Genomic DNA, 57,671 nt, shown 5'->3' with positions numbered 1-57,671 from the left:
GGTCAAGCTAAGTGGGTGCTTTCAAGAGGTTCACGTAATCGTTCATTTCGTGTCGGTCAATCTTATTGTCCTTGCTGCTTAGAAGAAACTCCTTATTTGCGTAATGAATGGCGTTTTGCATGGCACTTTGGTTGTTTGAAACATAAGGTTCTATTTGAATCTAAATGCTCTTGTTGTGGCGGACTGTATCAACCGCATTTGCTTTCAGCAGAGAAGCGACAGCTAAACTACTGTCATCAATGCGGTGAGAAATTACAGGTCATTACTACACCGCTTAATGAAGTAGAAATTGCAACGATGGAAATGCTTGATAACGTGTTTACAACTAATTCAGGTGAATGTTTCGGGAAATGTGTAGATTCGCAAGTGTACTTTGCTATATTACGCTACTTTATCAATTTTACTCGACGTGCTGCGATTGCAAAATCTACTCATTCTTTTTCAAGATTTGTAGAACAATGTGGTATTTCGCAAGTAGAAATATGTCAAACCAGAACAGCCCTTGCGTTTGAGCAACTTCCTGTTGAAGAACGTAAGAATTTACTGGTAAATGCGGGAAAAATCCTGAAATTATCAAGTAAGGATTTTATTCAAGCTATTAAACAAAGCGGTATTACCCAAAAAGCGTTCGCTTTTGAACGTTATCCTACGGAGCTTGATAACCTCTTTAAATACGCCATTGAAGGAAAAACAACAAGCCGTAAGACGATAATTAATAAACCTAAGACCGATTCTGTTTTAAGTTTAAGCCGTCAATGGGAACGACTAAAACGACAATTACAAATTGCAGTATGAAGATAACCCAAATTCGTTCGCAAAATAGTTGTTCTATTTGTGGAAAAACACCAGTTACACGCAAATTCCGAGAGGAATACTATTGTGCGAATTGTTACGCTCAATGGTTTAAAAAGAAAACCTGTAAGTCATGTGGTCAATTAAAGCGTATTCATCGTGATGGCGAATTTTGCCTTGAGTGCGAACGTTTGACGGATTGTGTTCGTTGTGGGAAAGAAGCTGGTACATTTAATGTAGGAATAGTAACGAATTACGGAGCCGTATGTTCATCATGTGTTCGTTATTTCCGTGAAGAACAAATGTGTTCAGAATGTGGCAATATGACCCGAGATAGATATCGTTCACCAATCACAAAAGAATCCATATGCCTTTCTTGCTATCGACGATACACCTTTGCAACGTGTAAGAATTGTAGCCGTTATCGCAAAATTCATAATCAAGAAAAGCAGTTATGCAAAAAATGTGATGAACAGTTACTTTCAACTTGCCCTAAGTGCAAAGCGGAAATGGCTTCAGGTTATGGTAATATTTGTCCTGATTGTGCGAGACGAACTTTATTATTCAATATGATTCGCCTAAATGTGCATATCTTTCGCAATAAGGCAGTAAAAACTGCCTACAAGAAATTCATCTTTTGGTATATGCAAAAATGTGGTATCAGCGTTGTTTTGCATAAAGGCTCGGATTTTATGCGTTTCTTCATTGATTGCGATGATATTTGGCAGAAAATTCCTGATTATGCGGAGTTGGTTACGCACTTCAAGCCAAACGGCTTGCGTGCAAATTTAACTGTATTACGCTGGTTACTTGATACGAATCAAGTAGTTGTAGATGAAGCTTTAAAAGACGACTTAGCTGAAATGCAACGCATACAATCCCTTTTTAATAAACTTAAAGAATCTGTACCTTGTATAGCAAGTTACTATAAACTTTTACAAAGACGATATGATGATGGTAAAACTTCACTAAAATCTGTTCGGTTAGCTTTACAACCAGCTATCGACTTAATCAGTTCTCAAGCGGTTACAGACTATCCTACACAGGAACAGTTAAACCATTACTTGAGCGAGAAAACAGGTCAAATTGCGGCAATTACAGGTTTTATCAACCACCTGAAATCGGTATATCACTGCAAGTTAGATATTGACCGCAAACTTATTCAACAGATGAAAGCTAAACGGCTTAAAAAGCGTTATTCGCAACGTTTAGTTGAACTCTACAAGCAAACAGAATTAACTACTGCTGAACAGATGGATCTGCTTTCAGTTGTGTTATATAGTTTGCACGGTATCGAAATCAAAAAAACAAAATTTGATGTCATTGTACTGATAGATGGTGTAGCTTATTACCGTGACAACATGAAGGATTATTTCCTTCCACAAGACATCTATCTGCGTATAAAACCGCAGTTTTGACGAGAAAAAATTCTATTTTTGCGATCTCGCTCGAAAAATTGAAACTCATTTCTCGACAGAAACCGCTCAGCGGTTAAAGTAGCACCCAGTTATTAACCATCAAACTAACTGGAGCTTATATGAACAGTACAAACAGCGAATCTACCTTGTCTCTTAAACAACAATTTAAGCTATGGCTTGAACAAGAGCAAAAAGATGATGAAATGATTGCCTTTGCAACGATTCCACATATTTTAAGACGGTTTGATCGCCGACTTGCAATCATTAAAGGTAATCAATTTGAGAAACATTATCTGCGTGAATGGCGTGAAGCTTTTCGTATAGATAGAGAACTTTTCGGATATAAAAATTAATTATGTTAGATAAAATTATTAGCTTAAATAACGAAACATCAGCAGATATTTCAGAAAACTTCATTCGCGAAAAAATGCCTGAAATTCTTGAATTGTTGCTGATTGATAGAACCAAATCAACTAAGAAAACGACCAAAAATATTATTTGGGCTAATAATAACTATACTAAACATAGTGCTAGATATTACGCTCCAACAGCTCAAATTAAGCCTGCTCTTATTACGGGTAAGATGGAGTGTCTTATTATGCCAAGAGCCTTAAAATCACAAGAAATTCAAAAAGAAAGAACTAGATCTAAAGCTGAGGTATTTACCCCAACATGGATTGTCAAAAAACAAAATGATGCCGCAGAACAAGATTATTTAAATGATGATCTAAAAACGTACATATCTCGAACATGGTTAGAGATCACTTGTGGTGAAGCACCTTACATGGCTACTCGCTATGATATGGGAACAGGGAAAATCTTACCTATTAATGAACGAGAAGGCTTCATAGATCGAAAATTAAAGCGAATTTCATCTGAGGTGAATGATAAATCTGAATGGCACACCCTTGCTGTTCTTGCTTATCAAGCATCTTATGGTTTTGAGTGGAACGGTGATTCTCTTCTCTTAGCTCGCGAAAATTTGCTTTATACTTACCGTGATTATTATCTTGAAAAATGGCAAGAAGAACCATCTTTTGACAAATTTAAATATATTGCTGAAATTATAAGCTACAATATATTTCAAATGGATGGTATTAAGTATATTATTCCTTTATCTGATACGGAAACGGTTGCATCAGAATTGCAACCAGATCTTTTTGGTGATAAAACTCCATCACAAGCTATAGCTCGCACAAATGGAAAACGTGTGAAAATAATGAATTGGCACACCAAAAAGATGGAGTTTTTTGATAAAGAGATAAGTACATAATGAATAACACTGAAATCAAAACTACAAAATTCATCTATCCTCAAATCTACGCTTATTCACTCCCTGATATTTCTGATAATGACGGATGGCTAAAAATTGGTTATACCGAACGACAGAATGTGGATGAGCGTATTCTTGAGCAAACCAAAACAGCAGCCATTAACCTTAAATATAACAAGTTATGGTCTGCCCCAGCAAAATTTAAAGACTCAGACGAGTGGTTTAAGGATAAACAGTTCCATACCTATCTCCGAAACTTCAAAAAAGTTACCCAGCGTCCAAATACAGAATGGTTTTACTACAACGGAACACCTAACCTTTCTCTTCAGCACTTTGATGACTTTATCAGTAAGCAACTCGTTCAAAGTCAGGAACAGCTTGACTATCAGTTAAGAGAAGAACAGCAGAATGCTGTCAATAAGACTTTAGAATATATACAGAACAATCCTAACAGTGAGTTCTTATGGAATGCCAAACCTCGCTTTGGTAAAACGCTAACTACTTACGACTTAGTGCGAAAGTTGGATGTATCAAAGGTTCTCATTGTTACAAATCGCCCTGCTATTGCGAACTCATGGTTTGATGATTTTGCTAAATTCATTGCATGGCAAACGGATTTTGCTTTTGTTTCAACCAGCGATTCCCTTAAAAATCGTCCTATTCTTACACGAGAAGAGTTTTTGGAGCAACAACATACTACTGGTAAACGAAGAATGATCGCTTTTATTTCATTACAAGATTTAAAAGGCGGAATTTCTTTTGGTGGTAGCTACAACAAATTATCGTGGGTGAAAGAGCTTAATTGGGATTTATTGGTTATTGATGAAGCTCATGAAGGCGTTGATACCATTAAGACCGATATTGCGTTCGATAATATTAATCGCAACTTTACGTTACATCTTTCGGGAACACCGTTTAAAGCTGTGGCATCAGGTAAATTTAACGAAGATGAGATTTTTAACTGGAGTTACGCTGATGAACAAGCGGCAAAAGAAAATTGGAGTAATGTCGAACAAAATAACCCTTATGAAAATCTACCTCGCCTAAATTTATTCTCTTATCAAATTAGTCAAATGATTACTAATGAGGTAAACAAAGGGGCTAAAATTGACGGTCAAAATATTGATTATGCTTTCGATTTAAATGAGTTTTTTGAGACTAATGAAAATGGCAAATTCCTTCATGAGGAAGATGTTAAAAAATGGCTGGATTCTTTAACGAGAAATGAGAAATATCCTTTTTCGACTAAAGAACTGCGTAACGAATTAAAACATACATTTTGGTTGCTTAATCGTGTAGCAAGTGCAAAAGCATTACAGAAATTGCTTGAAGCTCACCCTGTTTTTGAAAATTATAAAATTGTACTCGCCGCAGGTGATGGGCAAACAGACGATCAGATTGTAAATCAAAAAGCATTTGAGCGTGTTAAACAAGCTATTAAAGAAAACGATAAAACTATTACACTTTCAGTCGGACAATTAACAACGGGGATTACGATCCCTGAATGGACAGCGGTTTTAATGCTAACTAATTGCCGTTCTCCAAGTTTATATATGCAAGCGGCATTTCGCGCTCAAAATGCATGGAATTACGAACAGAATGGTGAAGTCTATCAAAAGCAAAACGCGTATGTATTTGACTTTGCACCTGAACGAACTCTTATTATTTATGATGAATTTGCCAATAATTTATTTAGCCATACAGCAAATGGTGGCGGCACATCTGAAACACGCAAAGATAACATCAAATTATTACTCAACTTCTTCCCTGTTATCGCTGAAGATAACGAAGGAAAAATGATCGAGCTTGATGTAAATCAGGTACTAACTATTCCTAAAGCAATTAAGGCTCAAGAAGTTGTTCGTCGTGGATTTATGTCGAATTTACTCTTCCAAAATATCTCAGGTATTTTTGCATCATCAGAAGTGCGTGAAATTTTAGAACAGCTTAACCCTGTTGATATAGGAAAAGTAATGCCGCGAGAAACTGATGAAGAAATTGAAACGCAGGGTGTTGAGGTAGATGATAATGGCGAAGTTGTTATTGATGGCGACATTGTAATCGCTCAAACCGATGCTCGTTTTGGAGAAAAGGTTTACCAAACTATTACAGCAGCAACAGAAGAAGCTATTAAATCGTCTGAAAGTGATATATCTACTCTTATTGCAGAAAGATTCAAGCAAGAAGCGACTCAAGGTATGAAAGAATTGGCAAAAGACAACGATGTATCAGCTAAATTTGCTGAACGTGTTGTTCAGAAATCAGCGGAAACTATTGCCAAAAAAGTGGAGTATATTCAGAAACAAACTGAAATCAAAAAAGCAGAAGCTAAAGTAGCGTTGGAAAAAGTCATTGCAACAACTCAAAATCAAGATGAAATTGAGAAAGCCAAAGCTACTTTTGAAGAAAAGTGCCAACAAATTGAAAATGATTTCAAAGAGGAATTACTCTCAACAGTTGAAGCTGAAACAAAAGAGATAGCGAAACAATCCACGCAAACAATTTTAGAAAAAGCTGAAGATAACAAGAAAAACCAAGTAGAAGATGACGTACGCGCAAGATTGCGTGGTTTCTCCCGAACAATCCCATCGTTTTTAATGGCGTATGGCGAGGCTGATACAACATTAGCTACATTCGATCAAACACTTAACGATGAAGTATTCAAAGAAGTAACGGGTATTACTCTTGAACAATTTAGAGTGCTTAGAGATACCTATAACTTCTTCGATGAAACCGTATTTAATGAGTCGGTCCAAGAGTTTTTAAGAAAGCGTAGCGAATTAGCAAACTATTTTGATGAAAGCCAAAAAGAAGATATTTTTGACTATATTCCTGCTCAAAAAACAAATCAGATCTTCACACCGAAAAAAGTAGTTAAGCTAATGCTTGATAAACTGGAAGAGGAAAATCCTGATATTTTTAGTGATCCTGATAAGACTTTTGCAGATCTATATGTAAAATCAGGCTTATATTTAACTGAAATTGTGAAACGTTTATACGTTGGTCTTGAGGCAAAAATAGCTGATTCAGACGAGCGATTAAAATATATTCTTGAAAATCAAATATATGGTTTCGCACCTAGTGAGATTATTTATAACATTGCTAGAAACTTTATTTTCGGTTTTGATGAGAAAGCAAAAAATATTAACCAGTCTCATATCGTTCACTTAGATACTACACCTTACGCAAAAGAGGAGTTAAGTGATGAGTTTGAGAAAAAATGTGATGAATTATTTAGAGGTAAATGATAATGAAATTTGATGTTGTAGTAGGAAATCCTCCATATCAAGAACTTAATGTAGGTGAAAATAATCAAGCTGTTCCTATGTATCATCGTTTCTATGAACTAGCAGAAAAATGTTCTGATAAGTATATTTTGATTACTCCAGCCAGATTTTTAGCAAATCAAGGTGCTACACCCAAAGCTTGGAATAAAAAAATGTTATCAGATAAGCATCTTAGCATTAAATATTTTAATTCTAAAAGCGACGAAGTTTTCCCTAATACTGAAATTAAGGGAGGGGTTGTCGTTTTATTAAGAGATAAAAATAAAAATTTTGGTGAAATAGATACTTTTATTGCATTTGAACAATTGCGGAATATCTACAATAAAATTAGACAAAAAAGCAGCTCATATCTTTCAGAGATTGTTTTTAGTCCTGATAGCTATCGATTTAGTAATAATCTCTTCTCTGAAAATCCTGATTTAACAGGAAGAACTGATGACTCTCACGCCAAAGCTGTATCATCTAGCGTTTTCAAGAGATACCCTGAAATATTCTTTAAAGAAAAACCAATATCACAAGAAGAGTATGTTCGCATTTATGGTCGGTTAGACGGTGAAAGGGTTTATTTTTGGACAAAAAGAAATTATCTATCAGAACATCTAAATTTAGATAAATGGAAAGTATTTATAGCAGGTGCTAATGGAACGGGATCGTTCGGAGAAACGCTAAGTTTACCTGTGGTCGGAGAACCATTTGTAGGTCATAATCAAACTTTTGTGAGTATAGGAAAATTTGATTCAGAATTTGAGGCTAATTCATTATTAAAATATATAAAAACTAAATTTGCAAGAGCATTATTAGGCATAATGAAAACCACACAAAACAATCAGTCTAAAAATACTTGGTCTAAGATTCCATTACAAGATTTTACTAATAAATCCGATATAGATTGGAGTTTATCTATCTCAGACATTGACTTACAGTTATATAAAAAATATGAACTTAACACAGATGAAGTATGTTTTATTGAGAAAACCGTAAAAACTATGGAGTAAATATGGAGATTATTAATACAAGTAGATTTAGACTCATCTATTTAGATGAAGATATAATTATCTTTTCTCCTAAAGAAAAATTTAATGAATTAGATTTAAACCAATCCATTATAATCAATCATACCGAAAATACATGGGAAAAGAATAGAGATAAAAATGAAATAAGTAAAAACACCAAACAAGGGAAAATAATTGAAGAATTTTTTGCAGACTTAATTGATTATAAAAATAGTATATCTAATAATATAAAATTAGAATATATAACTTACGATCAAATAAGACAGGATGAATTTAAAAAGCACGCTCCATTTGATGGTTTGTTATTCAGGCAAGGAAATCCTTATATTAAAGAAGTAATAGATAAGATAAATGAATATATATCAACCAACAAGTATGGTAAATTAAATGGACGTGTTATAAATTTTTGTACAAAACATAAAGTGTATTTGATTGAGATAAAGTCATCAAAAATACCTGATAAAATATATAATGAGGCAAAGAAAAACTATAGTAAACATTTAAATAATACCACTTTTCAAAGAGATATCATAAGCTCATTGAAAAAATTGGATCTTTTTAAATACCCAGTTTTTACAAGAAATAACGGTTCTATAATACATGACACTAAAAGCTATCTGCAATGGGTGAAAGATAATATTTCATTTATGAAAGGAAAGAATGATAAAGAAATATTAGATTATGAAATAAGCGAATCCCTAAATTTATATACTAGAATTTTTATAGATGATAAAAAAATAGATAAAAATAATGGAAAACCAATTTTTATAGGCTACTTTCTTGGCTATGTTTTAGGTTATGAGTTTTACCAACCCCTAACCATCATGAACTTCTCTTCAGATAAATCAAAAGATGCAATTTATGCGACTTACCCTATATCAAAATCTAGGAATTTTGAATCTCTCTTTAATGATGATAGATTGTGGTAATTAAAATGTAGAAGATTAAGTCTGATCTCCTACACTTTTTTAAATTTATTTCATCAATTTTTACTATCCCTTTAATTATTCCTAGTTTATTAGGAAACTTAGAGCTATAAAAAATCCCCGTAATCAGAAAATGTATTGCGAGGATTTTAGTAATTTTAAGTGATTAGTACTTGTTCATTTGCGATATAATTGCGTTTTATATATCTAGCTCATTAAAAAACTCATGATACTCTCCATTTTTCATTAATCTATTAACCTCGATTTTGTTTATAGATGCTAATATTTCGGAATGCTCACTTCTAATTAAACAAATAATTATTTGTTTGTTTTTCTCTTGTATTAAGGTGTTTATTATAGATTTATAATTTTCTTTATCTTGCTCATTCTGATTAGGGGTATCAAGCACTAGCGGAGGAAGAATATTAGTATTAAAATTTATTGCAGTAGCATAAATAGCTAAATAGTATGCTAAAACAGTACGATTGCTATCGGCAGCACCACCTCTAACAGCATTTAGAATTTTGTGGTAGTTAGTCACTTTTTTGATTTCATCATAATCATTAAATATAATGGATAATCTATCAGCATAATATTTTAATTTTGTAACAAAAAAATTATTAACAGATTCTTCATGCTCTCGATATTCTTTTCTATTCTTTCTCTTTATTTTATTTATGTGTTTTTTTTGTTCTCCAAATTGGATGATTTTGTTTTCAATATTGTCTAATATTTCAGATATTCCATTTGCTGTTATTGCATTTATTAATTGTTTCGTATTATCTGTAATAATAGGATCTATATCATATATCAGTTCTGATAGTTCCATTATTTTTCTTTCAGTTTCTGATATTTTTATATCAATTTCTTTTATTCGAGATTGATTATTGGTTAATTCATCTTCCAATTTTGTTTTTATAAAAAATAACTCTGATTTTTCTGTAATTGTATTAGAGTGAATAGTACCGCAATAAGGACATTCTATTTTAGCTCCATATCCACGTGCTTCTTGATAATCTTCATCAAGCTCTTTGACTGTTGGAGCAACGAAGTTGATTTCATTAAGTAAGAATTGCCGTTCAACAACTAAATTGGATAACTGTTCTTGTAATAGATTTAAGTTCTTCTCATAGCCTTCAGCGGTTTCCTTTAGCTTATTAATATTGGAATTAGCTTCTAGCTCAAGATTTTCTTTAGTTAAACTCAAAACTTGTTTTTCGTTGTTTTTCTGTTCTAAACTATCTTTTATTTTTTGTAATTCTTCTTCATTCTCTAATTCTTTATCACTTTTCACTTTACAGAATTGCTCTACTAAATCAGTTTGAAACCTTTTAAATTCACCTAGTTTTTCAAAGGAATTTGGAAAAAAAGAATCCCACCCTTTAGCTTGAGAAATATAGCTGGTTAAGAAGAAGTGAGCTGGTCTGGCAAGTTTAAGTGTGCCTGAATGAGTTTTGAGATATATTTTATATCCTAAAATTTCAGCCAGCCTTTTATGATAATCAGATTCTTCTTCATATTTTGTTAGAGAATTTTTATCGTATATGTAATATATTCCATTTGGAGTTTTGTAAAGAGAGTAAGAATCCTCTTCAATAGATATATCTAATCTAATAAATGAATTTATCCATTCATCTTTAAATTTTACTACACAACCTAGTGCACTATACATTAAACTCAATAGTGTGGTTTTCCCTGCTGAGTTCTTATCAGATAGAATAAAATTCACTCCATCACTAAAAGTAAACAGGTTTCCCGCATCTTTATCTTTGGATAAGATTGCTAATTGCTTGATTATTAATCTTTTCATTTTTAATTGGTCTAGTTCTTAAATTACGAATCAATTTCATATATGACGATAATTTACGCTGTTTCTCTAATGTATCTTGATAGCTCATACAACACTCCTGACTTGATCATTTGATCAGTACTTATAGTACCATACTTTGAGTTTAAGTTTGAACAGAAATTATCAATTATTTTAGTAAGTTGTTTGTCATCACTACACATCAAATCATCAAGTATGTTAGAGCTTAATATATCTAATTTTATTTGTGCTTGAATACTTCCTGAGTTTAGATGATGTGTACTATATTTTAATAACTCTGTCTTTATCTTCTGTTTTTCGATTATAGTGTAAGATGTTTCATTAAGTATATTTAATGCCGATGTTAGATCATCATCTTCTATATCTGTATAACGTTTAATCACCTCTTTTACAGTAAAAAAGGTTATTCCCTTTTCTTGTAGAGGGTCATCTTTATCAGTTAATCTTTTTTTTCCTTTATCGTGTAAATCATCTTTTAGAACAAGATAAATAGCATTTACATTTGTTCTTTTATCAGGGTGTATTTCCTGAATAATTTCTGATAATATTCCTTTTACAGTTTGGATAAATTTTGTTTTTGGTAGTTTTGATTTGGAAAAATAAAGTTTACTTAAAAAAGAGTATTTATCTATCTCAAGCAACAAGTTATCTTCTATTTTTTTCTTATCTTTATCGCATAACTGGTAAAAGTTGGATTCATCAGTACAAAACTTGGGGGAAAAACCATTCGCAGATACTAGTTTAATAGATTTTATATTATCTAATATTTCTAAATATTCTTTTCCTAGTGTTAATTTATCTAAAATAGACTTGTTTCCGTTTTCTCTTTTAATTATATCACTTAGAGTTAAATGTTTATCATTTGCTTTAATTTGAAAGAAATTTAATTGATTATTTTCTGAAGATATGTTTTCTACTAAAATGACATCTTCATGAAACTCAACTAATACAGCAATATCATCATTTTTTCTAGAATTTTCTAAAAGAGTATAGATAGCCCAGTGATACTGATAGTCATAGTTTTTAAATGTATCACTACCTGATGTTTCTCGTTGCTTTATTTTATTCAGTTTATTTAGCATAATGTTTCACTATCATAGTTATATTTTGTCGAAAGTTGCTCTAGTTACTCTCATTTCAAAGCTGTTATTGTTATTTCCAATAAAAACATTAAATATTAAATTTTTATTTTCATTTGTAAATACTTTTTCAAATAAAGGAATGAATTTATCATGAGAAAATTCATTTTCTTCTTTATTATAATCAGCTAGCGTTCCTGCAATGAAATCAGGTAGTCTAACTAATTCATCAAACCACATTTCACCCTGCTCCTCTGGTAATCCAAAAGCTATATTTGATTGTTTTAGATTTTTTGATTCACAAAAAACATGGTATAAATCTTGAATATATTGAAATATCAAATATCCACCTAATTCTTTCTCTTTGTAATAAATGATAGTATCTCTATCCGAAAACCAACCTATAACTTCTAATTTTGGTATAAAGCTAGTAATTAGGTACATTAAATAAGTAGTAATCGCACCAATAAAGAATATTCTTCTTATTTCTTTAAAGCTAGGCTCTTTCCTATTTAATTTTTCTAATAATTTGATTAGCAAATCTTTTTGTTTAATATATTTTTCAATGTTTTTCTCATTCTCAATCCAATGTTCTATTTGTTTTATATATCCTGATATTTGTTGGTTTGAGAAAAGCTTCTCGTCGGTAAATAATTTAAATTTCTTGTTTATTGATATGGATATGTTGAAAATTGGAAATTCCTGAAAAAATTTTATGAATTCAGGGTTTATTGAATCAGAATGCTTAATATCTTTCTTTTGTAAAGTGTTAATTTTGTTTTTAAGTTCATTAAAGTCTTTAACGTGTGGCATTATTGAAAATGTAATTACATCTTGTGGCTTATTTTTATCAAAAACGTAGTCTGATACAATAATCCATTTTTTAAACCCTAAAATATTCAATACTTCTGCGCGACGACAACCTTCCTTTCCTTTCAACAAAAGGGAAATAGCATTGTTATTTAGAGGGTTTTCAATAAAACATTTAAATATATGATATGAACTCTTTCTAAAGGTCTCATCAAAGGGTAAAATAAATTCGTGGCAAGGTACGCCAAATTCATGTTTATTTTCAAATAGTTGTTGTAATCTATAATCCTTACCAGTTAGATTATTCATAATCATTGTTATATTATTGAGCTTCCATTTCATATTCATTGCCATCTTCATCAGTTACAATCATCACTCCATTACGAATCCATTCAGCATCAGCGTACACCTCGTCGCCATATTCATTGATGATTGTGCAATCGCCATATTTTCCCGTCATCGTACAGTCTCCATAAGCACCTGAACCATTTATATCTTCTACATCATAATTGTAGGTATAAGGCCCAGAATTACCGAGTCGGTAGTTATACATATAACGAGGGTCTTGATGTATGCTTGTACTCCCATATTGGGAACTATTATATTGATTACCGTAATTGGAGTAGCCAAACCCAGAAAGAGTTAATGTTAATAGCGTAATAATTTTATTCATTTTGACTTCCTAAATTTTAGAGTAGTTTTTTTATTCCGTTCCAAACCCAGTTATTATCATTATTCCTCGCTATCCTATGTTTAAAAGTTGCCATTCTCCCATTCTTATAATCAACGTAGTCGCTACTTATGCTTTGCAATGAAATAACTTCAATAAGTAGCTTGAGAAAGTTGAAAACTCCATCCTCTACATCAAAGGATAAAAATTCTAAAATATTGGCAGGTTCATAGACTATACTGCTAAAACTGGTATTATTATTTCTTTCAGGAAAACTAAAGGTAAAGAATGTTTTTCCCCGAACATCAATACGTAAGATTAAGGTTGACTCTGGATAGCTTTTCTTCGCACTATTGCAGACATCTATTAGAGAAATAAGCTTAAATTTATGCTCTTCTCTAAAGCCTAATTTTGGAGTCCACCAAAATACACTTGCTCCCATTTCTGCACGTAAACGAGTTGCATGTTCCCAAACCGTATCAAGGCGAGAGTTCCTATCTTTGCTATCGTATTCAATTTCATAAAGGCAATTTGCAATTCCTGTGAGACCAGTCTTTCCTATTCTGTCGCCTACGCTAAAATCTGTTGGATCATCATAATTCAGAAATTTTGTATTACTAGTATGAGAGGCTTCTTGGCTTGTTCGAATTTTATTTATTTCACGAGCTTCGCCGAGTAGTTTTAGTTTTTCAATCACATCTACTGTAACAAGATTATTGACTGGGTTAAGTGCTATATCTAACTGCTCTAGGTCATGTTCTCGCTCTTTTTTAATTATGCGATACTGCTGTTCTTCGTTTTCTACTTCTTTGGCATTCTTATTTGGAGTTACAAGTGGTGGCAGAGCCAAGGTTATTGGCTCTCCCTGTGGCTGGCTGATTCCTGTGATCTGACAGCAAAGTACGGAATTTCCTAAACGAATACCGTAAAAGGACAATGTAATTTCTTGAGTATGCCAGCATGAAATTTGATAGCAATTATTTGAGTTAAAAGGATTTTTGGAGCTAACAATACGATCAGATACTCTTTGAATTACTGCTTTGGAATAATTATCGTATTTTAAGTGATATAAAAATACTGCATCTTTATCGGATAAATTGCGAGGTAAGACAATAACTCTCTCGTCATTACTAGTAGGATTTTCCCCAATACAAAGATGCTTTATTACCTCGCTCCAATTATAAACTGACAAAATACGTTTTAACTCACTTGAGTATCCGTAATGAGCCATAAAGAAATGTAAGGGATGGATAATGCAAGATAGATTATCGTGTTTGATTACCAAAAGGTTATTACCATCTTTCCTGAATCTCTCTAAATCAGATGTGTGAACGTATTTATCACATTCGAAAGGATGGTTTTCTTTCCAAAGAGGAAGGTAAAATAGATTATTATCTTTACTGAATTTTACCTCAAATTCTTCGCATTGGAATTTCTCTTTAGATTTACCTCCTTCCCAAATACTACCAAAGGGAATTTTATGTAAATAATTAATAGGAACTTGAATAACAATAAAACTTTGGAGAAGTTCATTTGGGGTTTGATAAGTTGGATTGGAGAGGTTGATAAGATTAATGTCAACAAATGTCCTAGATTCACCATTACCAGATGAAAGCCTTTTATCGTACCAAGTTACAACATACTCAGCCTCAGAATCAAAATATCCTCGAATTGGGGATTTGAAGAATTTAATCAAATTGAGTGAGCAACGCCAGTTAACTCTAAGGAGGTTATTTTCATCGAAGTATGACATAATTTTGTCCTTTTCATGGTGTTTGGTAGATTATAATAGTGACATTTATTTGTATCTTTTGACACTTATTTGTATCTTTAACAGCCACCACCTACTAACGCGGCAATGGACGCGCTGTGGTGCGGCGCGCGAAACGGACGTTGTTTCCAGTTGTGAAAATTTAATTCGTTTTGCACCAAGCTGGTGACTGCTGCCGTTTCAATCGCTTCTTGCTCGGTCATTTCTGGCAAAAGTGCGGTTAAACGGCTTGCCAACATTGTTTTTCCCGTGCCGGGCGGACCGAGAAACAGCAAATTGTGTTGCCCTGCGGCGGCAATCGTCAATGCGCGTTTGGCGTGCTGTTGCCCGATAATATCGGTTAAATTCGGTTGATTCGGCAAAATGCCCGTCGGCATATCGGGCACGGCTGTACTCGCCGCAAGCGGTAAGGTAGCTTGGCGATTAAAAAATTGCACGACTTCCAGTAAAGATTCGGCGAAATACGAATCTTGATCCGCCACCAACGCTGCTTCATTGGCATTTTGTTTGGCGATGATCAAATTTCGTTTTGCTGCTTTTGCCGCCAAAATAGCCGGAATTACACCGTGCACGCCGCGCAAATTGCCGGTGAGCGCCAATTCACCAAGCAATTCGAAACCGGCTAAGGCTTTGCCGTCGAGTTGATCCGAGGCGGCAAGAATGCCGATGGCAATCGGCAAATCGAAACGCCCGCCTTCTTTCGGCAAATCCGCCGGCGCTAAATTGACTGTGATTCGTTTCGGCGGGTATTTAAAATTCGCGTTGAGCAAGGCGCTGCGCACGCGATCTTGCGCTTCTTTTACGGTTTTTTCCGGTAAACCGACTAAGGTGAATCCCGGTTTTCCGTTGCTTAAATGCACTTCTATCGTCACTAACGGCGCTTGAACGCCCATTGACGCGCGACTATAAACGATGGCTAATGACATCCGACATTCCTAATAATATTGTGATACGAGATCTCATCAACGTGAGCTCGATGAATTAGGCGGTCACTATAAAAAAAGTGCGGTGTAATTTAAATTTACACCGCACTTTTTTGCGATCCTTGTCGTAAAAATAATAAATTTTTAGCCGAAATTCGGTGCAAACCACGCGTCTAGTTTTGCCGCTAAGCGATCGATACCGATTCTATTTTGCGCGGAAAATGCTTCCACTTGCACATCGCCTTGAAAAGGCAAAATTGCCTCACGCACCATTTTGACTTGCTTGCTGCGTGCGCTTTGGCTTAATTTGTCCGCTTTAGTCAACAAAATCAGTACCGGCAACTGCGCCGAAACCGACCATTCCACCATTTGTTGATCCAAATCTTTCAACGGATGACGAATGTCCATTAAGATCACTACGCCTTTCAAACATTGGCGTTTTTGTAAATATTCGCCGAGAGAATGTTGCCATTGGCGTTTAACTTGTTCCGGCACCGCCGCATAACCGTAACCGGGCAAATCCACCAATTTACACTGTGCTTCCGCCTCAAATAAATTGATTAACTGCGTGCGACCGGGTGTTTTAGAGGTTCGCGCCAAGTTTTTTTGATTCGTCAAGGCGTTCAGTGCAGTGGATTTTCCCGCATTTGATCGTCCGGCAAAAGCGATTTCAATGCCGCTGTCCTCAGGCAAGGCTTTAATATTCGGAGCGCTGGTTAAAAAGCGGGTTTTATGATAATTCAAACTAATTTCGCTCATTTTGTCATCCTGTTTTTAACGGTTAAGATTGACTGCGCCCGAATACCCTAACTGGCGCCACGCTTCATAAACGGTTACGGCAACGGAATTGGATAAATTCATACTGCGGCTGTTTGCCGTCATTGGAATACGAATTTTTCGTTCCAACGGCATTGTGTCTAAAATCGACATCGGGATGCCGCGCGTTTCAGGACCGAACATTAAATAATCGCCCGCTTCGAAGGCAACATCGCTATGCGCCGGGCCGCCTTTTGTGGTCAACGCGAATAAGCGTTTCGGCTGTTCCGTTTGTAAAAATTGCTCGAAGGTTTTGTGTTTTTTGATTTCGGCAAATTCGTGATAATCCAAACCGGAACGACGCAGCCGTTTATCGTCCCAGACAAAACCTAAGGGCTCGATTAAATGCAAACGAAATCCCGTATTTGCACATAAACGAATAATATTGCCGGTATTTTGCGGAATTTCGGGTTCATATAAAACAATATCTAACATAATTTTTCCGAAGATAAAAAGATTAGCGCGGATTGTACCGCCGAACGCGCAAATATCAAAACAAATCCGAGAGTTTCATTGTATTTTTATTTTATAGAGCTTAGAATGTACATAAGTTGCTACAAATAAAAGGAGCAAAGAATGAATACGATCAGTAGCCGTGATTTCAATCAAAATGTGGCAAAAGCCAAACATCTTGCCGATAGCGAACCTGTTTTTATTACCGACCGTGGCGAGCTTTCTTATGTATTAATGAATTATGCAATGTATCGTCAATTTCATCAGCAACAAAAAACCAATGCGCAGCGTGTTAGTATGAGTGAAGCAGAAATTGCCAAAATAGATGCGGATTTTGAATTTGAACGAGTCGAAATCGCCGAACGTGAGGAAGTTTTCTAATGTATTTACTTGATACCAATATCGTAAGTGAAATGCGTAAAGCGAATACTAGTCAGCGATCAGCGCAATTTGTTAAATGGTTGGAAAGTATTAATTTAGATTTATGCTATCTTTCTACGATGAGTTGGTTTGAAGTAGAAATGGGGATTTTACGCAAAGAGCGACAAGATGTGGCACAAGGGAAAATTTTACGTCATTGGTTTGAAAATGTATTAAAGCCAGAATTTTCACAACGCCTAATTCCTGTATCACCAATGGTTGCGCTACAAACTGCCAAATTGCACGTTCCGAATCCTGCGGCAATGATTGATTCTTTTATTGCTGCAACAGCTATCGAACAGGGTAAAATTCTCGTTACTCGAAATATAAAAGATTTCGCCCATTTTAATGTCAAAATAATCAATCCATTTGAACCGCAATGAAAGTCGCTATTGTCGGAACGAGTGTGAACATTCAAGATTTTCTATAAATTAAAGCCAGATTAACCGTTGAAGATTGGACAATTTGAGGAAAAAACAAACCGCACTTTGAAGGAAGAATCAAAGTGCGGTTAAATTTTATCGAGTTTTTGCGAGATTAGGCTTTAGGGCCTGCTGCGATTAATGCTTTACCTTCTTCGTTGGTCGCATATTTTTCGAAGTTTTTCGCGAAACGACCTGCTAAGTCTTCCGCTTTCGCTTGCCATTGCGCTTTGTCCGCATAAGTATCGCGCGGATCTAAGATCGCAGGATCAACGCCCGGTAAAGCAGTCGGAATCGCCAAGTTGAAGATTGGTAATTCGGACATTTCCGCTTTATCGATTGAACCGTCTAAGATTGCATCAATGATACCGCGGGTATCTTTAATGGAAATACGTTTACCTGTGCCGTTCCAACCAGTGTTCACTAAGTAAGCTTCCGCACCTGCTGCTTCCATACGTTTAACCAACACTTCCGCATATTGAGTCGGGTGTAAGCTTAAGAATGCTGCACCGAAGCACGCGGAGAACGTCGGAGTAGGTTCGGTGATACCGCGTTCGGTACCCGCTAATTTCGCGGTGAAGCCGGACAAGAAGTAGTATTTGGTTTGTTCCGGTGTTAATTTAGAAACTGGTGGTAATACGCCGAATGCGTCTGCACTTAAGAAGATCACTTTTTTCGCGTGACCCGCTTTAGAAACCGGTTTAACGATGTTATCAATGTGATAAATCGGATAAGAAACGCGAGTATTTTCAGTTTTTGAACCGTCGTCGTAATCAACGGAACCGTCTGCGCGCACCACAACGTTTTCTAATAACGCATCACGTTTAATTGCACGATAAATATCCGGCTCGCTTTCTTCGGAAAGTTTAATGGTTTTCGCGTAGCAACCGCCTTCGTAGTTGAATACGCCGTCGTCGTCCCAACCGTGTTCGTCGTCACCGATTAATTGACGTTTAGGATCGGTTGAAAGCGTAGTTTTACCTGTACCGGACAAGCCGAAGAATACCGCAACGTCGCCTTCTGCGCCCACGTTAGCAGAACAGTGCATTGACGCGATGCCTTTTAACGGAAGGAAGTAGTTCATCATTGAGAACATACCTTTTTTCATTTCGCCGCCGTACCAAGTACCGCCGATTAATTGTACGCCTTCGGTGATGTTGAACGCTACGAAGTTTTCGGAGTTCAAGCCTTGTTCTTTCCAGTTCGGGTTAGTTACTTTAGAACCGTTCATTACCACGAAATCCGGTTTGAAACCTTCTAATTCTTGTGCGGAAGGACGGATGAACATATTGGTCACAAAGTGCGCTTGCCACGCCACTTCGGTCACGATACGCACCGCTAAACGAGTATCAGGGTTTGCACCGCAGAACGCATCGACAACGAATAAACGTTTGCCGGAAAGTTGTTTGGTTACCAATTCTTTTAGGCTTTGCCAAGTGGATTGGTTCATCGGTTTGTTGTCGTTTTTCGCCGCGTCGCTTGTCCACCACACGGTGTCTTTGGTTTTTTCGTCTAAAACGATATATTTATCTTTCGGCGAACGACCGGTGAAAATACCGGTATCCACGGCAACCGCGCCGGATTGAGTTACGATACCTTTTTCAAAACCTTCTAAACCCGGTTTGGTTTCTTCTTCGAATAATTGTTCATAACTCGGATTATAAACCACTTCTTTAACATCATAGATACCAAGTTCGCCAAGTTCGCCGATTACTTTGTTTACATCTGTCATAATACACCTCGATTGAAAGTTAATATTGAAATTAGAAACGAAAAATTGTCGTCTATTCTATGTAAATCCGCAGAAAAAAAATGTTAGGTTGATCTCACTTTTGAAAAAAAAGCGGAAAGTTTCTAAAAATAGTTGAAATTTATGACTCAAATCAAAAAAACAGGCTTGACGAAAGAATAAAGCGCAAAAAATAAGCACAATATTTCGTGCTTATTCAACAAAAGAGGCAAATTATTGTGCGTCGCGTTTTAATTTTTCAATGGCTTGCTTATTGAAGAAATAATGGGTGCCGCAACATTCGCATTGCATATCGATACTGCCTTGGTGTTCCGCCAAGATTTCATCGATTTCCGCTTCATCAAGCAATAATAACGCCGAGCCGGAACGTTCCGCCGAGCAGCCGCAGTGGAAAGAAACGGCTTGCGGAGCAAAAATTTCCACGGTTTCTTCGTGATATAAACGATATAACAATTCTTCCGCGCTTAAGCTGAATAATTCTTCGTCTTTCACCGTTGCCGCCAAGGTCGCCAAATGTTCGAAATCTTGCGGCGAGCCCGAACCGTCCGGCATTATTTGTAACAACATTCCCGCCGCAACCGCTTTGCCGTTATACTCGCCGGTACGAATTAACAACTGGGTTTGTAATTGTTCGGAGCGAATAAAATAATCCTCCAAACATTCGGTGACGGTCGGTTTGTCCAAGGCAATCACGCCTTGATAGCGTTCGCCTTCCGTCGGAGCGATAGTAATCACCAACACGCCCTTGCCGACCATTTCGGTCAGCGACATTCCCTCGGCAATATCGCCTTGTAAACGTGCCAAAGCGCGAATTTGTTGGCTGTCGCTGCCGTTGACCAGGGCTAATTTTAACGGCCCGTCGCCTTGAATTTGCACCGTGATATTGCCGTTAAATTTCAGCGTCGCGGTGAGCAAATTGGTCGCCACCATCATTTCGCCCAATAAATTTTGTACCGGTTTCGGGTAATGGTGCGTATTTAAAGTATCCGCAAAAGTCTGGTTTAAGCGCACCCATTCGCCGCGCACCGCGCGATTGTTGAATAGATAGCGATAAAGTTTGTCGTTGTCGGTTTGATAATCCATTTTGTTTCCTAATGTTTGTTACGGCGACATTGCGAAATGCCGCACAAAGAATGATAAGCGATATATTGCGCCGAATCGGCAAATCACAAGTCTATTCTTGATATTTGAATTTAATCAGATCACGGCGTTCTTTTTTATTCGGACGCCGATCCGGATGCGGCATCGATAAGGCGTTATTCTTACGCGCGATAGCATTTTTCTCGCGATTTTCAATGCTTTTTTCCGTTTCGCAATACAATAATTGCGCTTCCGGCGCGCCGCGGCGTTGGGTCGAAAGTGCGGTCACAATAATTTCTTTTTCGTCGTTGCCTTGGCGTAATTTAATAGTCGCGCCGATTTCCACCGATTTGTTCGGTTTGGTGCGTTGTCCGTTATAATGCACTTTGCCGCCGTCGATCATTTCTTTCGCAATGGTGCGGGTTTTATAAAATCGCGCCGCCCAAAGCCATTTATCCAAGCGCGTGACATCCTCTTGCGTCTGCTGTTTATCCGTTTGTTTCGCCATAAATTAATCCAATAAAGTGCGGTAATTATTTACCGAGAAATGTCGTTCGAATGTTTTTGCCGGCTGCGTGCTGTCCGGATTTTCCACGCCGACGGTGTAAGCGATACCGAATTGCGCCGCGCTGTCCAGCACGCTTTCGGTATCATCGATAAACAAGGTTTTCGCCGGTTCGAAATAATAACGGGCTTGCAAATTTTTCCACAAGGTTTGTTCCACTTTCGGCGCACAGAATTGATGACTGGATAAACACAACTCAAAGTGCGGTGCTAAATCGCAATGTTTTAATTTTAATTGCAAGCTGAACGGATGACTGTCGGTAAGCAGAATCAGGCGTTTATTTTGCGCTTTCAACGCGGTTAAAAACGGATACACATCCGACCGCACTTTTGTCATTGCGCCTTGTTCGGTTAACAATTCGCGCAAGGGTAATTCCAGATTTTCCGCCCAAAAATCGATACTGTACCAATTCATACTGTGTTCGATTTCATCATAACGCGCTTTGAGCAATTCTCGACTTTGCGCCAAGCTTAAGCCGAATTTTTCGGCATAGGCTTGCGGCACGCTGTTGCGCCAAAAATGATGATCGAAATGCAGATCGATCAATGTACCGTCCAAATCCAAAATCACCGTGTCTATTTGTCGCCAATTTAATTTTGTCATTCGCTTGCCTTTGCGTTCTTTCTTATTCGGGTTTATGGTATCGTTATTCCTTCGATTTGTAAAAGAGGTGTTTATGCAAGAATTGAGAAAGCCAACAATTTTATCCGTTTCGCGCGCGGCGAAATCCCGTATTTTTGAGGTGCAAGCGGTCGAATTGCAATTTTCCAACGGCGAGCAACGCGTTTATGAACGCCTTAAACCCGGCCATCGCGCCGCCGTGTTGATTCTGCCGGTGGACGGGGAAGAGCTGTTGATGGTGCGCGAGTATGCCGTCGGCACGGAACGTTACGAACTCGGTTTTCCGAAAGGTTTAATGGATCCGAACGAAACGCCGGAGCAAAGCGCCGATCGTGAATTAAAAGAAGAAATTGGTTTGGGCGCGCGAAAATTCGTGCATTTGCGCACGGTAAACACCGCGCCGAGTTTTATGAATAATCCGATGCATATTTTTCTCGCGCAAGATTTTTATCCGTGCAAATTGGAAGGCGACGAGCCGGAACCGTTACAACTGGTGCGCGTGCCATTGAACGATATTCATCGTCTGTTGCACGATCCCGATTTCTGCGAGACGCGAAATTTGACCGCACTTTATTGCTTGCGAGATTACTTAAATTTACCTACAACCTACTAAAAATGCGAAATAATAGGATGATTTTTGCAAAGTCGGCAATTTTCATCCTTTTTTTGCGACAAAAAACAAATATCCTTTACCCATATTAGGCGGTTTAGGGTAGAATCACAGCCGATTTTATAACTACAACAGAGGCATATTATGCAAAAATCCACTCATCTTGCACCTTCTTTGCAAGAATTAACATTTCGGGGGATGTTTTTAGGCGCATTAATTACCGTGGTATTTACCGCGTCTAACGTGTATCTCGGTTTAAAAGTCGGTTTGACCTTTGCGTCATCCATTCCCGCCGCCGTAATTTCAATGGCGGTATTAAAAATGTTTTCCGGCTCCAATATTCTGGAAAACAATATGGTGCAAACCCAAGCGTCCTCCGCGGGCACGCTTTCTTCGGTGATTTTCGTTATTCCCGGCTTATTAATGATGGGTTATTGGCAAGATTTTCCGTTTTGGCAAACTTTACTCATTTGTACCGCCGGCGGGATCTTAGGGGTGATTTTCACCATTCCGTTACGCCACGTTATGGTGGTAAAAAGCGACTTGCCTTATCCTGAAGGTGTGGCAGCGGCAGAAATTCTTAAAGCAGGCAATCACGAACAAGATCAAAGCGCCGAAAGCGGCATTAAAGAAATCGCCGCAGGCGGAATTATCGCCGCGACAATCGGCTTTTTAACCAACGGCTTGCGCGTCATTGCCGACGGTGCGAGCCTTTGGTTTAAAGGCGGCAGCGCGGTGTTTCAAGTGCCGATGGGCTTTTCTTTAGCGTTGCTCGGTGCCGGTTATTTGGTCGGTATCGTCGGCGGTTTGGCGATTTTATTGGGCATTTTCTTAACTTGGGGCATCGCCGTGCCGTATTTCACCGCCACATCCGCAATGCCGGCGGATATGGATATGATCGGCTATGCAATGTCCGTTTGGAAAAGCAAAGTGCGCTTTATCGGCGTCGGCACCATCGGGATTGCGGCGATTTGGACGTTATTGGTGTTAATGAAACCGATGATCCAAGGAATGGCGCAATCTTTCCGCACGCTTAAAGATCCGACGGCGCTCGCCACCGACCGCACGCAGCAAGATTTATCACCGAAAACAATGATTTTGGTCACTCTTGCCGCTATTGCGCTCATTGCTTTGGCATTATCGCATTTCGTTGAAAATGCACCGATTTCCAGCGAACTTGCCGTATTATTAATCGTTGTTTGTACCGCACTTGCCGTGTTTATCGGTTTCTTCGTCGCGGCGGCTTGCGGATATATGGCGGGATTGGTCGGTTCTTCCTCCAGCCCGATTTCCGGTATCGGAATTATTTCCGTGGTGTTGATTTCGTTAACCTTAATGTTTATCGGCAAAATGTCCGGTTTGTTGGAAAGCGCGGAAGGTCAACAATTTTTGACCGCACTTACCATTTTCTCCGGCTCGATCGTGGTCAGCACCGCAGCGATTTCGAACGATAACCTACAAGATTTAAAAACCGGTTTATTGGTGGAAGCCACACCTTGGCGTCAACAAGTTGCCTTGATTATCGGCTGTATCGTCGGCGCCTTCGTCATCGCGCCGGTATTGGAAATTTTATACCACGCTTACGGCTTTAGCGGCGCAATGCCACGTCCGGATATGGATCCGAGCCAAGCGCTTTCCGCACCGCAAGCAACCTTAATGACCACCATTGCCAAAGGTATTTTCTCCGATAATTTGGAATGGACTTATATCTTTATGGGAATCGTTTTAGGGTTAGCGCTGATTTGTGTTGACACCTTATTAAAACGCACCAGCAAAAACCGTTTCGCCTTACCGGCGCTTGCGGTGGGAATGGGGATTTATTTACCACCGTCAATTAATATGCCGATTATTATCGGTTCCGTTTTGGCTTGGTTGATTAATCGTCATTTGGAACGTTACGCATTAAATAACGGTAAAAATCTCGCGGATGTGAAGAAAAAAGCGGAACGCTACGGCACTTTATTCGCCGCCGGGTTAATTGTCGGTGAAAGTTTAATTGGCGTTATCCTTGCGTTTATCATCGCCGCGTCCGTGACTTCCGGCGGCTCCGACGCACCGTTAGCCTTAAACTTGGAAAACTGGGGCGGTATCGCCGAAGTGTTAGGCTTGATCGTTTTCGTCGCAGGGATCGGTATCTTCGCCTTGCGCGTATTAAAAGCCAAACAGTAATTTTATCGAATCGAAGGGTGCGCAAATGCACCCTTTTTTCTTTCTTTTGTTATAATAAGCCACCACCAGCTTTACGGAGACGCCGCCTTGCAACTGACACCGCAACTTTTACACGCCGCTTTAGAAATTGCGTTTGACGCCGGCGCGCATTTAATCCGTTTTTATCACCAACCGCTTCAAGTGCAAACCAAAAGCGATAATACGCCGGTGACGCAGGCGGATTTGTTCGTCAGCCGTTTTTTAAGCGAAAAACTGACCGCACTTACGCCGCAATTTCCGGTGTTGTCCGAAGAAAGCTGTGATATTCCGCTTGCCGTTCGAAATCGCTGGCAAACTTATTGGTTAATCGATCCCTTAGACGGCACGCAGCAATTTATTCGGCGCACCGATCAATTTTCCGTGCTCATCGCTTTGGTGCATCAAAATCGTCCCGTGTTAGGCATTATTCACTCGCCGACATTAGGCAAAACCTATTACGCAATGCAAGGTTTCGGCGCCTATAAACAAACGGCGGAACAAACCCGACGCTTGCAACCGCGCCGACTTGATCCGACACGTCCGTTAAACATTATCGTCGGTTCCGCTGCAGCGGCGGAAAAAGTGCGGTCGATTTTAAACCCGAATTTTCATTATGAATTTCAACTTTACGGCTCCAGCGGATTAAAAAGCGCGCTGGTAGCGGAAGGCGTTGCCGATTGTTATATTCGCTTGGGGCAAACCGGCGAATGGGATACTGCAGCGGCGGAAATTTTATTAGCCGAAAGCGGCGGAATCATTTACGATACGCGATTTCGACCGCTGACTTATAATCAACGGGAAAGCTTGATTAATCCGGATTTTATTATGGGCGGCGATCGGCAATTCCACTGGGAAAAAATCTTTCGCTTTAATTCACCGTAACTATTGGTAATTTGCGCGAATTGCGCATATTATTACAAATATTTAACAAATCACATTAGGAACAATATGAACGTAAATGCAGAAAATAATTGTATTGTCATTTTCGGCGCATCCGGCGATTTAACCCATCGCAAACTCATTCCGGCGCTGTACAATTTATATCAAATCGGGCGTTTAACCGAACATTTTTCCGTTTTAGGCGTCGCACGCACCGAATTAAACGACGAAGACTTTCGCCAAAAAATGCGTGAGGCATTAATTCGTTCGGAAAAAGCCGAAGGGGAAACCTTAGAAAAATTCTGTAGTCACTTATATTATCAAGCGGTTAATACCTCCGACTCGACGGATTACGGCAAACTGATTCCGCGTTTGGACGAATTACACGATAAATATCAAACCTGCGGCAACACCTTATATTATATGTCCACGCCGCCGAGCCTATACGGCGTGATTCCGGAATGTCTCGCCGCGCACGGGCTCAACACGGAAGAATACGGCTGGAAACGCATTATCGTGGAAAAACCTTTCGGTTATGATAGCAAAACTGCCAAAGCCTTGGACGTACAAATTCATCGTTTCTTTGAAGAACACCAAATCTACCGTATCGATCATTATTTAGGCAAAGAAACCGTGCAAAATCTTTTAGTGTTGCGTTTCTCCAACGGCTTATTCGAGCCGTTATGGAACCGTAATTTCATCGATTACATCGAAATCACCGGCGCGGAATCTATCGGCGTGGAAGAACGCGGCGGTTATTATGACGGCTCCGGCGCGATGCGCGATATGTTCCAAAACCATTTATTGCAAGTATTGGCGATGGTGGCGATGGAACCGCCGGCGATTATCAACGCCGATTCAATGCGTGACGAAGTGGCGAAAGTGCTGCATTGTTTGCATCCGTTAAGCGAAGAGGATGTGAAAAATAATTTGGTGTTAGGACAATACGTCAGTAGCGACATTCACGGCGAAACGGTTAAAGGCTATACCCAAGAAAAAGGCGTGCCGGCGGATTCCACCACCGAAACCTATATGGCGCTACGTTGCGAAATCGACAACTGGCGCTGGGCGGGCGTGCCGTTTTATGTGCGCACGGGCAAACGCTTACCGACACGCGTGACGGAAGTGGTCATCCATTTCAAAACCACGCCGCATCCGGTCTTCAGCCAAAAAGCACCGGAAAACAAATTGATTATTCGCATTCAACCGGACGAAGGCATTTCAATGCGTTTCGGTTTGAAAAAACCGGGTGCCGGCTTTGAAGCCAAAGAAGTATCGATGGATTTCCGTTATGCCGATCTTGCCACGCCGAGTTTGCTAAGCGCTTACGATCGCTTGTTATTGGATGCAATGAAAGGCGACGCAACCTTATTCGCACGCACCGACGCAGTTCACGCGTGCTGGAAATTCGTGCAACCGATTTTAGATTATAAAGCAGAACGCGGACGCGTTTATGAATACGAAGCCGGCACTTGGGGACCGACGGAAGCGGACAAGCTTATCGCCAAAACCGGGCGCGTTTGGCGTAAACCAAGTGGAATGATGAAGAAGAAGGTTTAAAAAAGTAGGGTGGGCTTTAGCCCACCAGTGCAATATAAATATCTTGGTGGGCTAAAGCCCACCCTACAATTATCAAGGATAATATAATGAACACAACAATCTTCAATACCGCTCAAGATGCAGTAGAAAAAATTGCTCAAGAATTTGTGGAATACAGCCGACAAAATCGTCCGGTGCATATTTCCCTTTCCGGCGGATCAACGCCAAAATTGCTGTTTGAAACCTTAGCGCAAGCGCCTTTTAATACCGAAGTGCGGTGGAAAAATTTACATTTTTGGTGGGGCGATGATCGTATGGTCGCACCGCAAGATCCGGAAAGCAATTACGGCGAAGTGCAAAAATTATTGTTCGATCACATTCAAATTCCGGCGGAAAATATTCATCGTATTCGCGGCGAAGCGCCGGTTGAACAGGAACTGGAGAGATTCAGCCAAGAATTAAAAGATTGCGTGCCAAATCTTGAATTTGATTGGATTATTTTAGGAATGGGCGCCGACGGACACACCGCCTCGCTTTTCCCGCATCAAACCAATTTTGCCGATGAAAATGTGGCAGTCATCGCCAAACATCCGGAAAGCGGACAAATCCGCATTTCCAAAACGGCAAAATTAATCGAACGGGCAAAACGCATTACCTATTTAGTCACCGGCGGCTCAAAAGCGCAAATTTTAAAAGAAATTCAGACCGCACTTCCGCAAGATTTACCTTATCCGGCAGCGAAAATCCAAAGCCGCAACGGAATTACGGAGTGGTATTTGGATAAAGAGGCAGGAGCGTTGTTGTAATTTTGCGATCTCTGTCGAAAAATAAAGAGGATTTTTAGATAAAATTTAAAGAACTCACTAATATGCCTCTATTTGAAATCACAAACTATGATCTCAAATGAGCTTTAAGGTCACAATTTGTGACCTTAAACAAGGAGGAAATATGAATGAGTTAATTCAAAATGTAACAACATCAATGATAGAAAACAGCACAATATCTTACCTTTCCGATGTGAAATATATCCTTCACTCAGCACGCCAACAGGCCTATGTAGCTGTGAATTCTGCAATGATCGAGGCTTATTGGAAAATTGGCGAACGTATCGTCGTGGAAGAACAGAATGGGAAAGATAGAGCGGCTTATGGAAAAGAGATTTTACAGAAACTTTCCCTTGAATTGACTAAGGAATTTGGGAAGGGTTTTAGCTATCGCTCATTAAGAGAGATTAGGCAATTTTACTTATTATTTCCTGATTTTCAAAAATGGCGAACACTGTTCGCCAAATTGAGTTGGTCACATTTTCAACGCACATTAAAGTTAACTAATGAAAACGCTCGGCTCTATTATTTAACCGAGGCGGCTGAAAATCATTGGTCGGTGCGTACTTTAGATCGCAATATCTCAACACTTTACTATGAAAGATTGTTAGCAAGTAAAGATAAGCAGCTTGTACAAGCAGAAATGCAAGAGAAAACTCAAGACTTAAAAGCAAGTGATTTTATTAAATCACCAACGGTTTTGGAGTTTTTAAACTTACCGACAAATTTGGCTTATACAGAAGCAGAATTAGAGAAAGCGTTAATTGATAACTTACAGCAATTTATGCTGGAATTAGGAAAAGGCTTTGCATTTGTTGCTCGCCAGCAATGTATTCGAACAGAAACCTCTGATTTCTTTATTGATTTAGTTTTTTACAACTACATTTTAAAATGTTTTGTGATTGTTGAGCTGAAAACAGAAAAGCTGACACATCAAGATATCGGACAACTGGATATGTATGTGCGAATGTATGATGATTTACAAAAACGATCGGACGACAATCCAACGGTTGGCTTATTACTGTGCACAGAGACTGATAGTATTATCGCAAAATATTCTGTATTAAATGATAATAAACAGCTATTTGCGAGCAAATATATGGCATATTTACCAAGTGAAGAAGATCTTATTCGAGAAATTGAACAACAAAAAATTATTTTTGAGCAACAGTTTGAGTAAAAGGTAAAAATGATAGCAACCGCCCTCACCATTCTTGTCGCCCTTGAACATTTCTACATTCTTTATTTGGAAATGTTTGCGTTAAATACAGAAAAGGCGAAAAAGATTTTTAATTTAACCGAGCAAGATGTCACAAATCCTAAAACCAAAATCTTGTTTGCCAATCAAGGGCTGTATAACGGATTTTTAGCCGCGGGAATTTTGTTTTCTTATGCAATCGGGCAAATTTCGGTAACTTATTTCTTTTTAAGTTGTGTGGTGGTTGCTGCAATTTATGGTGCTGTAACCTCAAATAAAGGGATATTGATTAAACAAGGGTTACCAGCGATTTTAGCGTTGCTAGCACATTTGTTCGGAATTTAGTACAAACGATAAGATTTGCAAAACTCACCGTTTGCAGAGATAAAAAATGAAACTAACCAGAATTAATTACAATGATCTCAATGCAAAACAAAAAGAGATCTATAACTATCAGAAAGTAGCTGCTATATTGGCAGATTATGGTTTTAATTGTATAAAACTGGCGGATGATTGGAACGGGGCGGATTTTCTGGCGGTTCATAAAGACGGCGAATTAACATTAAAAATACAGCTAAAAGCTCGATTAGCGATAGCGCGTAAATATTTAAATAAAGATCTTTATATGCTATTTCCAATCGAAAACCATTGGTGCTTAATTGAACACGATAAATTAGTTCGATTAATAGAAGAAAATACGAATTGGCTTGATTCAAAAAGTTGGGCGGAAGACGGAATGCGTCACCCGCCGCAAGTGCCACAAAAATTATTGCCACTTTTAGAGAAATATATCATTTCTTAAAGTATTAGTAGGGCGAATATAAATTCGCCAAAAATTTAAACAAAAGGTGGACTTAAGTCCACCCTACAAATTCACAATCTCAACAGGAGAAAACAATGTCAATTAAAGGCGATATCGGCGTTATCGGTTTAGCGGTAATGGGTCAAAACTTAATTTTAAATATGAACGACAACGGTTTTAAAGTCGTTGCATATAACCGTACCACTTCTAAAGTGGATGAATTTTTAGAAGGAGCAGCGAAAGGCACGAATATTATCGGGGCTTATTCCCTTGAAGATTTAGCGGCGAAATTGGAAAAACCGCGCAAAGTGATGTTAATGGTGCGTGCAGGCGATGTGGTGGATCAATTTATTGAGGCATTACTACCGCACTTAGAGCAAGGCGATATCATTATCGACGGCGGTAACTCAAATTATCCTGACACAAATCGCCGTGTAAAAGCATTAGCGGAAAAAGGCATTCGTTTTATCGGTTCCGGCGTTTCCGGCGGTGAAGAAGGTGCGCGCCACGGGCCGTCTATTATGCCGGGCGGTAACATTGAAGCTTGGCAATATGTTAAACCGATTCTGCAAGCGATTTCGGCAAAAACCGACAAAGGCGAGCCTTGTTGCGACTGGGTGGGCAAAGAAGGCGCCGGTCATTTCGTGAAAATGGTACACAACGGTATCGAATACGGCGATATGCAGCTTATCTGCGAAGCCTACCAATTCTTAAAAGACGGTTTAGGTTTATCTTATGATGAAATGCACGAAATCTTTAAAGAATGGAAAAAAACCGAATTAGATAGCTATCTTGTTGATATTACAACAGATATTCTTGCCTATAAAGATGCTGATGGTGAACCGTTAGTAGAAAAAATCCTCGACACCGCAGGTCAAAAAGGCACGGGTAAATGGACAGGTATCAACGCGTTAGATTTCGGTATTCCGTTAACTTTAATTACGGAATCCGTCTTTGCGCGTTGCGTTTCTTCATTTAAAGATCAACGTGTTGCAGCGTCAAAACTGTTCAACAAAACCATCGCTCCGGTTGAAGGCGATAAAAAAGTTTGGATTGAAGCGGTACGCAAAGCGTTACTTGCCTCAAAAATTATCTCCTATGCACAAGGTTTTATGCTGATTCGCGAAGCCTCCGAAAACTTCGGCTGGGATATTAACTACGGCGCCACCGCACTTTTATGGCGCGAAGGTTGTATCATCCGTAGCCGTTTCTTAGGCAATATCCGCGATGCCTATGAAGCGAACCCTGATCTTGTTTTCTTAGGTTCGGACAGCTACTTCAAAGGCATTTTAGAGAACGCTCTAGGCGACTGGCGTAAAGTGGTAGCAAAATCCATCGAAGTAGGAATCCCAATGCCTTGTATGGCGTCTGCGATCACCTTCTTGGACGGTTATACCTCAGAACGCGTGCCGGCAAATCTTCTTCAAGCTCAACGCGATTATTTCGGCGCGCACACTTACGAACGCACCGACAAACCGCGCGGCGAATTTTTCCACACCAACTGGACGGGTCGCGGCGGAAATACCGCTTCCACCACCTATGATGTGTAATTAGCGCACAAGCGCCCAAAGTGCGGTTAAAAATGACCGCACTTTCCCTTCTCCATTTCAAAAATGACGCATAACATTTGCCTTTGCTTTGCGATGATCTTATCGCGCGTACCTCTTTTCAGCATTATGATGTATAATAAATTTATTGATTCACTGAAATCGAACCGCTAAAAGTGCGGTGAAAAATCATTCATTAAATTAAGGAGTCTTTATGAAACAGGATCAACCGATCGAATGCGTCGGCTGCAATACATTTGACGTCGGCACTATTATCGACAACAGCGATTGCACATCTCACATCGAAAAATATTATCCGACCCAAGCGGAAGCCGAAGCGGCATTAGCCGTATATACCCAAAAAGCCCGCAACGCCGAAACCGATCCTTGCGAAATTCGCTCGGACATTCAAGCGGTGGAAAACGGTTTCCGTCTTACTGCCGATTTCACCTTCAGCTGCCAAGCCGAATCATTGATTTTTGAATTAGCGACGCGTTAATTATTCAAACGGCAAAAAAGAACCGATTTCAATGAAATCGGTTTTTTTGTTTCTGTTATTCGCTGCGATTACGCCAAGGTTAATTCGAAAAAATGTTTTTTGCGATTGATTTTAAAGCCTTCTTGTTCCAACAAATCTTGTTGCAAAGAGCTTTGTTCCGTGACTAAACGCGTGGATTGCGTATAGCGAACGAATTCTTTCGCCTTGGCGATAAGTGCGGTGTAAATTTCGTTTTTTTCCGGCACATCTTGCACGAAAATGTCGGTAAGTTGCCAATAACGTTGTAATTGCAAAGAGGATAAGCGCGGATAAAGTTGAATAAAGCCGACCGCTTGTTCTTGCCGATTCACGGCGATAAAAAAAATACTTTCGTTAAAACGAATACGATTGGTGAGAAAAGTGAGCGTGCGTTCGGGATTTTCGCTCATTCCTTGCGCCGTTCGGTAGGTTTCAAATAACGGATGCAGATTTTCCAAGTTCCATTGTTCGGCTTTAAAAATTTTCATAGGATAAATCGGTTATTTTTTATTAATTCTATACAGTAGATTGTATCTTTTTAATGCGAAATAATCACCTTTTCCGAAAAAAATTTTTTCAAATCGCGCGAAAAGTTGCCGAAAAAATCGAAAAATTTGGTATAGTAGCCGAGTAATTTTTATTATTAATTAATATGGAGAAAAACAAATGGCACGTCGTCCTTTAGTTATGGGTAACTGGAAATTAAATGGTAGCAAAGCGTTCACCAAAGAACTTATCGCAGGCTTAAAAGCGGAATTAGCCGGCGTGGAAGGTTGTGATGTGGCAATCGCACCGCCGGTAATGTATTTAGCCGAAGCGGAAGCCGCACTTGCCGGCAGCGCAATCGCATTGGGTTCACAAAATGTGGACGTTAACGTTCAAGGCGCCTTTACCGGTGACATTTCTACCGCAATGTTAAAAGATTTCGGTGCGAAATACATTATTATCGGTCACTCCGAACGTCGCACTTATCACAAAGAAAGCGATGAATTCGTCGCACAAAAATTCGGTGCGTTAAAAGAAGCGGGCTTAGTGCCGGTGTTATGTATCGGTGAAAGCGAAGCGGAAAATGAAGCGGGTAAAACCGAAGAAGTTTGCGCACGTCAAATCGACGCAGTTATCAATGCCTTAGGCGTTGAAGCTTTCAACGGCGCGGTAATCGCATATGAACCGATTTGGGCGATCGGTACCGGCAAATCTGCAACTCCGGCGCAAGCACAAGCGGTTCACGCATTTATTCGCGGTCACATCGCGGCGAAATCACAAGCGGTTGCGGATCAAGTGATCATTCAATACGGCGGTTCCGTAAACGATGCGAATGCGGCGGAATTATTCACTCAACCGGATATCGACGGCGCATTAGTCGGCGGCGCATCATTAAAAGCACCAGCCTTTGCCGTTATCGTTAAAGCGGCGGCGAAAGCGAAAAATTAATTAAAAATACACTTTGATTAATGTAAAAAGTGCGGTAATTTTTACCGCACTTTCTTTATGGCGAGTAACTAATATCATTCGTTTTATTTCCAATGGATTCCTATGTGGCGCTTTTTATACACATTATTGATGTATTTTCTCCAACCGTTCATTCTGTTTTTTATGCTGATCCGCAGCATAAAAGCCCCGAATTATCGTAAACGAATTCGCGAACGATACGGATTTTACGGCAATTTAGCCGCGCCCGAAGCAAACGGCATTGTTATTCACGCCGCCTCCGTCGGCGAGGTGATCGCGGCGACACCGCTAGTGAAACACATTCAACAACAATATCCCGATTTACCGATCACTTTAACCACTGTCACGCCGACGGGTTCTGATCGCGTGCGTGCTGCATTCGGCGATAAAGTCACGCACGTTTATCTGCCTTATGACTTGCCGGATGCGTTGGTTCGTTTCATTCATTTTATTCGTCCTAAAGCCTGCATTGTGATCGAAACGGAAATTTGGCCGAATTTAATTCATCAACTTTACCTACGCGGCGTTCCTTTTATTATCGCCAACGCGCGCCTTTCTTCCCGTTCCGCCAAACGTTACGGCTGGATTAAAAGCAAACTGCAAAATATGCTGCGTGAAATCGTACTGATTGCGCCGCAAGACGAGATTAGCGGAAAACGTTATTTAGCCTTGGGTTATAATCCGAATAAGCTGAAATTAACCGGCAATATTAAATACGATTTAGTGTTAAACAGCGAATTGCGCAATAAAATCAAATCGTTGCACGAAAGTTGGGTGAACGACCGACCGGTTTGGATCGCGGCAAGCACGCACGAAGGCGAAGAAGAAATTATTTTAGCCGCTCATCGTTTATTGTTGGCACAATTTCCGGATCTACTGTTAATTTTAGTGCCGCGTCATCCCGAACGCTTTAACCAAGTCGCTGAGCTTATTACCAAACAAAAATTTAATTACGTTCGCCGCAGTGAAAATATGTCTCCAACGGCGGAAACGCAAGTGGTGCTGGGCGATACGATGGGCGAATTAATGTTAATGTACGGTATTTCCGATATCGCCTTTGTGGGCGGCAGTTTGGTCAAACACGGCGGACATAATCCGTTGGAACCTCTGGCATTTAAGATTCCGGTGATTAGCGGCAAATACACCTTTAATTTTCCGGAAGTATTCCGCAAACTCATCGAAGTGCAAGGCGCGTTGGAAATCAATGAGAATGAACAAGCATTAGCGCGCGCGGTGGGAATTTTTCTACGCTCGCTTGCGTTGCGTGATCGATACGGCGAAGCCGGATATGCGGTGTTAGTGGAAAATCGCGGCGCCTTGTTACGTTTATTTAATTTATTGCGCCCTTATTTGGAGAAATAAAATGAAAACCGTGATTTATCCGGGTACCTTTGATCCCATTACCAACGGACATTTGGATATTATCGAACGAAGTGCGGTGTTATTTTCGCAGGTTATTGTGGCGGTGGCGGTTAATCCGAGTAAACAGCCGTTATTTAGCCTAGATGAACGCGTCGAGCTGATTAAACAATCCGTCGCTCATTTGCCGAATGTGCGCGTTATCGGCTTTGCCGAGTTATTAGCGAAAGTGGTGCGCGATAATCATATCGACGCCATTATTCGCGGCGTGCGCACCACCGCCGATTTCGAATACGAATTACAACTGGCATATTTAAATCGCGTATTGACCGACGGCGTAGAAAGCCTTTTTTTACCGCCGAGCGAACAGTGGGCGTTTGTTTCCTCCACCATCGTGCGGGAGATTTATCGACATCAAGGCGATGTCAGCCGATTCGTACCGCCACCGGTGCTTGCTGCCTTAATGCAACGGCAATAACGCGACGCTATGCTTGATAGGCGGCAAGTAATTGTCGCCAATTTTCATCCTCAAACCGAATGTGCATTCGCCCGATTTCTTTCTGAAAAGAGCGGTGCAAACGCTGTAAGTTTTCCGCCTTCCAATTTTCTCCGGATTTTTCACCGCACTTATCAAAATCCAGTAACCAATATTTTTCCGCCGGCGTGCCAAAATGCTGCACCAAAATATTATGCGCGTTCAAATCCGTGTGGCAAATTTGCAGATCGTGCAAACGACGAATCAATTTACCGATTTGCTGCCAAGCGGATTCCGTTAACGCGGCGGTTTGTAAAAGTGCGGTCAAATCCTGCGCATTTTCGATCTTTTCGGTTAAAATGTCAGCGCGATAACAACCGAAACCACACAATTCGATTTTTGCCGCCAAGGGTTTCGGCACCGGTAATCCCGCTTGATGCAAACGATTCAACAAGGCAAATTCGGCAAAACTTCGCGTATTTTCCAATTTGTCGAAAACATAGCGATCTTTATTCAATTTTCCCCACAATCCGCCGCGATAATAATGGCGCAATGCGCAGTTCATTCCGAATAAATCCTGCGATTGAATAAACCACGTCGTGCCGCGCCCTTGCGCCGAGCCGATGATTCGCTGCTGTTCCTGCCAAAAGTGCGGGTCAAAAAATCGCGTTTGTTGCGCGAAGGGTGTAGAATAATTAAAAATAAAACGGGCATTATTTTGCTGTAATTCAAGCATATGGTTCATTTCTTATAAAATAGACTTCGTTCGACCATTCTACTGAAAAACCGCAAGAATGCCACTCATCAAAGGGAAATAATATGACGCTTTTTTCTCAGCCGCCGAAATCCGTTTGTATTTTGCGTTTGTCCGCCATCGGCGACGTGTGTCACGCCTTGGCGGCAGTGCAGCAAATTCAACGCCATTGGCGCCAAACGGAAATTACTTGGATTATCGGCAAAACCGAAGCGCAACTTTTTGCCAACGTGCCGGGAATTCGCTTTGTGACATATGATAAGAAAAGCGGCTGGAAAGGCGTACTCGCGCTATGGAAACAATTACGCGGACAACAATTCGATGTGTTGTTGAATATGCAAACCGCTTTTCGCGCGTCGATTCTTTCGCTCGGTATTCAAGCACGTTATAAAGTCGGTTTCGGGCAACAACGTTCGCGCGAAGGTCAGCGATTCTTTGTTAATCGCCGAATCACCGATCCGCAAACGCCGCACGTTTTGGACGGTTTTCTGGCGTTCGTACAATATTTAGGCGTGCCGGTTCAAGCGCCTTGTTGGGATTTGCCCGTAACCGAGGAAGATAATGCGAAAGCTCGCACTTTTCTGGCACCCGATAAGAAAAATCTGTTAATTTCGCCTTGTTCCAGCAAAGCGGAAAAAGATTGGTTGGCGGAAGGATACGCGCAAATCGCCGATTTGGCACATCAACAGGATATGAATGTGATTTTATGTGGTTCGCCGGCAAAGCGGGAAAGGGAAATGGTTGCGCGGATTATGGCATTGTGCCACTTCACGCCGGTGAATGCCTGCGGACAAACAACTCTCACAGAATTGACCGCACTTATCGGCGCGGCAGATTTGGTTATCGCGCCCGACAGCGGCCCGGCGCACATCGCCACCACGCAAGGCACGCCGGTCATCGGGCTGTATGCCTATCACAATCCGTTGCGTACCGGGCCTTATAATAATTTGCAAAATGTCGTGTCCGTTTATGCGCAAAACGCCTTGAAAGAATTCGGCAAACCTTGGTCGGAATTACCTTGGGCAACCAAATTAAAAGGTAAAAATTTAATGGCGGAAATCCAAGTCGATTCGGTCGCCGAGCAAATGCATCGCCTCGGTTTTCTTTCCGCGACGAAAAAACAGTAAAACAACGGCGCGGAATCCGTTATAATATGCACAATTTTAAGGCAACAATAGGTTGCCTTTTGTTTTTAACAGTAGGTAAGCAATGTTTAGTAAAATTTTTTCGTGGTTTGAAAACCGATTAAATCCTTATCCGCCGCAAGCGCCGAAAACGCCGGAAAAAGGATTGATTAAATTTATTTGGTCTTCTTTGGACGGAATGAAACGCTGGATCTTTTTACTGGCGATTTTAACGATCGGCACGGGCGTAATGGAAGCCGTGTTGTTCCAATTTATGGGCTTATTAGTCGATTGGCTGGGCGCGTTCACACCGGCGACATTATGGCAAGAAAAAGGTCACTGGCTCAGTGCAATGTTGGTGTTGTTGCTAGTCAGTATTCTTTGGTCTTTCCTTGCCTCAACGGTACGACTACAAACCCTGCAAGGGGTTTTTCCGATGCGCTTACGTTGGAATTTTCATCGTTTAATGCTCAATCAAAGTTTAAGTTTTTATCAAGATGAATTTGCCGGCAGAGTCTCGGCAAAAGTAATGCAAACCGCATTGGCGGTGCGCGATACCGTGCTAACGCTGGCGGATATGATGGTGTATGTGGTGGTGTATTTTATTACCTCCGGCATTGTTTTGGCGGCGTTGGATCTTTGGTTATTGGTTCCGTTTGTGATTTGGATTATTTTATTCGTCGGCATTTTATATGTTGTGATTCCAAAATTAGCCAAAACCGCCGAACGCCAAGCAGACGCTCGTTCGCTGATGACCGGTCGAATTACGGACGCATATTCCAATATTTCCACGGTGAAATTATTCTCGCACGGCGCACGCGAAGCCGCTTATGCCAAACGTTCGATGGAAGAATTTATGATCACCGTACACGCGCAAATGCGCTTGGCAACCTCTTTAGACACCTTAACCTATGCAACGAACATCGCGTTGACCTTAAGCACGGCGATACTGGGTATTGTGTTATGGCAAGCAGGATTGGTCGGCGTCGGCGCAATCGCCACGGCGGTTGCAATGGCATTGCGCGTAAACGGTTTATCGCGCTGGATTATGTGGGAATCCGCCCGTTTATTTGAAAACATCGGGACGGTAAATGACGGAATGAGCACTTTAACCAAACCGCATACCATTGTGGATAAAGCACAAGCACAGCCATTACAAGTCACGCAAGGAGAAATTCGTTTTGAAAACGTGAATTTTTCTTATGATCCGACCAAAGCGCTGTTAACGGATTTCAACTTAACCATTAAACCGGGCGAAAAAGTCGGTTTAATCGGTCGCTCCGGTGCGGGAAAATCCACAATCGTGAATTTATTACTACGTTTTTACGAAAGCACGCAAGGAACAATTACTATCGACGGACAAAACGTCTGCGACGTGACACAAGAAAGTTTACGCAGTCAAATCGGCTTGGTGACGCAAGATACTTCGTTATTACACCGTTCGGTGCGCGACAACATTATTTACGGACGCCCGAACGCCACGGACGACGAAATGATCCGCGCCGCAGAACGCGCCGAAGCAGCGGAATTCATTCCATTTTTAAGTGACGCACAAGGACGCCGCGGCTATGACGCCCACGTCGGCGAACGCGGGGTAAAATTATCCGGCGGACAACGCCAACGTATCGCTATCGCACGCGTAATGCTCAAAGACGCACCGATTTTGCTACTCGACGAAGCCACCAGCGCACTGGATTCGGAAGTGGAAGCCGCTATTCAAGAAAGCTTGGATAAAATGATGGAAAACAAAACCGTCATCGCCATTGCCCACCGCTTATCCACCATCGCCGCAATGGATCGCTTGATTGTATTAGACAAAGGCCGCATCGTCGAACAAGGCTCCCACAGCGAACTACTCGCCCAAAACGGACTATACGCCAAACTTTGGCAACACCAAAGCGGCGGTTTTTTGAGTGAGGGAATGTAGATAAATTTTGACCAAACAAAAGGACTGACTTCAACGCAAGGTGAAATCAGTCCTAGAGATAATGATTCGTCTGAAAGTGCGGTGATTTCCACTGCACTTTTCATTCGGTTATAAAATATTTTCGAATTCTTCCATTACGGAGGTTGGCCAGACGCTGGATTGGACTTCGCCGATGTGTTTTTTCTGTAGTAGTAACATTACCATACGGGATTGTCCGATGCCGCCGCCGATAGAAAGTGGTAAGCGGCCATTGACTAAATCTTGGTGCCAGTCGAATTTTAGGCGGTCTTCGTCGCCGGTGATTGCGAGCTGTTTGCGTAGTGCGGTTTCATCAACACGGATACCCATTGAGGAAAGCTCAAAGGCGCGGTTTAATACTGGGTTCCAAACTAAGATATCGCCGTTTAAGCCTTTGTATTCACCTTCGGAAACGGTTGTCCAGTCGTCATAATCCGGTGCGCGCATATCGTGCGGTTTGCCGTCGGATAATGCACCGCCGATGCCGATAAGGAATACGGCGCCGAGCTCTTTACAAATCGCGTTTTCGCGTTCTTTATCGGTCATTCCCGGAAAACGTTGAACTAAATCTTCGCTATGCACAAAGGAAATTTCTTGCGGTAAGAATTTCGCCAATCCGTATTTTTTGCTGACTTCTTCTTCCGTTTCTAAAATCGCTTGATAGATAGAACGCACGGTTTCTTTTAAGAATGCAAGATTGCGGCGACCTGCCGGAATTACTTTTTCCCAGTCCCATTGATCGACGAAAACGGAGTGTGTTTGATCGAGGCTATCTTCATCCGGACGTAACGCTTTCATATGAACGAATAATCCTTCGTTTTCAGCAAAGCCGAAACGTGCTAAAGTATGACGTTTCCATTTGGCTAAAGAATGCACCACTTCGAAGGTTGCATTTGTGATCTGTTTCACATTTACTTGAACGGCTTTCTCCGTTCCTGAAAGATTATCTTGAATACCATTACCGACTTGGCTTAGGATAGGACCTTGGACTTCAATAATACCCAAATGTTCTGCTAGTTTGTCCGTAAATGTATTTTTAGCAAAACTAATTTCTTGTTGTTGTAAAATGAATGACTTTTTCATTATTTATAACCTTAAATATGTTGTTTTTATTTTTCGTTACATATTATTTAATGAAACAGAATTAAAACTCAATGCTTTTCAGAAAAAACAAGTTGTAGATTGTTTTTTATAAAAAAAAGAAGTTCATTTTTTCGAAAAAATATAAAATAAGGTTGAATATGTATAATATTGATAGCTTAGATCAACAAATTTTGCGCGTTTTAATTAAAGACGCGCGTACACCTTATGCCGAAATGGCAAAAAGTTTCGGTGTAAGTCCCGGTACGATTCACGTTCGCGTAGAGAAAATGCGTCAATCCGGTATTATTCAGGGGACAAAAATTCGTATTGACGAGCGAAAACTCGGATATGATGTTTGCTGTTTTATCGGTATCATTTTAAAAAGTGCGAAAGATTACGATAAAGTGATCAAGCAGTTAGAAGGATTCGACGAAGTTGTGGAAGCCTATTACACAACCGGTAATTATTCGATTTTTATTAAGGTGATGACGCATACCATTGCGGAATTACATTCCGTTTTGGCGACCAAAATTCAATTAATTGAAGAAATTCAGTCCACCGAAACCTTAATTTCGATGCAAAATCCGATTCTGCGCGATATTAAACCTTAATTGAGGACGATTTATGTCGGATGTATTTCATCTCGGCTTGAGCAAAGCGATGTTAGAGGGCGCGACGCTTGCGATTGTACCCGGCGCGCCGGAAAGAGTGGAACGTATCGCACGCTTGTTGGATAAGCCGAAGTTTTTGGTTTCCACCAGAGAATTTACCTCTTGGCTCGGTTATATCGAAGAGCAAGCCGTTGTCGTATGCTCCACCGGAATCGGCGGGCCGTCCGTTTCCATTGCGGTGGAAGAATTGGCGCAGCTGGGAGTGCGCACGTTTTTGCGCATAGGCACAACCGGTGCGATTCAGCCGCACATTAACGTAGGCGACATTTTAATCACCACCGGTGCCGTGCGATTAGACGGTGCAAGCCGACACTTCGCACCGCTCGAATACCCTGCCGTCGCTGATTTCGCTTGTACTTCCGCGCTGTATAAAGTAGCAAGCGAAGATCCGCAAGCGAAGGTGCATATCGGAATCACGGCATCTTCCGATACCTTTTATCCGGGTCAAGAACGCTATGATACTTACAGAGGGAAAGTTTGCCGGCAATATCAAGGTTCGCTCAAGCAATGGCAAGATCTGAACGTGATGAATTATGAAATGGAAAGCGCTACGCTGTTTACAATGTGTTCGGCGTTGGGACTACGCGCCGGAATGGTCTCCGGTGCGATTGTCAATCGCACCCAGCAAGAAATTCCGAACGAGAGCACGATTCATCAAACGGAACAAAAAGCCATTGAGATCGTGGTTAAAGCGTCGGCGCTATTGGTTTAACGCAAAAGTGCGGTGATTTTCACCGCACTTTTTCACTTATTATGATGTTTCAATATCGTATAGATCTCGTCTTTTAAACGTAATTTTTCTTTTTTCAGATTTTCCACCTCGGTATGAGTCGCCAATTCGATATTGGCTTCAATATTTTTGATCCGTTGATCCAGCTCGTTATGTTTATCGAATAAATTAGAAAAATGAGCGTCTGTGGTTTTTAACTGAGTGATTAAATCACGAAATTCAGGAAACATTGTTTTCTCCTTATAAAAGAACGTATAACCACTGTTATACGTTCTCATCTTATCGAAATAGACGGCAAAGAAATGCGGCGGGGATCACAAAATCTAAAAATGTTGCTCGCGGCGAATCTTATCTAACAGAGCATCGCAACATTGATCCAAAAGCGCATAGGTTTGCGCGAAGTTTTTGGTGTACCAAGGATCGGGAATATGATCGACTTCCAGCGTCGGGCACAATGTGGCGATTTGAAATAATTTTTGCGGATGATGACCGAATAATGCTTCCAAATCGCGTAGATTTTCGTTATCCATCGCCACTAAATAATCAAAATTCTGCCAATCTTTCGACCGCACTTTTCGACTGATAAAGCCATTATCGGCAATATTATGTAATTCTAAAATTTCCGCGGTACCGCAATGCATTCCTTCACCGTCGTGCCAGCCGGAGGTGCCGGCACTTGCGGTGATAATGCGTTTTTCTAAGCCCGCGCGGCGAATTTTTTCCCGCATTATATATTCCGCCATCGGCGAGCGGCAAATATTTCCGAGGCACACAAACAAAATTCGAATAGGTTCGTTCATTTTTCCTCCCGACAAAAAATCCCCGAACGGGGATTTTTATTTCTCTCAAAACTTATTAATTTTCAACCGCACTTTCCGGCGTTTGCAGCGTAATATTGTGCTGTTGCGCCCAATCCGTGAGTTTTTCCATAAAGCGTTGTCCCATCGGACGCGGATCACCGCTAAATAAAGTGGCTAATCCATTATTTTCAATAATATGACGGCGCAATTCCAAGCGTTCTTGATGATTTTCCGCCAAACGAATCGCCCGTTCGACATAATCATCCACCGTGTCGGCGATGAGCCATTCCGGTAAACCTAAACGTTTGAACAAGCCTTCGTCAATATGCTCGTGTACTTCCGGACCGGTTTTACACACGCCCACCAAGCCCAAGGTGACCATATCGATAATGCCGTTGGTATTGCCGAACGGGAACGGGTTCACCATCATATCGCAGTTATGCAAAATCGAAAGATATTGATGATACGGCGTGTGCGCGTGTGCCGTCGCCGAATCGCCCAAATAGCTTTTAATAAAGCGCGCCACATAAGGATGCGTAATGCCGCTGGATTGTCCCAAAGCAAAATGGAAATGCACTTTCACTTTGGCACGATCGCGAATCGCCTGCAATGCCGCTAAGAAATACGGGTTCAATTTCATTGTGGTTGAGGCAATACCGATATTCACCACTTCCGGATTTTCGCGCAAACGATATTCCACGCTTTGCGGCGCAAGGGCGGAAGGCACATAAGGCAAGGCGTCTTTCGGCAAACGCAATAAGGTTTCGCTGAAACATTCCTCGGAACCAACGTAATCGTCCTCTACCACCACATATTCGATAAAATCGGAATGGGTTGTGCCGGGATGTCCCAACGCCACCGCTTGAATCGGCGCTAATCGGGTATTGCTGGCAAAAATGGTGACTAAATCCATTCCGATACTCGGCATATAGAAAATCGCTGCGCCGTTTTGTTCGCAAATATCTTTAATAAAGGCGAGTTTTTCCAACATATTGTTGCCTTTAACCAGATGAAATTCATCGAAAACCTTACGTCCCGCTTCATCCACAGCTTCGCTGCCTAAACCGATCAAATGGAAATGTTCACGCGCGGCGATCATTGAGGTGGAATGCGTGCGATAAATGGAATGTGCCGAATGGAAATGTTCCAACAACACCACCATTATCGGTTTATTATGGCGATAACCGATCTTGCTCACATCGCGATCCTGCCAACCGCCTTCCAGCAAATGACGACGAATTACCTGATTCAGCGCTTTTTTCACATTGTGCTTATTTTCGGCAATATCATAACTGCAATGCATATACACGTCGTGCGAAATGCTACTTGGGACGTTATTTAGGTTTTTCAACGTCGCCAATTTTTCAGGGAACCATTGCAATATGGTGGCGCGTTTATTAAATGCCGCCGGCGTACCGATAAAGCGCGGCGATTGCAACGCGAAACATAATGACGCGCAAATTTCCGGATCAATATTCCAAATGGCATCTAAATTTAAATCCACATTGGATTCTGGTAAATACAGAATACAGAATTTGATCAACGCGGCTTTCGTCGGCTCGATTTGAATATCCGTTAAGCTCGCATTATCCGGATTGCGATTATAAGTGCGCAGAATATGATCGGCGTTAATATAAGGCGATGTGGCGAAAATTAACGCAATCCAACGTTGGAAACTAAAGAAACGTTGCGCACCGCTCAGTGAAATTTCCAATTTCGGATCAACAAATAATTCGGTGATCGCCACTGCCATTCGCGTACAGAAATAACGGATTTTATCATCTTCCAACTGCTCGATTTGCTCCGGAACCTCTAATTCGATGTTCTGAATACCGCCGAAATTACCGTCTATTTTACCTAAAATATCCAATAACTCGGTGCAGGCTTGTTCATATTGTTTTTCTGCAACCAGTTGCTCAAAACGACTTACGTTGGGTTGTTTCGTTTCCGACATAATTTTTCCCTTAGATAATTAACAAGTCCCCCACAGATCATAGTCATCTGCTTGGGTTATAGTCACCGGAATAATTTGACCGACTTTTACAGCTAGATTCGATAGATTATCCACATACACCACGCCGTCGATTTCCGGCGCATCCGCCATTGAACGCCCGATAATGCCTTCTTCGTCAATTTCATCTACAATCACGTCCAAGGTTTGCCCGATTTTTTGTTGCAGACGAGCCGCCGAAATTTGTTGTTGTAGCTGCATAAAGCGATGAAAACGAGCTTCTTTTACCTCTTCCGGCACTTGATCCGGCATATCCGTTGCGACCGCGCCGTCCACCGGACTGAATTTAAAACAACCGACGCGATCTAATTGGGCTTCTTGTAAAAAGTCGAGCAATAGTTGGAAATCCTCTTCCGTTTCGCCCGGAAAACCAACGATAAAGGTAGAACGCAAAGTTAAGTGCGGGCAAATTTCGCGCCATTTTTTAATCCGTTCCAAGGTACGTTCAATCGACCCCGGTCGTTTCATCGCTTTTAAGATTTTCGGGCTGGCGTGCTGGAGCGGAATATCCAAATACGGCAAAATTTTGCCTTGCGCCATTAGCGGAATTAAATCGTCCACGTGCGGATAAGGATAAACATAATGCAATCTCACCCAAATGCCGAGGGAGCCGAGTTCTTCGCACAGGCTCATTAAATTATTTTTAATCGGTTTACCGTTCCAAAAAACAGTTTTATTTTGGTTTTCTTTGCTTTGATCCAGTGCATACGCCGAAGTATCTTGCGATACCACCAACAATTCTTTCACGCCCGCGTCCGCCAAGCGTTTTGCTTCATCTAAAATTTGTGTAATCGGACGACTGTCCAAATCACCGCGTAAAGACGGAATAATGCAGAAGGTGCAACGATGATCGCAACCTTCCGAAATTTTCAAATAGGCATAATGTTTCGGTGTCAGTTTTACGCCTTGTGCCGGCACGATATTCACATAAGGGTTGTAAGCCGGTTTTGGTACATATTTATGCACTTGCTCCATTACCGTTTCATAACTGTGCGGTCCGCTGACTTCCAGCACTTTCGGGTGCACTTCGCGAATGCGATCTTCTTTCGCGCCCAAACAGCCGGTCACGATCACTTTGCCGTTTTCTTCCAAGGCTTCGCCGATCGCTTCCAGCGATTCTTGCACCGCACTGTCGATAAATCCGCAGGTGTTGACAATCACAAGATCTGCGTTTTCATAGCTAGAAATAATGTTGTAACCGTCGGAACGTAATTCCGTTAAAATGCGCTCCGAATCCACTAAATTTTTCGGGCAACCTAAACTAATAAAACCAATATTCGGCGTTAAACTCATAAAAAAATCTCAATCATCACTCAAACGCTTAATTGTACAGAATTTCCATAAAAAAGGCGATGCGTACAGGTTAAATCAATGTAAAGAACAAATTCTCGACAAAAAAATACCGCACTTTTTGATAAAGTGCGGTCTGTTTTTTCCTCGGTTTTGATTAGTGCTTGCAGCCGCCTTTACCGCCGCAACAACCTTCGTGTTCACCGTGTTCGTGGTGATGATCGTGATGATGGTGATGATGACCGCCGCAACCGCAACCGTGATGACCTTCTTCATCGCTGTCGTGATGATGTCCGCCGCAGCAACCGCCTTCTTGGTGAATATGACCGTGCGCGATTTCTTCAAGGGTCGCTTCGCGTGTTGCCACCACTTCGACGGTAAATAACAATTCTTGACCGGCTAACATATGGTTGCCGTCCACCACGACGTCGTTCTCGCCCACTTCGGTGATCACGACAGGTAACGGGCCGATGTCGGTATCGGCGATAAAACGCATTCCGACCACTAATTCGTCCACGCCGACAAATACGTCTTTCGGTACGCGTTGTACCATATTTTCATTATATTCGCCGTAGCCTTCTTCCGGTTTAACGCGCACTTCGAATTTATCACCGACGGATTTACCTTCCAACGCGTTTTCAAGACCGATAACCAAATTATTATGTCCCTGTAAATATTCCAACGGTTGATTCGCCGGCGCTTCGTCCACTAATACGCCGTCTTCCGTGCGCACTTGGTAAGCGATGCTCACCACAACATTTTTTGCAACTTTCATTCATTACCTCATTGCTGGTTAAAAAAGTGGTTCCATTGTATAGGAAATATAAAAGGCTGTCATTATTCCTTCACAAGCTCGATACGCGCGTCGATTCGGGTTTTCACGTTCGATTTACCGTTACCGAGCTGCATATCTCCGTCTTCGTCAAAGCTTTTGGATTTTGCCATTGCATAGGCGCGCGGGGCAAAATGCCCGTCCTCGCGCGGTGAATTAATCGTTAAATCCAAAATTTTATAACTTTTCGCTTGCAACGATTGCTGAATCAGTTGCGCTTTGCGCTCCACCTGTTTTAAGGCAGTTTGCATCATTTCGTCTTCCAAATTGCTTAACGTCGCCGCAGAGACGGAAGAATTCACATATTCAATGGCTAAAATACCGCTTAATTCGTTGATCATTTTTGACAAAATATCGTTATCCGTACTTTGTAACACCAGTTGCCCGCGCGCCACCCAGCCGTTCTGCTTGCCGGAAGGATTGTAACGCACATAGGTCGAACGCGTGTTATCTTTCACTTGTACAACGGGCTGTGTTTTCACCAACGCCAAAGCGCGATTAATTTTCTCGTTTACTTCTTTGGAGGCTTGTTGCAAATCGGCGTTTTCCGTTTGAGTAAATAGCGTCACTTGCAGCAAATCGTGCGCCACTTCTTTTTCCACTTCCGTGCCGAAACTAATCACTGTGTCGGTATTCGCCGGTTGCGCAGTGGCAACAAGCGGAAATGCTAAAACGGCAAGAACAATATGTTTTAATTTCATTGAAATCTACCTTATGGTTAAAATTCCGCGATGATTGCGGATGATTGAGTTGGAATTGTTTTTTCTTAGGCTTTGAAATTAAAAAATAGTTCAAAAAGAAACCGCACTTTTCGCGCTATCCGACGGAGATAAAACAAAAAGTGCGGTGATTTTTTTACGAGTTTTTGCCGAATTAATGAATGCGTTCGTCCTCATCAAATTCATCGTCAAAAAATTCGCCGTCGTCGCCGTATTCGTCATCGGTTGCATCGGGATCTTCAAAATAAGTGCCCCAACCGTCATAAATCGCGCCGAATTTTTCAATTAACGGGAGCAATTCTTTTTGTTGTGCATCAATAATTTCTGCCTTTAACGCCACTTCGCTGATAATGTCGAAACAGAAAATCGCTTTACCGTTATCGTCCTCAAATTCTTCCGCTTCCGACACTTCGTAGCCGGCTTTGAATGCCTCCACCGCTACTTTTTCCAATTTATCGAAATCATAATGCGCAATGTGATGTTCGATAATATACAACGCGTCCGGATCGCTGCCGTCGTTAAGTAAATCCGCGATAATCTCTCTGGTTTCCGCTTGTAATTCTGCTGTTTTAGCCATTTTATTTCCCCTTTTCGGTTATCGATATTGCTCGCATTGTAGCATTTTTAACGAAAAAAAATCTTCTCATTGAGAGAAGATTTTTCTAGCAGTCCGCGAAAATTATTTTTTCAATAAATCACGAATTTCGCTTAATAATTTTTCTTCGTTTGACGGCTCCGCCGGCGCTTCTTCTACCGGTTTTTTCAATTTGTTAATGCCTTTAATCATTAAGAAAATTGCAAAGGCGATAATTACGAAATCAAAAATATTTTGAATAAACGCGCCGTAATTTAAAGTCACTGCCGGCACTTCACCAACCGCTTCTTTCAAGACAATGTTAAGATCTTTGAAATCTACGCCGCCGGTTAATATGCCAAGAACCGGCATTACCACATCGGCAACTAATGAACTGACGATTTTACCGAACGCACCGCCGATGATCACACCGACTGCCATATCGACTACATTACCGCGCATTGCAAATTCGCGGAATTCTTTAATAAAACTCATAAAATGCTCCAAGATTAATCAACTTAACTAAGTTGCACATTATAGAAACTAAAGCGGAGAAGTACAGCATTTTTACACATCTTTAAACAAAAAAAGCGCTCGGTTGGAACAACTTTTCGATTTCCGCAATGTGCTTTTTATCGCTCACATAAACAATGACGTGATCTTTTTCATTAATCAATAAATTTTTCTTCGCAATAATCACTTCTTCGCCGCGCAACACGGCGCCGATAATCGCGCCTACCGGTAATTTTAAATCCGCAATGCGTCGCCCGATAACATTGGAGGTATTTTCATCGCCGTGAACGATAATTTCCAAGGCTTCGGCAATACCGTGACGCAAGGTGACTACATTGGCGACATCGCCTTTGCGAATATGCCCGAGCAATGCCGAGATCGTGGCTTGCTGCGGCGAAACCGCAATATCAATCGTGCCGCCTTGAATCAAATTAATGTATGCCATACGTTGAATCAGCACCATTGCTTTTTTCGCGCCCAAGCGTTTGGCTAATAACGCCGACATAATATTGGCTTCGTCGTCACTGGTTAACGAAAGAAAAACATCAATGTTTTCAATATGTTCTTCAAATAATAAAGACTGATCGGAGGCATCGCCGCAAAACACTAAGGTTTTGCCCAAGCGCTCCGCCAAGGCGGTCGCACGTTCGGGATTACGTTCGATTAATTTGACCGTACATTGTTCTTCCAAGCGCTTCGCTACGCCCATTCCGATATTTCCGCCGCCGATAATCATTAAGCGTTTATAAGGTTTTTCCAAGCGTTGCAACTCGCTCATCACCGCTTTAATGTGAATGGTGGCGCAAATAAAGGTGACTTCGTCGCCGGCTTCCACAATGGTCGAACCTTGCGGGCGAATCACTTTATCTTGGCGTAAAATCGACACGACGCGGCAATCGATATGCGGCATATGTTCTTTTAATGCGGAAAGCGCATAACCCACCAAAGGCCCGCCGTAATAAGCTTTCACCACGACGATACTAATTCGTCCGTCGGCAAAATGCGCCACTTGCAACGCGCCGGGGTAATCAATCAATCGAGTGATTTCGTCGGTTACCAGTTTTTCCGGTGAGATAATGTGGTCGATCGGCACCACATCCGGTTGAAATAATTTGTCTTTTTCGCGCAAATAGTCGGCGCTGCGAATTCGCGCGATTTTGGTCGGAATATTAAACAGGGTATAAGCCACCTGACAGGCGACCATATTGGTTTCGTCCGAACTGGTCACTGCCACCAATAAATCTGCGTCCGGCGCACCGGATTCGCGCAGCACTTGCGGTGAGGAAGCGGCTCCTTTCACGACGCGTAAATCGTGTTTGTCCTGCAACAGTTCCAAGCGATCATTTTCGTTGTCCACCAAGGTGATATCGTTGTCTTCGCTGACTAAACTTTCCGCTAAAGTCGTGCCGACTTGTCCGGCGCCCAATATAATGATTTTCATCCTTCTGCCCTCTCAAGGCGTAGCGGCTGAATCCCGATTTGCTCGGTATTTAGACCGCACTTTAACTGATTGACGCGACGGCAAATTTCATCCGTGACCTGATTTGCCTGCGCCATTTTTTCCGCCGTTACGCGTTCATCGTTTTTGCCGAATAATACGGCATCTAATAATCGTTCCGCGTGCATTCCTTCGCGGCAATAATGCAACACGCCGACATCCTCGAACAAGGTGGCGATCGCGCCCAATTTGGTGGTCGCAATGCCTAATGCGCCATCCTCACCGCCGAGTTCGCAAAATAACGGATCTTGAGGAAACCCACCGCAAGCGAAGAAAAACGCGCGATTAAACACAACGTTGCCGCCGCACGTCATCCGCATATATTGCCACGCGTGATCGATATTCGGGTGAGTCCGATAACGTTCGGCAAGATCGACCGGTTTTAGCGCCAATCTGACCACGCTCACCTGCGGACGAAAATAAAATATCGACGCGGCAGCCTCCAATGCGCCGAATTCATAGGCGTCGTCCGCATCAAGAAAAGCGATAAATTCGGCGTTACTTTGTAATGCGCCCCAATTTCGCGCTTTTGCCACCCCGCCGTTGTAAGGCAATATTTCCAACCGAATTTTATCCGGAAATCGTCGCACAAACTGCTCGGCTAACTCGCGCGTGTTATCCGTTGACGCATCGTCAACCAAATATAAACGCCCTAAATTCGGCTGCTGCAAGACGGATTCCACCGCGCGCCCCAATGTTGCAGCGCAGTTGTAGCAAGGAATAATCACATCAATATTGGGAAAAGACGTCATTGTTCATCCTGCGGTAATTTTCTCAATTTAGCATAATAAAACCCGTCGCCGCCGTTTTCCGTCGGAATAAACTGGTGTCCCGGCGCGTTCGCTTGTTCGCCGAAAGGCAAGGTTTCTAAATGCGCATCGGAATGTTGTTGCAAGAAGCGAGTAATTTGCTGCGAATTTTCTTCCGGCAACAAAGAACAGGTTGCGTACAATAAAATGCCATTCGGTTTTAATTTTTGCCAAAGTGCGGTCAAAATTTTCGCTTGTAATTCGACTAACGCGGGAATATCCTCGGCTTTGCGCAACCATTTGATATCCGGATGGCGACGAATAACGCCGGTTGCCGAACAAGGCGCATCCAATAAAATGCGGTCAAATTGCACCGCACTTTCGCCGTTAGTGGTGCAAATTTGCGGCAACCAAGTTTCCGGTAAAGAAGCGTCGCCGCAAATCACTTGGGCGCGTTGTTTCATTCGCGTCAAATTTTCCTGCACGCGTTGCAAGCGGGCGGATTCCACGTCCAATGCAATCACATTCGCTTGCGGTGCGCGTTCTAAAATATGTGTCGTTTTTCCGCCGGGCGCCGCGCAGGCATCTAAAATCAATTCGCCGTTTTGTGCATCTAATAAAAGCGCCGCCCATTGTGCGTGTAAGTCTTGTACGCTCACCCAACCGTCCGCAAAGTGCGGTAATAATTCAACCGCACTTGGTTTTGACAAACGCAACGCTTGCGGATGCGTATTCGATTCCGCCTCAAGCGTTTGCGCATTTAGCAAGGCACGATAATCTTCCGTGTGACAATATCGTATATTAACGCGCAACCACATCGGCGGTTTGCGATTATTCGCTTCGATAATCTCGCGCCAATTCGGATAGCTTTTTTTCAGCAAATTGACCAACCATTCCGGATGCAAGGTTTGCCAATGTTTATCCGCCTTCGCCAGTAATCCTTCTTGTTCACGCAGAAAACGACGCAATACGGCGTTCAGCAATCCGCGAAAACTTGGTACGTTCAATTTCGTCGCGGCATTTACCGCTTCATCCACGGCGGCGTGAGACGGAATGCGCGTGTAGAGGATTTGATATAATCCGACCAATAATAAGCAATGAACAATTCGGGTTTTACCTTTTAGCGGCTTTTCGACCAACTCGCTAATCACGCGCTCTAAACGCGGCAAGACGCGACAAACGCCGAAACAAATTTCTTGTAATAAGGCGAAATCTTGCGTTTTAATGCGTTGTTGATAATCGGGAATCAAAGCAGATAAGGATTTTCCTTGATCGAGCACTTGCAACAAAATTTGTGCGGCGGCGGCACGGGTTGAAAGTGCGGTGGTTTTTTCGACCTTTTTTTGTGCTTTTTTTTGCATTATGCCAACACCTTACCTGCTTGGAACCAATCCGCGCGACCATTCAGTAAATCCTTGACCGCCATCGGTTTTTTTCCGGAAGGTTGTAATTGCAACAGGTTTAATACGCCTTGCGCCGTGGCGATTTGAATCCCGTTCTTATCCGCACGAATTAAGGTTCCGGGTGCGTGATCTTGGTGCGGCAATACTTCCGCTTGGTAAACTTTTAAGGTTTGCGCATTCCCTTGCGGATCGTCCGTGGTGAAATAACTGATCGGCCAAGGATTAAACGCGCGAATACAGCGTTCTAATTGCTGCGCCGATAAATTCCAATTTAATTTTGCTTCGTCCTTGGAGAGTTTCTCCGCATAATTCGTCAGATTTTCATCTTGAACTTCAGCAGGAAATTCATTATTTTCTAACCCGTTCAATACGCGCAACAAAGCTTCCGGCGCTATTTCCGCCAATTTAGCATATAAACTCGCCGAGGTTTCGTCCGGCGCAATGTCACAAGTCGCTTTATACAACATATCACCGGTATCCAAACCTTCATTCATTTGCATAATGGTGACGCCGGTTTGTTCATCACCCGCCCAAATCGCACGTTGAATCGGCGCCGCACCGCGCCAACGCGGGAGCAAGGAGCCGTGCACATTTAAGCAACCCAAACGCGGCGCATCTAATACCGCTTTCGGCAAAATCAGACCATAAGCCACAACAATCATTACATCGGCATTTAATGCGTTTAACTCGGCTTGCGCCGCTTCTTGGCGTAAAGATTTCGGTTGATAAACCGGTAATTGATGTTGTTCCGCAAGAATTTTCACCGCACTTGCCTGCAATTTTTTTCCGCGTCCGGCAGGTTTATCCGGTTGGGTATAAACCGCAACGATTTCGTGAGGAGAATCAATAAGCGCTTGTAAATGGCGAGCGGCAAAATCAGGCGTGCCGGCAAAAATAATTTTTAATGGTTTCATCATAATGTTCTGCGTTTAAAATAAAATTGAATTCCGTTCGATAAAAATCTTGGCAATTTTATCGTTGTTTTGCCAACTGTTTTTGCAATTTGGTCAATTTTTCTTTTATTCGTTGGCGTTTTAACGGCGAAAGATAATCGGCAAATACGATACCGTTTAAGTGATCGATTTCGTGCTGAATACAAATAGCCAATAACCCATCCGCTTCTAAAGTAAATTCTTCACCCTGCCGATTAAGGGCTTTTACGGTCACTTTTTCTTTACGCGGCACAAAACCTCTTAACCCGGGCAGAGAAAGACAACCTTCTTCAATGCCGGTCTCTCCGCAACTTTCTATGATTTCCGGATTAATCAGCACTAATTGATTTTCTTTTGTACCTTCGATATCAATAGTTATAACGCGTTTATGCACATCGACTTGTGTCGCAGCCAAACCGATACCTTCTTCTTGATACATTGTCTCAAACATATCGTCGATAAATTGGTTCAACTGTGCATCAAAAACCTCAACAGGTTTCGCTATTATTTTCAGTCTTTCATCAGGGTAAACCAGTACGTTTAGTAATGCCATAAGATCCTTATAAATTGTTAAAATATGGTTGCGTTATTCTACCTGTTTTTACTTTCTTTTTTAAGAAGCGTAGATAAAATAATCAATGTTCAGAAAAGTGCGGTGATTTTTAAACAAGTTTTCTTCTTTCCGAACCCGAAATTCTACTTTTCGGTGTAATGGACAAAATGGTTGCTATTTTGCCCAAAACACGTTCATGTGGACAAAGTGGTTGCTAATAATTATTTTTGATAGTTGTTAGCAACTCTTTTTATTTAAAAAATCCTTTATAAACATAATCTTACGATATTTGGTTAATCCATTATGATTTCGTAATTTTCGCTTAAGTTCACTAAATAATCCTTCCAACCGATTTGTCGTCCTTTCAATATTTAACTCAGCATATTTCTCGAACGTAAATAAATATTTTTCATAGTATTTTATACTTGCTATAGCTCCTCTTAATCCTTTATGTTTATAAGGAAATTTACCCTTTTCATTTGGTTTATCTGACCGTTCTTCTAAATAATCTTTGTGCTTTAAATACCATTGATGAAAACGACGATAAAACTCATTTTTTGTGCTTTCTTTTAGTGTTTTTATGATAATTTTGAGTTCTTTCCCCGCAACTGATTTATGCTTCTTTCTTAATTTTCTCATCACCATCGCAACCATATGAAAATGGCACATTTGAATTGGCGTATCAAAAATATCTTTCAACAACCCTCTGCGTCCATCATTGGTAATTGATTGAATTTTATAGCCTTTTTCTCGTAGTTTATTTAATACTTTCTGATAATACTCATCTCGTTCTGTCTTGACTATTTGATGATAAATCACCTTACCACTATTGCTATCCATCATCACTAAAACACCAAATTCTCGACCAAAGAAAGTTGTATCCATAATAATCTTTAAACTTTTTGAAATTGGCGGTTTTAAGTCTGTTTTAGGGGCTTTGTCGATATATCTTTGAATGGTTCTGGTTGAGCATTTATATTTAATAGCGAGTTCTTTATAGGTTTGTTTTCCTTGTGAATAATCAAACCAAATGTCTGCAGGATTTAATTTTGTTTGGAGGGTAAACGTTTTATTACAGCTAGTGCATTTATAGCGCTGGATATTATTTCTAATACCATTTTTCTTTATATTCTCAGTTGAGCAGAAAGGACAAGTTTTTTGTTCATTTTCAAAAAAGTGGGTTAAAGGCTTTTACTATACGGTATTATGTAGCAGTTGCACAAAGACCAATTAAGTCAATTCTATTACAATCCTTGTGAGTATTTTCACATCACAAGGATTTTTTATTTATGGCGAGAATCAGTGGCGAAACCATTATTCAACAGAAGATTATGGAGCTTAATCATCAAATCATGCACTTTGAAGAATGTATTAAGCAGGCTAAAGAACAGCAGGTAATCTTACGTAAGGCTTTAGTTGCATTACGGGCAGAACCATTTTCAACCCCAATGAAGCAAGTAATAAAACGGGAAAAGGTACCGAATCGCCCAGTAGATATTTCGCCCTACTCACGTCGTTCCAGTGAGTTTATTGCAAAAGTCTTTAAACGTTACCCTAATCAATGGATGTCTGCAAATGAGATGATGTGGAAGGCATTTGAAATTGAAGGGAAAACAGAGCATAAATCTTACCATCATTCGATTGTAACTGCATTTTCACACGCACTAAGACGATTGAAAGAGAAAGGAATTGTTGAACGGCAGGAGTTGCGAGAAAAGCCGTCAGTGAAGGTAATTCGGTGGCGGTTGAAAGAGATTGGTATGTAAAAAAATAGCGGTGTTTGCCGCTATTTTTGTTTCCACTTCCATTGAATAATCTTGTGTTTTTTCACGACAATACGCTCTACAATACCTTTATTAACTAAGCGGGTCATGGCATTACCAATATTATTTAGATGATATTTAGATACAGGGGTATTAGGTTGTTTATCTATAATAAGTACCGATTCGGCAAGTTCTAAAGCTCGCCAATAACGTTCAGGTTCAGATTTCATTACTCGTTGAATAAGTTGTGTGATTTTCCCATTAAATTGTTTGCGATACACACGATATTGGTAGTGTTCTGTATCGTATTGTTGAATATCGTTAGGTTTTACATCCATTGCAACTAAAGCCTGTTGCAATAAAAGAATACGGCGTTCAACTAAATCAAGGTGAGCCAAAACTTGTTCTTTTTCTCGTTCAAACTGCGCAATTTTCTGCTTAATTTGCGTTTTATAAATTGAATCAGCCATTACATTACCAACCTTTCTACTTGTCTATGATGCCCTTGCCAGTAGCCTTTCCAGTCATTATCAGAAGATGTCGTTAAACATTTTTCAATAACGTCTTTAAATAGGGAAAGGTTATCAACACGGCGGTTATCTTCCCGATAGGCAATTTCATTGGCGTAATTATCTAAATAGACGTTTGCCATTTTATGAATCTGTCCATAATACATACGTTTAAAGCGTGCAAAGTAGCTTTCAGCAAGGTTATTTGTAATACCTTCATCACTGCGGTACTCTTTTTGATGGTTTACTCGTCTTAAATCGTAGGAGACAAGCAGTTCATCATAAGCACTATTTTCATCTGCGTGAATGCGACTATTGGGTTGAATATACGTCTCTGCAAGTTTATTTACCGTTATCGTATTTTCAGATAAAATGGGGAAAGTAAATGTTTTCTTTGCACCCACTAAATCTAAGTTTTGAGTGGTTTCTTCTGCTGAATAACGTTCACGCATCACTAATACCGCTCGTTTATTTGGATTAGCATGCTCTTTACGTCGTCTATCTACTCGGTCAGCTTTTTTGTTCTTAGGGCGAGGAGCTGAATGCACATAAGTGCCGTCAATATGGACTTCACCAGATAACGGAAAAAGCTCATGTTGAATGATTAGGCTTTCACGAATTTTATGGGCTAATACATAAGCGGTTTTATATTGTACGCATAAATCCCTTGATAGTTGGCAGGCGGAAATGCCTTTTACCGCATTGACAAACAAGGCAATAGCAAACAAATATGTTTGAATTGGTAACTTATGATTAGCAAAAATAGTGCCCGATGTAATACTGAATGTATGTTTACAATGTTTGCATCGCCATTGTTTACGAGTTGAGATAAAATAAGCCTTATGTTTTATGCCACAGCGAGGACAAATTTGCTCGGTAGTGCTACCCCAACGTGCTTCCATAAGCCAAGCGTGGGCCTCGCTATCCGATAGACGAGCTATCTTGATAGGCGAAAGCGTGCGAGCTTTGGCGGAAAGGAGGAAGTGTTGAGCCATACAATATACATCTTTGCTATTAGGTGATAATCAGATAGAATAACAACTCCAACAAGTTACCTTATTGAGTAACCAATCTAAGAAAATGTTACCATATTGAACAAATAAAATCAAGTGGAGTTATTCAATTGAACATTTCAAAGCGCCTTAATCAACTAATTGAGTTGAAACAGCTCAATATCAAAGATTTTGCAGAACAATGCGATATTCCTTATCGTTCAATGTACAACTATGTGCGTGGTGAGCGAGAACCAAACTTAGAAGCTCTTTCTAAAATTAGTCAAACCTTTAATGTCGATCTAAACTGGTTGATTTCATGGGAAGGAGAAATATTTAAAGGCGTACCAAAAGATGCATTTTCAGACGAAGAAAACCAACTGATTACTTACTATCGTTTAATGCCCGGAATTGTGCAAAATGCAATGAAGGTAGCATTCAAAGCGATTTCAACTGAATAAATTTAGAGTATTTTATTATGAACAAAAAACAAAATAAACTTCTTTCCACCCTGAAAAATTCTTTGTATCCTTGCGATGGTATTTGGGTTAATGATGATAAAATGGAATTAGCACATAATTTATTGCTAGATAAATTAGAAAAATACGATCCTGATATAATGACTGCATTGTTGAATGATGCTGAACTAAAACGCCGTTTTTTTGTAGAAGTGGCTGGGGTATTTGTTTTCAAAAAAGCCGATTTCCAATTCTTTCTATCGCAAAACAAAGTTAGTCATTCTTACACCAAATACAAAAACCGTATTGGTTTAACTGACGGTAACCGTTTTTTGAAAGATAGTAGTGATATTGTGCTAGATTTTCCATTTAAAGACTGCGTGTTAAAAGGGGGGCAAAGTTCAGAAGAAAGTAAAGAAGTGTATTTTGAACGCAATAAGGACGCTCAGCTCAGCTCAGCTC

At 40.9% G+C, this 57,671-nt stretch carries 58 protein-coding genes and 2 pseudogenes (1 of these 60 running past the window's edge); 29 read left to right on the top strand and 31 right to left on the bottom strand.

Annotated elements, in window-relative coordinates; genetic code table 11:
- The 7 genes from CVP04_RS09710 to CVP04_RS09680 form a co-directional block, all read left to right on the top strand.
- Positions 1-795 carry the 3' portion of a TniQ family protein gene (locus tag CVP04_RS09710; protein ID WP_100297317.1) on the top strand. 324 nt of this gene lie to the left of the window's left edge, so the window shows 795 of its 1,119 coding nt (coding positions 325-1,119); its start codon lies beyond the left edge, outside the window; its stop codon occupies positions 793-795.
- Positions 756-2,210, top strand: coding sequence for a hypothetical protein (locus CVP04_RS09705; RefSeq protein ID WP_100297316.1), 1,455 nt, complete (start codon positions 756-758; stop codon positions 2,208-2,210). The genes CVP04_RS09710 and CVP04_RS09705 overlap by 40 nt, the downstream gene beginning before the upstream one ends.
- Positions 2,211-2,329: 119 nt before the next feature.
- Positions 2,330-2,563: a tRNA delta(2)-isopentenylpyrophosphate transferase gene (locus CVP04_RS09700; RefSeq protein ID WP_100297315.1), complete on the top strand. Its 234-nt coding sequence runs from the start codon at positions 2,330-2,332 to the stop codon at positions 2,561-2,563.
- Positions 2,564-2,565: 2 nt separating this feature from the next.
- Complete coding sequence (locus CVP04_RS09695) at positions 2,566-3,483, top strand: restriction endonuclease (RefSeq protein WP_100297314.1); 918 nt, start codon at positions 2,566-2,568, stop codon at positions 3,481-3,483.
- Positions 3,483-6,731 carry a DEAD/DEAH box helicase family protein gene (locus tag CVP04_RS09690; RefSeq protein ID WP_100297313.1) on the top strand — a complete coding sequence of 1,083 codons (3,249 nt, stop codon included), beginning with the start codon at positions 3,483-3,485 and terminating at the stop codon, positions 6,729-6,731. Before CVP04_RS09695 ends, CVP04_RS09690 begins: the two co-directional genes overlap by 1 nt.
- 2 nt (positions 6,732-6,733) lie before the next feature.
- Positions 6,734-7,765, top strand: coding sequence for an Eco57I restriction-modification methylase domain-containing protein (locus CVP04_RS09685; RefSeq protein ID WP_165772789.1), 1,032 nt, complete (start codon positions 6,734-6,736; stop codon positions 7,763-7,765).
- 2 nt (positions 7,766-7,767) lie between these two features.
- Positions 7,768-8,712 (top strand): hypothetical protein, encoded by a 945-nt coding sequence (locus tag CVP04_RS09680; protein ID WP_100297311.1) that lies wholly within the window; start codon positions 7,768-7,770, stop codon positions 8,710-8,712.
- Between the two features lie 196 nt (positions 8,713-8,908).
- On the opposite strand, the gene CVP04_RS09675 is transcribed toward CVP04_RS09680, so the two are convergent.
- From CVP04_RS09675 to trmL, 8 genes and pseudogenes are all read right to left on the bottom strand, one after another.
- Complete coding sequence (locus tag CVP04_RS09675) at positions 8,909-10,519, bottom strand: coiled-coil domain-containing protein (protein ID WP_100297310.1); 1,611 nt, start codon at positions 10,517-10,519, stop codon at positions 8,909-8,911.
- A 53-nt stretch (positions 10,520-10,572) separates the two neighbouring features.
- A complete protein-coding gene (locus tag CVP04_RS09670; RefSeq protein WP_100297309.1) occupies positions 10,573-11,619 on the bottom strand; it encodes a dsDNA nuclease domain-containing protein in 1,047 nt (348 codons plus the stop codon).
- Between the two features lie 18 nt (positions 11,620-11,637).
- Positions 11,638-12,774, bottom strand: coding sequence for a hypothetical protein (locus CVP04_RS09665; RefSeq protein WP_133118485.1), 1,137 nt, complete (start codon positions 12,772-12,774; stop codon positions 11,638-11,640).
- Positions 12,749-13,099 (bottom strand): hypothetical protein, encoded by a 351-nt coding sequence (locus tag CVP04_RS09660; protein WP_100297307.1) that lies wholly within the window; start codon positions 13,097-13,099, stop codon positions 12,749-12,751. The genes CVP04_RS09665 and CVP04_RS09660 overlap by 26 nt, the downstream gene beginning before the upstream one ends.
- Before the next feature lie 16 nt (positions 13,100-13,115).
- On the bottom strand, positions 13,116-14,849 hold the full coding sequence (locus CVP04_RS09655) for a hypothetical protein (protein WP_100297306.1): 1,734 nt from the start codon (positions 14,847-14,849) through the stop codon (positions 13,116-13,118).
- 83 nt (positions 14,850-14,932) lie between these two features.
- Positions 14,933-15,793: pseudogene (locus tag CVP04_RS09650) on the bottom strand (YifB family Mg chelatase-like AAA ATPase); the annotation flags it as partial.
- A 141-nt stretch (positions 15,794-15,934) separates the two neighbouring features.
- The gene (gene yihA, locus CVP04_RS09645; protein ID WP_100297304.1) at positions 15,935-16,549 is read right to left on the bottom strand and encodes a ribosome biogenesis GTP-binding protein YihA/YsxC; all 615 of its coding nucleotides are present in this window, start codon (positions 16,547-16,549) and stop codon (positions 15,935-15,937) included.
- Positions 16,550-16,564: 15 nt separating this feature from the next.
- Entirely contained in the window at positions 16,565-17,041 is a 477-nt protein-coding gene (gene trmL / locus CVP04_RS09640) for a tRNA (uridine(34)/cytosine(34)/5-carboxymethylaminomethyluridine(34)-2'-O)-methyltransferase TrmL (protein WP_100297303.1), read from the bottom strand.
- A gap of 141 nt (positions 17,042-17,182) precedes the next feature.
- On the opposite strand from trmL, the gene CVP04_RS09635 reads away from it, so the two are divergent.
- Both CVP04_RS09635 and CVP04_RS09630 read left to right on the top strand, forming a co-directional pair.
- Positions 17,183-17,440, top strand: a complete 258-nt coding sequence (locus tag CVP04_RS09635) for a type II toxin-antitoxin system Phd/YefM family antitoxin (protein WP_100297302.1) — start codon at positions 17,183-17,185, stop codon at positions 17,438-17,440.
- A complete protein-coding gene (locus CVP04_RS09630) occupies positions 17,440-17,862 on the top strand; it encodes a type II toxin-antitoxin system VapC family toxin (protein ID WP_100297301.1) in 423 nt (140 codons plus the stop codon). The genes CVP04_RS09635 and CVP04_RS09630 overlap by 1 nt, the downstream gene beginning before the upstream one ends.
- A gap of 154 nt (positions 17,863-18,016) precedes the next feature.
- On the opposite strand, the gene pckA is transcribed toward CVP04_RS09630, so the two are convergent.
- The 4 genes from pckA to yrfG form a co-directional block, all read right to left on the bottom strand.
- The gene (pckA, locus tag CVP04_RS09625) at positions 18,017-19,633 is read right to left on the bottom strand and encodes a phosphoenolpyruvate carboxykinase (ATP) (RefSeq protein ID WP_100297300.1); all 1,617 of its coding nucleotides are present in this window, start codon (positions 19,631-19,633) and stop codon (positions 18,017-18,019) included.
- Between the two features lie 231 nt (positions 19,634-19,864).
- The gene (hslO, locus tag CVP04_RS09620) at positions 19,865-20,734 is read right to left on the bottom strand and encodes an Hsp33 family molecular chaperone HslO (protein ID WP_100297299.1); all 870 of its coding nucleotides are present in this window, start codon (positions 20,732-20,734) and stop codon (positions 19,865-19,867) included.
- Between the two features lie 91 nt (positions 20,735-20,825).
- A complete protein-coding gene (gene hslR, locus CVP04_RS09615) occupies positions 20,826-21,239 on the bottom strand; it encodes a ribosome-associated heat shock protein Hsp15 (RefSeq protein ID WP_100297298.1) in 414 nt (137 codons plus the stop codon).
- A 3-nt stretch (positions 21,240-21,242) separates the two neighbouring features.
- Positions 21,243-21,899, bottom strand: coding sequence for a GMP/IMP nucleotidase (gene yrfG, locus CVP04_RS09610; RefSeq protein WP_100297297.1), 657 nt, complete (start codon positions 21,897-21,899; stop codon positions 21,243-21,245).
- Positions 21,900-21,972: 73 nt separating this feature from the next.
- Between yrfG and nudE the strand changes: the two genes are divergently transcribed.
- From nudE to CVP04_RS09560, 10 genes are all read left to right on the top strand, one after another.
- Positions 21,973-22,530 carry an ADP compounds hydrolase NudE gene (nudE, locus tag CVP04_RS09605; RefSeq protein WP_243385287.1) on the top strand — a complete coding sequence of 186 codons (558 nt, stop codon included), beginning with the start codon at positions 21,973-21,975 and terminating at the stop codon, positions 22,528-22,530.
- Between the two features lie 141 nt (positions 22,531-22,671).
- Complete coding sequence (locus CVP04_RS09600; RefSeq protein WP_100297296.1) at positions 22,672-24,696, top strand: OPT family oligopeptide transporter; 2,025 nt, start codon at positions 22,672-22,674, stop codon at positions 24,694-24,696.
- Positions 24,697-24,783: 87 nt separating this feature from the next.
- Complete coding sequence (cysQ, locus tag CVP04_RS09595; protein ID WP_100297295.1) at positions 24,784-25,596, top strand: 3'(2'),5'-bisphosphate nucleotidase CysQ; 813 nt, start codon at positions 24,784-24,786, stop codon at positions 25,594-25,596.
- Between the two features lie 66 nt (positions 25,597-25,662).
- Complete coding sequence (gene zwf, locus CVP04_RS09590; RefSeq protein ID WP_100297294.1) at positions 25,663-27,153, top strand: glucose-6-phosphate dehydrogenase; 1,491 nt, start codon at positions 25,663-25,665, stop codon at positions 27,151-27,153.
- 86 nt (positions 27,154-27,239) lie between these two features.
- Positions 27,240-27,938: a 6-phosphogluconolactonase gene (gene pgl / locus CVP04_RS09585; protein ID WP_100297293.1), complete on the top strand. Its 699-nt coding sequence runs from the start codon at positions 27,240-27,242 to the stop codon at positions 27,936-27,938.
- Positions 27,939-28,080: 142 nt separating this feature from the next.
- Positions 28,081-29,136: a PDDEXK nuclease domain-containing protein gene (locus tag CVP04_RS09580; protein WP_243385285.1), complete on the top strand. Its 1,056-nt coding sequence runs from the start codon at positions 28,081-28,083 to the stop codon at positions 29,134-29,136.
- 9 nt (positions 29,137-29,145) lie between these two features.
- A complete protein-coding gene (locus CVP04_RS09575) occupies positions 29,146-29,499 on the top strand; it encodes a DUF1304 domain-containing protein (RefSeq protein WP_100297292.1) in 354 nt (117 codons plus the stop codon).
- Positions 29,500-29,545: 46 nt separating this feature from the next.
- Positions 29,546-29,956 carry a hypothetical protein gene (locus CVP04_RS09570; protein ID WP_100297291.1) on the top strand — a complete coding sequence of 137 codons (411 nt, stop codon included), beginning with the start codon at positions 29,546-29,548 and terminating at the stop codon, positions 29,954-29,956.
- 95 nt (positions 29,957-30,051) lie between these two features.
- Positions 30,052-31,506 (top strand): decarboxylating NADP(+)-dependent phosphogluconate dehydrogenase, encoded by a 1,455-nt coding sequence (gene gnd, locus CVP04_RS09565; RefSeq protein ID WP_100297290.1) that lies wholly within the window; start codon positions 30,052-30,054, stop codon positions 31,504-31,506.
- Positions 31,507-31,717: 211 nt separating this feature from the next.
- Positions 31,718-32,002: a YfcZ/YiiS family protein gene (locus CVP04_RS09560; RefSeq protein WP_100297289.1), complete on the top strand. Its 285-nt coding sequence runs from the start codon at positions 31,718-31,720 to the stop codon at positions 32,000-32,002.
- Positions 32,003-32,070: 68 nt separating this feature from the next.
- Here the strand turns inward: CVP04_RS09560 and CVP04_RS09555 are convergent, their stop codons facing one another.
- Positions 32,071-32,508, bottom strand: coding sequence for a GNAT family N-acetyltransferase (locus CVP04_RS09555; protein ID WP_100297288.1), 438 nt, complete (start codon positions 32,506-32,508; stop codon positions 32,071-32,073).
- A gap of 178 nt (positions 32,509-32,686) precedes the next feature.
- On the opposite strand from CVP04_RS09555, the gene tpiA reads away from it, so the two are divergent.
- The 3 genes from tpiA to coaD all read left to right on the top strand — a co-directional run bounded on the left by tpiA (position 32,687) and on the right by coaD (position 35,309).
- The gene (gene tpiA / locus CVP04_RS09550) at positions 32,687-33,454 is read left to right on the top strand and encodes a triose-phosphate isomerase (protein WP_100297287.1); all 768 of its coding nucleotides are present in this window, start codon (positions 32,687-32,689) and stop codon (positions 33,452-33,454) included.
- Positions 33,455-33,556: 102 nt separating this feature from the next.
- Positions 33,557-34,834: a lipid IV(A) 3-deoxy-D-manno-octulosonic acid transferase gene (gene waaA, locus CVP04_RS09545; RefSeq protein WP_100297286.1), complete on the top strand. Its 1,278-nt coding sequence runs from the start codon at positions 33,557-33,559 to the stop codon at positions 34,832-34,834.
- Between the two features lies 1 nt (position 34,835).
- On the top strand, positions 34,836-35,309 hold the full coding sequence (coaD, locus tag CVP04_RS09540) for a pantetheine-phosphate adenylyltransferase (protein ID WP_100297285.1): 474 nt from the start codon (positions 34,836-34,838) through the stop codon (positions 35,307-35,309).
- Between the two features lie 7 nt (positions 35,310-35,316).
- Here coaD and CVP04_RS09535 read toward each other — a convergent pair whose 3' ends face one another.
- On the bottom strand, positions 35,317-36,042 hold the full coding sequence (locus tag CVP04_RS09535; RefSeq protein WP_100297284.1) for a 3-deoxy-D-manno-octulosonic acid kinase: 726 nt from the start codon (positions 36,040-36,042) through the stop codon (positions 35,317-35,319).
- Between the two features lie 83 nt (positions 36,043-36,125).
- Between CVP04_RS09535 and CVP04_RS09530 the strand changes: the two genes are divergently transcribed.
- Together CVP04_RS09530 and CVP04_RS09525 are read left to right on the top strand one after the other, a co-directional pair.
- A complete protein-coding gene (locus CVP04_RS09530) occupies positions 36,126-37,187 on the top strand; it encodes a glycosyltransferase family 9 protein (protein WP_100297283.1) in 1,062 nt (353 codons plus the stop codon).
- Positions 37,188-37,269: 82 nt separating this feature from the next.
- The gene (locus tag CVP04_RS09525) at positions 37,270-39,111 is read left to right on the top strand and encodes an ABC transporter ATP-binding protein (RefSeq protein ID WP_100297282.1); all 1,842 of its coding nucleotides are present in this window, start codon (positions 37,270-37,272) and stop codon (positions 39,109-39,111) included.
- Positions 39,112-39,219: 108 nt separating this feature from the next.
- On the opposite strand, the gene asnA is transcribed toward CVP04_RS09525, so the two are convergent.
- The gene (asnA, locus tag CVP04_RS09520) at positions 39,220-40,212 is read right to left on the bottom strand and encodes an aspartate--ammonia ligase (protein WP_100297281.1); all 993 of its coding nucleotides are present in this window, start codon (positions 40,210-40,212) and stop codon (positions 39,220-39,222) included.
- A 158-nt stretch (positions 40,213-40,370) separates the two neighbouring features.
- On the opposite strand from asnA, the gene asnC reads away from it, so the two are divergent.
- Positions 40,371-40,823, top strand: coding sequence for a transcriptional regulator AsnC (gene asnC / locus CVP04_RS09515; RefSeq protein WP_100297280.1), 453 nt, complete (start codon positions 40,371-40,373; stop codon positions 40,821-40,823).
- Between the two features lie 13 nt (positions 40,824-40,836).
- Positions 40,837-41,595, top strand: a complete 759-nt coding sequence (gene udp, locus CVP04_RS09510) for a uridine phosphorylase (protein WP_100297279.1) — start codon at positions 40,837-40,839, stop codon at positions 41,593-41,595.
- A 32-nt stretch (positions 41,596-41,627) separates the two neighbouring features.
- Here the strand turns inward: udp and CVP04_RS09505 are convergent, their stop codons facing one another.
- From CVP04_RS09505 to CVP04_RS09440, 14 genes and pseudogenes are all read right to left on the bottom strand, one after another.
- Positions 41,628-41,843: an HP1242/YdcH family protein gene (locus CVP04_RS09505; RefSeq protein WP_100297278.1), complete on the bottom strand. Its 216-nt coding sequence runs from the start codon at positions 41,841-41,843 to the stop codon at positions 41,628-41,630.
- A 93-nt stretch (positions 41,844-41,936) separates the two neighbouring features.
- Complete coding sequence (locus tag CVP04_RS09500) at positions 41,937-42,413, bottom strand: low molecular weight protein-tyrosine-phosphatase (protein WP_100297277.1); 477 nt, start codon at positions 42,411-42,413, stop codon at positions 41,937-41,939.
- Positions 42,414-42,468: 55 nt separating this feature from the next.
- Positions 42,469-44,367, bottom strand: coding sequence for a UDP-glucose:protein N-beta-glucosyltransferase (locus tag CVP04_RS09495; protein ID WP_100297276.1), 1,899 nt, complete (start codon positions 44,365-44,367; stop codon positions 42,469-42,471).
- A gap of 18 nt (positions 44,368-44,385) precedes the next feature.
- Complete coding sequence (gene rimO / locus CVP04_RS09490) at positions 44,386-45,717, bottom strand: 30S ribosomal protein S12 methylthiotransferase RimO (protein WP_100297275.1); 1,332 nt, start codon at positions 45,715-45,717, stop codon at positions 44,386-44,388.
- Positions 45,718-45,871: 154 nt separating this feature from the next.
- Complete coding sequence (gene slyD / locus CVP04_RS09485) at positions 45,872-46,489, bottom strand: peptidylprolyl isomerase (protein ID WP_100297274.1); 618 nt, start codon at positions 46,487-46,489, stop codon at positions 45,872-45,874.
- 62 nt (positions 46,490-46,551) lie between these two features.
- The gene (locus tag CVP04_RS09480) at positions 46,552-47,247 is read right to left on the bottom strand and encodes an SIMPL domain-containing protein (RefSeq protein ID WP_100297273.1); all 696 of its coding nucleotides are present in this window, start codon (positions 47,245-47,247) and stop codon (positions 46,552-46,554) included.
- 172 nt (positions 47,248-47,419) lie between these two features.
- Positions 47,420-47,842 (bottom strand): ribonuclease E inhibitor RraB, encoded by a 423-nt coding sequence (rraB, locus tag CVP04_RS09475; protein ID WP_100297272.1) that lies wholly within the window; start codon positions 47,840-47,842, stop codon positions 47,420-47,422.
- 102 nt (positions 47,843-47,944) lie between these two features.
- Positions 47,945-48,334 (bottom strand): large-conductance mechanosensitive channel protein MscL, encoded by a 390-nt coding sequence (gene mscL / locus CVP04_RS09470; protein ID WP_100297271.1) that lies wholly within the window; start codon positions 48,332-48,334, stop codon positions 47,945-47,947.
- A gap of 82 nt (positions 48,335-48,416) precedes the next feature.
- A complete protein-coding gene (gene trkA / locus CVP04_RS09465) occupies positions 48,417-49,793 on the bottom strand; it encodes a Trk system potassium transporter TrkA (protein WP_100297270.1) in 1,377 nt (458 codons plus the stop codon).
- The gene (locus tag CVP04_RS09460) at positions 49,790-50,602 is read right to left on the bottom strand and encodes a glycosyltransferase family A protein (protein WP_100297269.1); all 813 of its coding nucleotides are present in this window, start codon (positions 50,600-50,602) and stop codon (positions 49,790-49,792) included. Before CVP04_RS09460 ends, trkA begins: the two co-directional genes overlap by 4 nt.
- The gene (gene rsmB, locus CVP04_RS09455; protein WP_100297268.1) at positions 50,599-51,960 is read right to left on the bottom strand and encodes a 16S rRNA (cytosine(967)-C(5))-methyltransferase RsmB; all 1,362 of its coding nucleotides are present in this window, start codon (positions 51,958-51,960) and stop codon (positions 50,599-50,601) included. Before rsmB ends, CVP04_RS09460 begins: the two co-directional genes overlap by 4 nt.
- Positions 51,960-52,916, bottom strand: coding sequence for a methionyl-tRNA formyltransferase (gene fmt, locus CVP04_RS09450; protein WP_100297267.1), 957 nt, complete (start codon positions 52,914-52,916; stop codon positions 51,960-51,962). The genes rsmB and fmt overlap by 1 nt, the downstream gene beginning before the upstream one ends.
- Before the next feature lie 58 nt (positions 52,917-52,974).
- On the bottom strand, positions 52,975-53,487 hold the full coding sequence (gene def, locus CVP04_RS09445; RefSeq protein ID WP_100297266.1) for a peptide deformylase: 513 nt from the start codon (positions 53,485-53,487) through the stop codon (positions 52,975-52,977).
- Positions 53,488-53,724: 237 nt separating this feature from the next.
- A pseudogene (locus CVP04_RS09440) lies at positions 53,725-54,630 on the bottom strand (IS256 family transposase, variant Zn-binding type); the annotation flags it as partial.
- A 146-nt stretch (positions 54,631-54,776) separates the two neighbouring features.
- On the opposite strand from CVP04_RS09440, the gene CVP04_RS12395 reads away from it, so the two are divergent.
- The gene (locus CVP04_RS12395) at positions 54,777-55,253 is read left to right on the top strand and encodes a hypothetical protein (protein ID WP_243385252.1); all 477 of its coding nucleotides are present in this window, start codon (positions 54,777-54,779) and stop codon (positions 55,251-55,253) included.
- Positions 55,254-55,273: 20 nt separating this feature from the next.
- Here CVP04_RS12395 and CVP04_RS09430 read toward each other — a convergent pair whose 3' ends face one another.
- Entirely contained in the window at positions 55,274-55,720 is a 447-nt protein-coding gene (locus tag CVP04_RS09430) for a hypothetical protein (RefSeq protein WP_100297264.1), read from the bottom strand.
- Positions 55,720-56,754: an IS1595 family transposase gene (locus CVP04_RS09425; RefSeq protein ID WP_100297263.1), complete on the bottom strand. Its 1,035-nt coding sequence runs from the start codon at positions 56,752-56,754 to the stop codon at positions 55,720-55,722. Before CVP04_RS09425 ends, CVP04_RS09430 begins: the two co-directional genes overlap by 1 nt.
- A gap of 128 nt (positions 56,755-56,882) precedes the next feature.
- On the opposite strand from CVP04_RS09425, the gene CVP04_RS09420 reads away from it, so the two are divergent.
- Both CVP04_RS09420 and CVP04_RS09415 read left to right on the top strand, forming a co-directional pair.
- The gene (locus CVP04_RS09420; RefSeq protein WP_082790405.1) at positions 56,883-57,212 is read left to right on the top strand and encodes a helix-turn-helix domain-containing protein; all 330 of its coding nucleotides are present in this window, start codon (positions 56,883-56,885) and stop codon (positions 57,210-57,212) included.
- Positions 57,213-57,229: 17 nt separating this feature from the next.
- A partial coding sequence (locus CVP04_RS09415; RefSeq protein ID WP_100297262.1) for a site-specific DNA-methyltransferase occupies positions 57,230-57,671 on the top strand: 442 nt, incomplete at its 3' end.

The sequence above is a fragment of the Caviibacterium pharyngocola genome (assembly GCF_002795405.1).
Classification (GTDB): Bacteria; Pseudomonadota; Gammaproteobacteria; order Enterobacterales; family Pasteurellaceae; genus Caviibacterium; species Caviibacterium pharyngocola.
Note: the sequence above shows the minus strand (reverse complement) of the source record. Positions and strands in the feature narration are given on the sequence as shown.

Coding starts and splice junctions, on each gene's coding strand:
- CVP04_RS09705 (WP_100297316.1), top strand. CDS start 756: ATGGGAACGACTAAAACGACAATTACAAATTGCAGTATGAAGATAACC.
- CVP04_RS09700 (WP_100297315.1), top strand. CDS start 2,330: ATGAACAGTACAAACAGCGAATCTACCTTGTCTCTTAAACAACAATTT.
- CVP04_RS09695 (WP_100297314.1), top strand. CDS start 2,566: ATGTTAGATAAAATTATTAGCTTAAATAACGAAACATCAGCAGATATT.
- CVP04_RS09690 (WP_100297313.1), top strand. CDS start 3,483: ATGAATAACACTGAAATCAAAACTACAAAATTCATCTATCCTCAAATC.
- CVP04_RS09685 (WP_165772789.1), top strand. CDS start 6,734: ATGAAATTTGATGTTGTAGTAGGAAATCCTCCATATCAAGAACTTAAT.
- CVP04_RS09680 (WP_100297311.1), top strand. CDS start 7,768: ATGGAGATTATTAATACAAGTAGATTTAGACTCATCTATTTAGATGAA.
- CVP04_RS09675 (WP_100297310.1), bottom strand. CDS start 10,519: ATGAAAAGATTAATAATCAAGCAATTAGCAATCTTATCCAAAGATAAA.
- CVP04_RS09670 (WP_100297309.1), bottom strand. CDS start 11,619: ATGCTAAATAAACTGAATAAAATAAAGCAACGAGAAACATCAGGTAGT.
- CVP04_RS09665 (WP_133118485.1), bottom strand. CDS start 12,774: ATGAATATGAAATGGAAGCTCAATAATATAACAATGATTATGAATAAT.
- CVP04_RS09660 (WP_100297307.1), bottom strand. CDS start 13,099: ATGAATAAAATTATTACGCTATTAACATTAACTCTTTCTGGGTTTGGC.
- CVP04_RS09655 (WP_100297306.1), bottom strand. CDS start 14,849: ATGTCATACTTCGATGAAAATAACCTCCTTAGAGTTAACTGGCGTTGC.
- yihA (WP_100297304.1), bottom strand. CDS start 16,549: ATGAGCGAAATTAGTTTGAATTATCATAAAACCCGCTTTTTAACCAGC.
- trmL (WP_100297303.1), bottom strand. CDS start 17,041: ATGTTAGATATTGTTTTATATGAACCCGAAATTCCGCAAAATACCGGC.
- CVP04_RS09635 (WP_100297302.1), top strand. CDS start 17,183: ATGAATACGATCAGTAGCCGTGATTTCAATCAAAATGTGGCAAAAGCC.
- CVP04_RS09630 (WP_100297301.1), top strand. CDS start 17,440: ATGTATTTACTTGATACCAATATCGTAAGTGAAATGCGTAAAGCGAAT.
- pckA (WP_100297300.1), bottom strand. CDS start 19,633: ATGACAGATGTAAACAAAGTAATCGGCGAACTTGGCGAACTTGGTATC.
- hslO (WP_100297299.1), bottom strand. CDS start 20,734: ATGGATTATCAAACCGACAACGACAAACTTTATCGCTATCTATTCAAC.
- hslR (WP_100297298.1), bottom strand. CDS start 21,239: ATGGCGAAACAAACGGATAAACAGCAGACGCAAGAGGATGTCACGCGC.
- yrfG (WP_100297297.1), bottom strand. CDS start 21,899: ATGACAAAATTAAATTGGCGACAAATAGACACGGTGATTTTGGATTTG.
- nudE (WP_243385287.1), top strand. CDS start 21,973: ATGCAAGAATTGAGAAAGCCAACAATTTTATCCGTTTCGCGCGCGGCG.
- CVP04_RS09600 (WP_100297296.1), top strand. CDS start 22,672: ATGCAAAAATCCACTCATCTTGCACCTTCTTTGCAAGAATTAACATTT.
- zwf (WP_100297294.1), top strand. CDS start 25,663: ATGAACGTAAATGCAGAAAATAATTGTATTGTCATTTTCGGCGCATCC.
- pgl (WP_100297293.1), top strand. CDS start 27,240: ATGAACACAACAATCTTCAATACCGCTCAAGATGCAGTAGAAAAAATT.
- CVP04_RS09580 (WP_243385285.1), top strand. CDS start 28,081: ATGAATGAGTTAATTCAAAATGTAACAACATCAATGATAGAAAACAGC.
- CVP04_RS09575 (WP_100297292.1), top strand. CDS start 29,146: ATGATAGCAACCGCCCTCACCATTCTTGTCGCCCTTGAACATTTCTAC.
- CVP04_RS09570 (WP_100297291.1), top strand. CDS start 29,546: ATGAAACTAACCAGAATTAATTACAATGATCTCAATGCAAAACAAAAA.
- gnd (WP_100297290.1), top strand. CDS start 30,052: ATGTCAATTAAAGGCGATATCGGCGTTATCGGTTTAGCGGTAATGGGT.
- CVP04_RS09560 (WP_100297289.1), top strand. CDS start 31,718: ATGAAACAGGATCAACCGATCGAATGCGTCGGCTGCAATACATTTGAC.
- CVP04_RS09555 (WP_100297288.1), bottom strand. CDS start 32,508: ATGAAAATTTTTAAAGCCGAACAATGGAACTTGGAAAATCTGCATCCG.
- tpiA (WP_100297287.1), top strand. CDS start 32,687: ATGGCACGTCGTCCTTTAGTTATGGGTAACTGGAAATTAAATGGTAGC.
- waaA (WP_100297286.1), top strand. CDS start 33,557: ATGTGGCGCTTTTTATACACATTATTGATGTATTTTCTCCAACCGTTC.
- coaD (WP_100297285.1), top strand. CDS start 34,836: ATGAAAACCGTGATTTATCCGGGTACCTTTGATCCCATTACCAACGGA.
- CVP04_RS09535 (WP_100297284.1), bottom strand. CDS start 36,042: ATGCTTGAATTACAGCAAAATAATGCCCGTTTTATTTTTAATTATTCT.
- CVP04_RS09530 (WP_100297283.1), top strand. CDS start 36,126: ATGACGCTTTTTTCTCAGCCGCCGAAATCCGTTTGTATTTTGCGTTTG.
- CVP04_RS09525 (WP_100297282.1), top strand. CDS start 37,270: ATGTTTAGTAAAATTTTTTCGTGGTTTGAAAACCGATTAAATCCTTAT.
- asnA (WP_100297281.1), bottom strand. CDS start 40,212: ATGAAAAAGTCATTCATTTTACAACAACAAGAAATTAGTTTTGCTAAA.
- asnC (WP_100297280.1), top strand. CDS start 40,371: ATGTATAATATTGATAGCTTAGATCAACAAATTTTGCGCGTTTTAATT.
- udp (WP_100297279.1), top strand. CDS start 40,837: ATGTCGGATGTATTTCATCTCGGCTTGAGCAAAGCGATGTTAGAGGGC.
- CVP04_RS09505 (WP_100297278.1), bottom strand. CDS start 41,843: ATGTTTCCTGAATTTCGTGATTTAATCACTCAGTTAAAAACCACAGAC.
- CVP04_RS09500 (WP_100297277.1), bottom strand. CDS start 42,413: ATGAACGAACCTATTCGAATTTTGTTTGTGTGCCTCGGAAATATTTGC.
- CVP04_RS09495 (WP_100297276.1), bottom strand. CDS start 44,367: ATGTCGGAAACGAAACAACCCAACGTAAGTCGTTTTGAGCAACTGGTT.
- rimO (WP_100297275.1), bottom strand. CDS start 45,717: ATGAGTTTAACGCCGAATATTGGTTTTATTAGTTTAGGTTGCCCGAAA.
- slyD (WP_100297274.1), bottom strand. CDS start 46,489: ATGAAAGTTGCAAAAAATGTTGTGGTGAGCATCGCTTACCAAGTGCGC.
- CVP04_RS09480 (WP_100297273.1), bottom strand. CDS start 47,247: ATGAAATTAAAACATATTGTTCTTGCCGTTTTAGCATTTCCGCTTGTT.
- rraB (WP_100297272.1), bottom strand. CDS start 47,842: ATGGCTAAAACAGCAGAATTACAAGCGGAAACCAGAGAGATTATCGCG.
- mscL (WP_100297271.1), bottom strand. CDS start 48,334: ATGAGTTTTATTAAAGAATTCCGCGAATTTGCAATGCGCGGTAATGTA.
- trkA (WP_100297270.1), bottom strand. CDS start 49,793: ATGAAAATCATTATATTGGGCGCCGGACAAGTCGGCACGACTTTAGCG.
- CVP04_RS09460 (WP_100297269.1), bottom strand. CDS start 50,602: ATGACGTCTTTTCCCAATATTGATGTGATTATTCCTTGCTACAACTGC.
- rsmB (WP_100297268.1), bottom strand. CDS start 51,960: ATGCAAAAAAAAGCACAAAAAAAGGTCGAAAAAACCACCGCACTTTCA.
- fmt (WP_100297267.1), bottom strand. CDS start 52,916: ATGAAACCATTAAAAATTATTTTTGCCGGCACGCCTGATTTTGCCGCT.
- def (WP_100297266.1), bottom strand. CDS start 53,487: ATGGCATTACTAAACGTACTGGTTTACCCTGATGAAAGACTGAAAATA.
- CVP04_RS12395 (WP_243385252.1), top strand. CDS start 54,777: ATGGCGAGAATCAGTGGCGAAACCATTATTCAACAGAAGATTATGGAG.
- CVP04_RS09430 (WP_100297264.1), bottom strand. CDS start 55,720: ATGGCTGATTCAATTTATAAAACGCAAATTAAGCAGAAAATTGCGCAG.
- CVP04_RS09425 (WP_100297263.1), bottom strand. CDS start 56,754: ATGGCTCAACACTTCCTCCTTTCCGCCAAAGCTCGCACGCTTTCGCCT.